52 protein-coding genes (1 of these 52 only partly in view) are annotated in these 55,872 nt (G+C 70.5%); 26 read left to right on the top strand and 26 right to left on the bottom strand.

The features are described 5' to 3' along the window. Together groL and groES are read right to left on the bottom strand one after the other, a co-directional pair. Positions 1-1,448 carry the 5' portion of a chaperonin GroEL gene (gene groL, locus D2K64_RS14425; protein ID WP_120009080.1) on the bottom strand. Its footprint begins 202 nt before the window's first position, so the window shows 1,448 of its 1,650 coding nt (coding positions 1-1,448); the start codon lies at positions 1,446-1,448; the stop codon falls past the left edge of the window. Positions 1,449-1,497: 49 nt separating this feature from the next. Beyond that, positions 1,498-1,788 carry a co-chaperone GroES gene (groES, locus tag D2K64_RS14420; protein WP_120009079.1) on the bottom strand — a complete coding sequence of 97 codons (291 nt, stop codon included), beginning with the start codon at positions 1,786-1,788 and terminating at the stop codon, positions 1,498-1,500. 280 nt (positions 1,789-2,068) lie between these two features. Between groES and D2K64_RS14415 the strand changes: the two genes are divergently transcribed. Beyond that, positions 2,069-2,344, top strand: coding sequence for an usg protein (locus D2K64_RS14415; protein ID WP_120009078.1), 276 nt, complete (start codon positions 2,069-2,071; stop codon positions 2,342-2,344). Between the two features lie 15 nt (positions 2,345-2,359). Here D2K64_RS14415 and D2K64_RS14410 read toward each other — a convergent pair whose 3' ends face one another. The 3 genes from D2K64_RS14410 to D2K64_RS14400 are packed head-to-tail and all read right to left on the bottom strand — an operon-like array spanning position 2,360 to position 4,842. Next, positions 2,360-3,277: an AEC family transporter gene (locus D2K64_RS14410; RefSeq protein WP_120009077.1), complete on the bottom strand. Its 918-nt coding sequence runs from the start codon at positions 3,275-3,277 to the stop codon at positions 2,360-2,362. A 45-nt stretch (positions 3,278-3,322) separates the two neighbouring features. Further along, entirely contained in the window at positions 3,323-3,952 is a 630-nt protein-coding gene (gene gmk, locus D2K64_RS14405) for a guanylate kinase (protein ID WP_120009076.1), read from the bottom strand. After that, positions 3,949-4,842, bottom strand: a complete 894-nt coding sequence (locus D2K64_RS14400; protein ID WP_120009075.1) for a YicC/YloC family endoribonuclease — start codon at positions 4,840-4,842, stop codon at positions 3,949-3,951. Before D2K64_RS14400 ends, gmk begins: the two co-directional genes overlap by 4 nt. A 39-nt stretch (positions 4,843-4,881) precedes the next feature. Here D2K64_RS14400 and D2K64_RS14395 point away from each other — a divergent pair, with 39 nt between their 5' ends. Then, on the top strand, positions 4,882-5,676 hold the full coding sequence (locus tag D2K64_RS14395; protein ID WP_306418946.1) for an SDR family NAD(P)-dependent oxidoreductase: 795 nt from the start codon (positions 4,882-4,884) through the stop codon (positions 5,674-5,676). Positions 5,677-5,682: 6 nt separating this feature from the next. Here D2K64_RS14395 and D2K64_RS14390 read toward each other — a convergent pair whose 3' ends face one another. From D2K64_RS14390 to fabD, 6 genes are all read right to left on the bottom strand, one after another. Then, complete coding sequence (locus tag D2K64_RS14390) at positions 5,683-6,567, bottom strand: DMT family transporter (protein ID WP_162306197.1); 885 nt, start codon at positions 6,565-6,567, stop codon at positions 5,683-5,685. Beyond that, entirely contained in the window at positions 6,564-7,535 is a 972-nt protein-coding gene (gene mltG / locus D2K64_RS14385) for an endolytic transglycosylase MltG (RefSeq protein WP_120009072.1), read from the bottom strand. The genes D2K64_RS14390 and mltG overlap by 4 nt, the downstream gene beginning before the upstream one ends. A 128-nt stretch (positions 7,536-7,663) precedes the next feature. Then, on the bottom strand, positions 7,664-8,947 hold the full coding sequence (fabF, locus tag D2K64_RS14380) for a beta-ketoacyl-ACP synthase II (RefSeq protein ID WP_120009071.1): 1,284 nt from the start codon (positions 8,945-8,947) through the stop codon (positions 7,664-7,666). A 48-nt stretch (positions 8,948-8,995) separates the two neighbouring features. Next, a complete protein-coding gene (locus tag D2K64_RS14375; RefSeq protein WP_120009070.1) occupies positions 8,996-9,235 on the bottom strand; it encodes an acyl carrier protein in 240 nt (79 codons plus the stop codon). Between the two features lie 123 nt (positions 9,236-9,358). Next, positions 9,359-10,096 (bottom strand): 3-oxoacyl-[acyl-carrier-protein] reductase, encoded by a 738-nt coding sequence (gene fabG, locus D2K64_RS14370; RefSeq protein WP_120009069.1) that lies wholly within the window; start codon positions 10,094-10,096, stop codon positions 9,359-9,361. Positions 10,097-10,122: 26 nt separating this feature from the next. Next, positions 10,123-11,079, bottom strand: coding sequence for an ACP S-malonyltransferase (gene fabD, locus D2K64_RS14365; RefSeq protein WP_120009068.1), 957 nt, complete (start codon positions 11,077-11,079; stop codon positions 10,123-10,125). A 265-nt stretch (positions 11,080-11,344) separates the two neighbouring features. On the opposite strand from fabD, the gene rpsF reads away from it, so the two are divergent. The 8 genes from rpsF to D2K64_RS14325 all read left to right on the top strand — a co-directional run bounded on the left by rpsF (position 11,345) and on the right by D2K64_RS14325 (position 18,090). Then, complete coding sequence (gene rpsF / locus D2K64_RS14360) at positions 11,345-11,818, top strand: 30S ribosomal protein S6 (RefSeq protein WP_120009067.1); 474 nt, start codon at positions 11,345-11,347, stop codon at positions 11,816-11,818. Positions 11,819-11,824: 6 nt separating this feature from the next. Further along, complete coding sequence (gene rpsR, locus D2K64_RS14355; protein ID WP_120009066.1) at positions 11,825-12,106, top strand: 30S ribosomal protein S18; 282 nt, start codon at positions 11,825-11,827, stop codon at positions 12,104-12,106. 43 nt (positions 12,107-12,149) lie between these two features. Further along, the gene (locus tag D2K64_RS14350; RefSeq protein WP_120009065.1) at positions 12,150-13,073 is read left to right on the top strand and encodes a DUF2232 domain-containing protein; all 924 of its coding nucleotides are present in this window, start codon (positions 12,150-12,152) and stop codon (positions 13,071-13,073) included. Positions 13,074-13,089: 16 nt separating this feature from the next. Next, on the top strand, positions 13,090-13,659 hold the full coding sequence (gene rplI / locus D2K64_RS14345; RefSeq protein ID WP_120009064.1) for a 50S ribosomal protein L9: 570 nt from the start codon (positions 13,090-13,092) through the stop codon (positions 13,657-13,659). A gap of 270 nt (positions 13,660-13,929) precedes the next feature. Next, positions 13,930-15,444 carry a replicative DNA helicase gene (locus tag D2K64_RS14340; RefSeq protein WP_120009063.1) on the top strand — a complete coding sequence of 505 codons (1,515 nt, stop codon included), beginning with the start codon at positions 13,930-13,932 and terminating at the stop codon, positions 15,442-15,444. After that, on the top strand, positions 15,434-16,498 hold the full coding sequence (gene alr / locus D2K64_RS14335) for an alanine racemase (protein ID WP_120009062.1): 1,065 nt from the start codon (positions 15,434-15,436) through the stop codon (positions 16,496-16,498). Before D2K64_RS14340 ends, alr begins: the two co-directional genes overlap by 11 nt. A 30-nt stretch (positions 16,499-16,528) precedes the next feature. Next, positions 16,529-17,311, top strand: coding sequence for an MlaE family ABC transporter permease (locus D2K64_RS14330; protein WP_120009061.1), 783 nt, complete (start codon positions 16,529-16,531; stop codon positions 17,309-17,311). Continuing rightward, entirely contained in the window at positions 17,311-18,090 is a 780-nt protein-coding gene (locus tag D2K64_RS14325; RefSeq protein ID WP_120009060.1) for an ABC transporter ATP-binding protein, read from the top strand. The genes D2K64_RS14330 and D2K64_RS14325 overlap by 1 nt, the downstream gene beginning before the upstream one ends. A 59-nt stretch (positions 18,091-18,149) precedes the next feature. On the opposite strand, the gene D2K64_RS14320 is transcribed toward D2K64_RS14325, so the two are convergent. Continuing rightward, on the bottom strand, positions 18,150-20,765 hold the full coding sequence (locus tag D2K64_RS14320; RefSeq protein ID WP_120009059.1) for an HWE histidine kinase domain-containing protein: 2,616 nt from the start codon (positions 20,763-20,765) through the stop codon (positions 18,150-18,152). Between the two features lie 466 nt (positions 20,766-21,231). Between D2K64_RS14320 and D2K64_RS14315 the strand changes: the two genes are divergently transcribed. The 7 genes from D2K64_RS14315 (at position 21,232) to D2K64_RS14285 (ending at position 28,361) form a co-directional block, all read left to right on the top strand. Continuing rightward, positions 21,232-21,705, top strand: coding sequence for a hypothetical protein (locus tag D2K64_RS14315; protein ID WP_120009058.1), 474 nt, complete (start codon positions 21,232-21,234; stop codon positions 21,703-21,705). Between the two features lie 9 nt (positions 21,706-21,714). Next, complete coding sequence (radA, locus tag D2K64_RS14310; protein ID WP_120009057.1) at positions 21,715-23,175, top strand: DNA repair protein RadA; 1,461 nt, start codon at positions 21,715-21,717, stop codon at positions 23,173-23,175. A gap of 34 nt (positions 23,176-23,209) precedes the next feature. Further along, positions 23,210-23,770 carry a CvpA family protein gene (locus D2K64_RS14305; RefSeq protein WP_120009056.1) on the top strand — a complete coding sequence of 187 codons (561 nt, stop codon included), beginning with the start codon at positions 23,210-23,212 and terminating at the stop codon, positions 23,768-23,770. A 121-nt stretch (positions 23,771-23,891) separates the two neighbouring features. Further along, positions 23,892-25,391, top strand: coding sequence for an amidophosphoribosyltransferase (purF, locus tag D2K64_RS14300; RefSeq protein WP_238384198.1), 1,500 nt, complete (start codon positions 23,892-23,894; stop codon positions 25,389-25,391). A gap of 4 nt (positions 25,392-25,395) precedes the next feature. Then, positions 25,396-26,124 (top strand): SDR family NAD(P)-dependent oxidoreductase, encoded by a 729-nt coding sequence (locus tag D2K64_RS14295; RefSeq protein WP_120009054.1) that lies wholly within the window; start codon positions 25,396-25,398, stop codon positions 26,122-26,124. Between the two features lie 230 nt (positions 26,125-26,354). Continuing rightward, positions 26,355-27,416 carry an aspartate-semialdehyde dehydrogenase gene (locus D2K64_RS14290; RefSeq protein WP_202910673.1) on the top strand — a complete coding sequence of 354 codons (1,062 nt, stop codon included), beginning with the start codon at positions 26,355-26,357 and terminating at the stop codon, positions 27,414-27,416. Between the two features lie 123 nt (positions 27,417-27,539). After that, positions 27,540-28,361, top strand: a complete 822-nt coding sequence (locus D2K64_RS14285) for an MBL fold metallo-hydrolase (protein ID WP_120009053.1) — start codon at positions 27,540-27,542, stop codon at positions 28,359-28,361. A gap of 21 nt (positions 28,362-28,382) precedes the next feature. On the opposite strand, the gene D2K64_RS14280 is transcribed toward D2K64_RS14285, so the two are convergent. Continuing rightward, positions 28,383-29,015, bottom strand: coding sequence for a TenA family protein (locus D2K64_RS14280; protein WP_120009052.1), 633 nt, complete (start codon positions 29,013-29,015; stop codon positions 28,383-28,385). A 114-nt stretch (positions 29,016-29,129) separates the two neighbouring features. Here D2K64_RS14280 and D2K64_RS14275 point away from each other — a divergent pair, with 114 nt between their 5' ends. The 3 genes from D2K64_RS14275 (at position 29,130) to D2K64_RS14265 (ending at position 32,598) form a co-directional block, all read left to right on the top strand. After that, entirely contained in the window at positions 29,130-30,446 is a 1,317-nt protein-coding gene (locus D2K64_RS14275) for a dihydroorotase (protein WP_120009051.1), read from the top strand. A 164-nt stretch (positions 30,447-30,610) separates the two neighbouring features. Beyond that, positions 30,611-31,261 (top strand): tetratricopeptide repeat protein, encoded by a 651-nt coding sequence (locus D2K64_RS14270; RefSeq protein WP_120009050.1) that lies wholly within the window; start codon positions 30,611-30,613, stop codon positions 31,259-31,261. Next, positions 31,261-32,598: an outer membrane protein assembly factor BamB family protein gene (locus D2K64_RS14265; protein ID WP_120009049.1), complete on the top strand. Its 1,338-nt coding sequence runs from the start codon at positions 31,261-31,263 to the stop codon at positions 32,596-32,598. The genes D2K64_RS14270 and D2K64_RS14265 overlap by 1 nt, the downstream gene beginning before the upstream one ends. 13 nt (positions 32,599-32,611) lie before the next feature. Here D2K64_RS14265 and D2K64_RS14260 read toward each other — a convergent pair whose 3' ends face one another. From D2K64_RS14260 to D2K64_RS14250, 3 genes are all read right to left on the bottom strand, one after another. Next, positions 32,612-33,838, bottom strand: coding sequence for a CaiB/BaiF CoA transferase family protein (locus D2K64_RS14260; RefSeq protein WP_238384197.1), 1,227 nt, complete (start codon positions 33,836-33,838; stop codon positions 32,612-32,614). Positions 33,839-33,840: 2 nt separating this feature from the next. Further along, on the bottom strand, positions 33,841-34,815 hold the full coding sequence (locus D2K64_RS14255) for a Bug family tripartite tricarboxylate transporter substrate binding protein (RefSeq protein WP_120009047.1): 975 nt from the start codon (positions 34,813-34,815) through the stop codon (positions 33,841-33,843). Between the two features lie 195 nt (positions 34,816-35,010). Beyond that, positions 35,011-35,973, bottom strand: a complete 963-nt coding sequence (locus D2K64_RS14250) for a LysR family transcriptional regulator (RefSeq protein ID WP_120009046.1) — start codon at positions 35,971-35,973, stop codon at positions 35,011-35,013. A 136-nt stretch (positions 35,974-36,109) separates the two neighbouring features. On the opposite strand from D2K64_RS14250, the gene D2K64_RS14245 reads away from it, so the two are divergent. The 3 genes from D2K64_RS14245 (at position 36,110) to D2K64_RS14235 (ending at position 39,242) form a co-directional block, all read left to right on the top strand. After that, positions 36,110-37,018: a hydroxymethylglutaryl-CoA lyase gene (locus tag D2K64_RS14245; RefSeq protein WP_120009045.1), complete on the top strand. Its 909-nt coding sequence runs from the start codon at positions 36,110-36,112 to the stop codon at positions 37,016-37,018. Positions 37,019-37,113: 95 nt separating this feature from the next. Then, a complete protein-coding gene (gene der, locus D2K64_RS14240; RefSeq protein ID WP_120009044.1) occupies positions 37,114-38,448 on the top strand; it encodes a ribosome biogenesis GTPase Der in 1,335 nt (444 codons plus the stop codon). 71 nt (positions 38,449-38,519) lie between these two features. Further along, positions 38,520-39,242, top strand: a complete 723-nt coding sequence (locus D2K64_RS14235; protein ID WP_120009124.1) for an aspartyl/asparaginyl beta-hydroxylase domain-containing protein — start codon at positions 38,520-38,522, stop codon at positions 39,240-39,242. Between the two features lie 103 nt (positions 39,243-39,345). On the opposite strand, the gene D2K64_RS14230 is transcribed toward D2K64_RS14235, so the two are convergent. The 4 genes from D2K64_RS14230 to D2K64_RS14215 all read right to left on the bottom strand — a co-directional run bounded on the left by D2K64_RS14230 (position 39,346) and on the right by D2K64_RS14215 (position 44,517). Then, on the bottom strand, positions 39,346-40,551 hold the full coding sequence (locus tag D2K64_RS14230) for a Gfo/Idh/MocA family protein (RefSeq protein ID WP_202910672.1): 1,206 nt from the start codon (positions 40,549-40,551) through the stop codon (positions 39,346-39,348). Positions 40,552-40,658: 107 nt separating this feature from the next. Beyond that, the gene (asnB, locus tag D2K64_RS14225; RefSeq protein WP_120009043.1) at positions 40,659-42,416 is read right to left on the bottom strand and encodes an asparagine synthase (glutamine-hydrolyzing); all 1,758 of its coding nucleotides are present in this window, start codon (positions 42,414-42,416) and stop codon (positions 40,659-40,661) included. A gap of 33 nt (positions 42,417-42,449) precedes the next feature. Further along, positions 42,450-43,499 carry a glycosyltransferase gene (locus tag D2K64_RS14220; protein ID WP_120009042.1) on the bottom strand — a complete coding sequence of 350 codons (1,050 nt, stop codon included), beginning with the start codon at positions 43,497-43,499 and terminating at the stop codon, positions 42,450-42,452. A 94-nt stretch (positions 43,500-43,593) separates the two neighbouring features. Beyond that, a complete protein-coding gene (locus tag D2K64_RS14215) occupies positions 43,594-44,517 on the bottom strand; it encodes a glycosyltransferase family 9 protein (protein WP_120009122.1) in 924 nt (307 codons plus the stop codon). Between the two features lie 85 nt (positions 44,518-44,602). On the opposite strand from D2K64_RS14215, the gene ygfZ reads away from it, so the two are divergent. Beyond that, the gene (gene ygfZ / locus D2K64_RS14210; RefSeq protein ID WP_120009041.1) at positions 44,603-45,409 is read left to right on the top strand and encodes a CAF17-like 4Fe-4S cluster assembly/insertion protein YgfZ; all 807 of its coding nucleotides are present in this window, start codon (positions 44,603-44,605) and stop codon (positions 45,407-45,409) included. Between the two features lie 67 nt (positions 45,410-45,476). On the opposite strand, the gene ppdK is transcribed toward ygfZ, so the two are convergent. From ppdK to D2K64_RS14195, 3 genes are read right to left on the bottom strand one after another with little or no spacing between them, the layout of a single operon-like run. Further along, entirely contained in the window at positions 45,477-48,149 is a 2,673-nt protein-coding gene (gene ppdK / locus D2K64_RS14205; protein WP_120009040.1) for a pyruvate, phosphate dikinase, read from the bottom strand. A 14-nt stretch (positions 48,150-48,163) separates the two neighbouring features. Then, on the bottom strand, positions 48,164-50,335 hold the full coding sequence (gene glyS / locus D2K64_RS14200; protein WP_120009039.1) for a glycine--tRNA ligase subunit beta: 2,172 nt from the start codon (positions 50,333-50,335) through the stop codon (positions 48,164-48,166). A gap of 51 nt (positions 50,336-50,386) precedes the next feature. Beyond that, positions 50,387-51,268, bottom strand: a complete 882-nt coding sequence (locus D2K64_RS14195) for a glycine--tRNA ligase subunit alpha (RefSeq protein WP_120009038.1) — start codon at positions 51,266-51,268, stop codon at positions 50,387-50,389. 106 nt (positions 51,269-51,374) lie between these two features. Here D2K64_RS14195 and D2K64_RS14190 point away from each other — a divergent pair, with 106 nt between their 5' ends. After that, the gene (locus tag D2K64_RS14190; protein ID WP_120009037.1) at positions 51,375-51,779 is read left to right on the top strand and encodes a ketosteroid isomerase-related protein; all 405 of its coding nucleotides are present in this window, start codon (positions 51,375-51,377) and stop codon (positions 51,777-51,779) included. Positions 51,780-51,792: 13 nt separating this feature from the next. On the opposite strand, the gene D2K64_RS25510 is transcribed toward D2K64_RS14190, so the two are convergent. Both D2K64_RS25510 and D2K64_RS14180 read right to left on the bottom strand, forming a co-directional pair. Beyond that, on the bottom strand, positions 51,793-52,611 hold the full coding sequence (locus tag D2K64_RS25510; RefSeq protein WP_120009036.1) for an acyltransferase: 819 nt from the start codon (positions 52,609-52,611) through the stop codon (positions 51,793-51,795). Positions 52,612-52,632: 21 nt separating this feature from the next. Beyond that, a complete protein-coding gene (locus tag D2K64_RS14180) occupies positions 52,633-53,889 on the bottom strand; it encodes an aminopeptidase (RefSeq protein WP_120009035.1) in 1,257 nt (418 codons plus the stop codon). 185 nt (positions 53,890-54,074) lie between these two features. Between D2K64_RS14180 and D2K64_RS14175 the strand changes: the two genes are divergently transcribed. Next, positions 54,075-54,833 carry a carbonic anhydrase gene (locus D2K64_RS14175; RefSeq protein ID WP_202910671.1) on the top strand — a complete coding sequence of 253 codons (759 nt, stop codon included), beginning with the start codon at positions 54,075-54,077 and terminating at the stop codon, positions 54,831-54,833. 64 nt (positions 54,834-54,897) lie between these two features. On the opposite strand, the gene D2K64_RS14170 is transcribed toward D2K64_RS14175, so the two are convergent. Then, positions 54,898-55,710 carry a S49 family peptidase gene (locus D2K64_RS14170; RefSeq protein ID WP_120009034.1) on the bottom strand — a complete coding sequence of 271 codons (813 nt, stop codon included), beginning with the start codon at positions 55,708-55,710 and terminating at the stop codon, positions 54,898-54,900. Positions 55,711-55,872: the final 162 nt, after the last annotated feature.

Below are 55,872 nucleotides of genomic sequence, written 5' to 3'. Positions count from 1 at the left end.
AGCTGGGCGTCGTAGCCGTACTCGTAGGTGCTGTCGCGCAGGACCTCACCGGCGATCACGGCGCCGTCCTTGCCGGCGTTCTCGGCGATCTGCTTCAGCGGCACCTGAATGGCGCGGCGAACGATCTCGATGCCGACCTGCTCGTCGTTGTTCAGGCCCTTGAGGTCGCTCAGCGTCAGCGCAGCGCGCAGCAGCGCCACGCCGCCACCCGGCACGATGCCTTCCTCAACCGCGGCGCGGGTCGCGTGCAGCGCGTCGTCGACGCGATCCTTGCGCTCCTTCACCTCGACCTCGGTGGAGCCACCGACGCGGATCACGGCCACGCCGCCGGCCAGCTTCGCCAGGCGCTCCTGCAGCTTCTCACGGTCGTAGTCCGAGGTGGTCTCCTCGATCTGCGCCTTGATCTGCTCCACGCGGCCCTGGATGTCGTCCTTGGAGCCGGCGCCGTCGACGATCGTGGTGTTCTCCTTCTCGATGCGGACGGTCTTCGCCTGGCCCAGCATCTGGAGGGTCACGGTCTCGAGCTTGATGCCGAGGTCCTCGGAGATCACCTGGCCACCGGTCAGGATCGCGATGTCTTCCAGCATCGCCTTGCGGCGGTCACCGAAGCCCGGAGCCTTCACGGCAGCAATCTTCAGGCCACCGCGCAGCTTGTTGACCACCAGAGTGGCCAGCGCCTCGCCCTCGACATCCTCGGCCACGATGATCAGCGGACGGCCCGACTGCACCACCGTCTCCAGCAGCGGCAGCATCGGCTGCAGCTGGGACAGCTTCTTCTCGTGGATCAGGATGTAGGGGTTCTCGAGCTCGGCGATCATCTTCTCCGCATTCGTGATGAAATACGGGGAGACGTAGCCGCGGTCGAACTGCATGCCCTCGACGACGTCGAGCTCGGTCTGGATGCCCTTGGCTTCCTCGACCGTGATCACGCCCTCGTTGCCGACCTTCTCCATCGCTTCCGCGATCATCTGGCCGATCTCGGACTCGCCGTTGGCGGACAGCGTGCCGACCTGCGCCACTTCGGCGGAGGTGGTGATCTTGCGGGTCTTGGCCTGCAGCTCGGCGACGATCTTGGCCACGGCCTTGTCGACGCCGCGCTTCAGGTCCATCGGGTTCATGCCGGCGGCCACGGCCTTGGCACCCTCGCGCACGATGGCCTGGGCCAGCACGGTCGCGGTGGTGGTGCCGTCACCGGCCAGGTCGTTCTGCTTCGAGGCCACTTCGCGCACCATCTGCGCGCCCATGTTCTCGAACTTGTCGGACAGCTCGATTTCCTTGGCGACCGTCACACCGTCCTTGGTGATGCGGGGCGCGCCGAAGGACTTGTCGATCACGACGTTGCGGCCCTTCGGGCCCAGCGTCACCTTCACGGCATCGGCCAGAATGTCCACGCCGCGCAGCATCCGCTCGCGCGCGCCGGCGCCGAACTTAACGTCCTTAGCAGCCATCGTTCTCTACCTCGTCAAAATCTGTTGGAAAGGAATGGGGTCCGCAGGCTCAGGCCGCGATCACGCCCATCAGGTCGGATTCCTTCATGATCAGGAGCTCTTCGCCGCTGATCTTCACTTCGGTGCCCGACCACTTGCCGAACAGAACGCGATCGCCGACCTGCACGTCCAGGGCAACGATGGTGCCCTGCTCGTTGCGCGCGCCGGACCCGACGGCGACGATCTCGCCTTCCATCGGCTTCTCCTTCGCGGTGTCGGGGATGATGATGCCCCCCGCGGTCTTCTCTTCGGCGGTCAGCCGGCGGACGACGACGCGGTCATGCAGTGGACGAAACTTCATTGGCCCTCTCCTGACGCCCTGTATGGCGCATTCAGCGACGGTTGCCTCATCCGGGTGGATGAGCCTGTTAGCACTCACCCCCGGCGAGTGCTCACGATCTAGGACGCCCCTGATTTTCCGTCAAGCGCCAAGCAGCACTCTCGGTAATTGAGTGCTAACTCTTTGAAAGCATGGCGTTTTTCTTGCCAACCGGTGCCCCGCTCATGCCATGCTGGCGATCCCCGAAGGGGGAGCGACCCGGCGGCTGGCTGCCGCCTCAGCAAAAAGGGAGCAGAATTCCATGCTGCTGCGTGACATCGAGGGCATCGTGCGCATCCCCGACTGGCGGCTGACCACCGCCGAGATCCTGTACCACCTGCCCGACCATCCCGGCGTGCTGCAGAGCTTTCTCTGGCAAAAGGTCGACCAGGCTCCACGCTTTCCGGAACTCAGCCGCTTCCTGGCGTTCTGGCAGCGGGAGATTGAGGGACCGCTGCACTCGGTTCGCGTCGCGTCGAGCGCCCTTACCCGCCCGGCCGAGTTCCGCTACGCGGAAGGCCAGTTCAACCTGCACTGACCCGGAGAGTCGGTTTCAGAGCAGCGCCAGCAGGACCGCCAGCGTGCCGAGGGACAGCATGGTGGACAGCAGCACGGTGGCGCCGGACCGGTCCGCGCCGGCGGCATAGCGGCGGGCCAGGAAGAAGGCGTTGGCGCCGGTGGGCATGCCGGCCGCCAGCACCGCCACGGCCAGCGGCAGGCGCGGCAGGCCGAGCAGCCAGCCGATCAGCCAGACCAGCAGCGGAAGCAACAACAGCTTCAGCGCGGTGCAGAGCAGCGCCGAGGGCCAATCACGCCGCGCATCGAAGTGGATCAGGCTGGCACCCAGGCAGAACAGCGCCACCGGCGGCCCGGCCATGCCGGTCATGTCGAGGAAGCGGCGCACCACCGCCGGCAGTTCCAGCCCCGATTGGTAGATCACCAGCCCCAGCAGCACCGCGATCACGATCGGGTTCTTCAGCACCGACAGGATGGTGGAGCGCAGGATCTGCCCGATCGGCTTCCGAGAGGAATGCGCCAGTTCCCCCACCACCGTGCCGAGCGGCAGCAGGATCAGCGAATGCAGGCCCACGATGGCCAGCAACTGCGCCAGCCCGGCCTGGCCATAGGCGGCGATCACCAGTGGCACACCGATCATGCCGGTGTTGCCGTAGGCGGCGTTGAGCGCGAAGGTGCCCCCCTCGCTGAGCCGCATGCGCAGCCCGAAGCGCGACAGCAGCAGCGCCAACGCGTACACGATCAGGCAACCGGAAAAGAAGGCGAAAGCGGTGGCGCCGCCATTCGGGTGCGGCGTGGTGGCACTCAGCAGCAGCAGGCTCGGCATGGCCAGCGTGAAAACAAAGGCCGTCATGCCGCGCAACGCCTCGTCGGACATCCATTTGCGACGGGCGGCCAGATAGCCGATCGCGATCAGCGCGAAGATCGGTGCCACAACATTCAGCAGGGTGAACATGGAGTGCCTCCGTGGCCGGCAGGCTGCGCCACCGGTCCCCGGTTCTCAGGGCCGCAGCAGGGTGTCGATGAAGTTCGGCAGCCAGGGCTGCCGCGCCCCTGTGGTGCGGGCGGCATGCAGCACCGCGCGCACCTCCGTCACCGTGCGGTGGAAGTCGTGGTTCACCAGAACATGGTCGAAATCGGCCCAGTGGCTGATCTCGTCGCGGGATGCCTGCATGCGGCGGGCAATCTCCTCAGGGGAATCCTGCCCTCGCCCATGCAAGCGGCGTTCCAGCTCCTCGAGGCTCGGCGGCAGCAGGAACACGCTCACCACGTCGCCGGGCAAGGCCCGGCGCAGCAGCAGGTGGCCCTGCCAGTCGATGTCGAACAGCACGTCGCGCCCGGCGTCCAACGCCTCCTGCACCGGGGCGCGCGGCGTGCCGTAGCGACGGCCGAACACATTGGCGGCTTCCAGCATCTCGCCCGACGCTTCCATGGCCTCGAACTGCTGAAGGGACCGGAAGAAATAGTGCACCCCCTCCTGCTCACCCGGCCGCGGCGCACGGGTGGTGGCGCTGACCGAAAGCCGCAGCTCCGGCTCGCGCTCCAGCAGCGCGCGGCCGACGGAGGATTTGCCCGCCCCCGAGGGTGCCGACAGCACCAGGCACAATCCGCGTCGCGAGTTCCGGTTCATTCGAGGTTCGCCGCCTGTTCGCGCAGCCGTTCCACGGCCGCCTTAAGATCCAAAGAAAACCCGGTCAGCGCCAGGGAGGCCGATTTCGCCCCCAGCGTGTTGCATTCGCGGCCGAATTCCTGAGCCAGGAACTCCAGCCGCCGCCCCACCGCGCCGCCTTCCGCCAGCAGCGCCCGCGCCGCCTCTCCATGCGCGCCGAGCCGGTCCAACTCTTCCCGCACATCGGATTTCTGCGCCAGGATCGCCACCTCGATGGCCAGCCGTTCCTCGGGTATCCGCTTCTCGCCACCCAGCAACTCCGCCAGGGCGGCGCTCAGGCGCGCGCGATGCACGGCGGGCTGGCTGGCGGCCTCGGCCAGGGCAGCAACGCGTAGGGCGGCGATCTCCTCCAGCAGCGCGGCGAAGATGCCGGCAAGCTTGGCGCCTTCGGCAGCGCGCGACTCGGCCAGTGCCGCCAGGGCGCGGTTGAAGCCCGCCGCCAGGGCGGCCTGGCGCAGCATCTCGTCCTCCTCGCGCGGCTCGGCCAACTCGGCGCGCAGCACGCCGGGCAGGGCCAGCACCGCCTCGGCCCGGGGCGCCGGGCAGCCCGGGATGCGGGCCGCCACCGACAGGACCAGGGCGAGGGCCTGGTCCAGCGCCGCGGGGTCGGGCGTCAGGCGTGGCGCGCGGTCCTCGCGCTTCAGGGTCAGCGTGGCCGAGATGTTGCCGCGCCTGAAGCGTGCCGCCACGGCTTCGCGCAGCTTCGTTTCCAGCGCGTCGGACCCGGCCGGCAGGCGGAGGCGCAGATCCAGGCCGCGCCCGTTGACGCTGCGCAGTTCCCACACGAAACCCGTGCCATCCGGAAGGGTGCCCGCGTCCCGGGCGAAGCCGGTCATCGAGGAAAGAGCCATGCCGGGCCTTCTCTCCCCCCCTGGCGCAGGATGCAAGCCATGACCGACGCGACCCCGCCATGGACCACCCTCGCCATCACCGGAGCATCCTCCGGCCTGGGAAGGGCGCTGGCCATCGCCTGTGCCCGCCCGGGCGCCACGCTGCACCTTGCGGCCCGCAACGCGGCCCGGCTGGCGGAAATCGCTGCCGCCTGCCGGGCGCGGGGTGCGGAGGTGCGGGATGCCGTTCTGGACGTGCGGGATGCCGCCGGCTGCGCCGCCTGGGTCGCGGGCATGGCGCGACTCGACCTGCTGATCGCCAATGCCGGTATCTCTGGCGGTACGGGGGGCGTCTCGGAGCCAGCGGCACAGGTCCGCGCCATCTTCGATACCAATGTCTCCGGCGTGCTGAACACCGCCCTGCCCGCCCTGGATCGCATGGCGGCGCAGGCGCCGGGCGCGGATGGGGTGCGCGGCCGGGTGGCGGTGATCGCCTCGGTGGCGGCCTTCGTCGCCGCCCCGGGCGCCGCCGCCTATTGCGCCAGCAAAGCGGCGGTGCAGCGCTGGGCCGAGGCCACGGACGCCACGGAGCGTGCCCGCGGCCTGCGCGTCCACGCCGTCTGCCCCGGCTACATCCGCACGCCGATGACGGCGGTGAACCGCTTTCCCATGCCCTTCATGCTGGAGCCGGAGGAAGCGGCATGCCGCACCCTGGCCGGATTGCGCGCAGGCCGCACCCGCATCGCCTATCCCTGGCCGACTTATGCGATGGCCCGGATCGCCGGCGCCGTGCCGCTCGGGCTGCGCGCGGCGGTGGCGGCGCGCATGCCGGCCAAGCCTGTTGCCGAAGCCTGAGCCGCCTCAGCCGCGCCGGGTCGCCAGCCAAACGCCGGCCAACACCACCATCCCACCCGCCAGCACCCGCATCTCGGGGATCTCGGCCAGCCACAGCCCGGCCAGCAGGGCGGCGAAAGGCGGCTCCAGATAGCCCACCATGGCCGCCTCGGTGGCGCGGGCGCGTCGCAGCAGCAGCACGAACAGCGACAACGGCACCGCCGAGGCGAAGACGCCGAGCAGCACCAGCACCAGCCAGATCTCGGCCGGCTGCTCAAAGGCGCCGGGCGGATCAAAGGCCAGGCTCAACGCCAGGGCGATCGCGCCGGCCATCATCTGCTGGCCCAGCACCAGCTGCGTGGCGTCGGGCGGACGCGCCCGGCGGATATAGATGGTGCCCATCGCATAGGAGACGGACACCGCCAGCATCAGCAACAGCCCGCCCGCCGAGGCATCGGCCCGCCAGGCCTGCGGTCCGATAATGGTGGCGATGCCGCAGAAACCCAGCGCCAGCCCCGCCAGCATACCCGGTCCCGGCCGTTCCTCGCGCAGCGCAACAAGGCTGAGCAGCGCCACGATCAGCGGCGTGGATGACTGGATCAGGGCGGCGGGGGCACTTTCCACGCGGGTCAGCGCCACGGCAGTCAGCACGTTGGGCAGCCAGCCATTCAAGGTGCCCGCCACCAGGATCGGCCACCAGGCCAGCCGCCCATGCCAGCCGCCGCCGCGCCACAACAGAAAGGCGCCGATCGCCAGCGCCGCGATGGCGCCGCGCGCCGCCGCCAGCGCGAAGGGCGGCATGCTGCCGGCGGCGAAGCGCAGCAACGGAAAGGAAGCGCCCCAGAGCGCCGAGATCACCAGCAGCTGCAACCAGAGCTGCGCGCGGCCGAGCGGCGGCGCCGGAGATGTCACCGCGCGCCGCGCTGCCGCTCGATCGCCCGCCACCTCGCCACATTGCGGTTATGTTCCACCAGGGTGCGGGCAAAGGCGTGGCCGCCGGAACCATCGGCCACAAAGTACAGCTCATCTGTTTCCAGGGGCTTCAACACGGCCCGCAGCGCCTCGGTGCCTGGGCTGGCGATCGGGCCGGGGGGCAGGCCGCGGTTGCGATAGGTGTTGAAGGGGTGGTCACGCTCCAGGTCGGCGCGACTCAGCGGCCGCTCCAGCACCCCGCCATCGGCGGCCGCATACGCCACGGTGGGATCGGATTGCAGCGGCATGCCGCGGCGCAGCCGGTTGATGAACACGGCGGCGACGCGTGGCCGCTCCTCCTTCTGGCCGGTTTCCCGTTCCACGATGGAGGCCAGGATCAGGGCTTCCCGCGGGGAGTCGATCGGCAGGTTCTGCGCCCGGTCGGCCCAGAGCTGCTCCAGCGCGCTCTTCATGGCCGCAGCGGCGCGTTGCGCCACCGCCGCGCGGGTATCGCCATAGGAGAAATTGTAGGTTTCGGGCAGCAGCTCGCCTTCTGCAACGGCCGGAACATCGCCCGTCAGCCCCTCGGCCTGCTGCAGGATGGCCACCATTTGGCGGGCGGTCAGCCCTTCCGGCAGGGTGATGCGGCGCTGCACCGGCCGGGCATTGCGCAGCACGTCCAGCACCGTTTCCAGGGAAGCCCGCGCGGGAAGCAGGAATTCTCCGGCCCGCAGCGGACCTTCCCCACGCGTCAGCCACACCGCGGCCATGAACAGGCGGGAATCGCGGATGGCGCCGCGTTCCGCCAGCAACCCGGCGATGCCGGCGGTGCTGCCGCCGCGCGGCACCACGATGGGGGTCTCGGCGGCGAGCGGACCGGGGCTGGTCCAGGCCTGCTTCGCGTACCAAGCGGCGCCGCCTCCGGCCAGCAGCAGAACCACCAGCAGGCCCAGCAGAAATTTACGCATGATCCGCCCTCCGCGTTCAGGGCGAAATGGCGCCCCATCTCCCTGGCTGATCCGCCTGCGGGGCGGCCAGGGCCGAGATGGGGTGGGAGGGGCGTTTTGCCGCCCCCCGCCCGGTCTTCAGTGGCGCGTCAGGGCGCGCGACGGAACAGGATCGAGGCGTTGGTGCCGCCGAATCCGAAGCTGTTGGAGAGCGCCACGTCGATCGGCCGCTCCTGCGCCTGCAGCGCCACGCGGTCGATCACGCTGTCGCGCGAGGGCTCGTGCAGGTTCAGCGTCGGCGGCGCCACGCGATCGCGGATCGCCAGGATGGAGAACACGCCCTCCACCGCTCCGGCAGCGCCCAGCAGATGGCCGATCGCCGATTTGGTGGAGGACATGGCGATCTTTTTCGCCTGGTCGCCGAACAGCTTCTCCACTGCCTCCAGCTCCAGGTCATCGCCCATCGGCGTGGAGGTGCCGTGCGCGTTGACGTACTGGATCTGGTCCGGGGTGACGGCGGCGTTCTTCAAGGCCGCCTTCATGGCGCGGTAGGCCCCGTCATGCCCCTCGGCGGGCGCGGTGATGTGGTAGGCATCGCCCGACATGCCGTAGCCGATCACCTCGGCATAAATCTTGGCGCCGCGCTTGCGGGCGTGCTCCAACTCCTCCAGCACCAGGATGCCGGCGCCCTCGCCCATGACGAAGCCGTCCCGCTCCTTGTCCCAGGGGCGCGAAGCCTCGTGGGGCCGGTCGTTGAAGCCGGTGGACAGGGCGCGGGCGGCGCAGAAGCCGGCCATGCCGATGTCGGAGATCGCCGCCTCGGTGCCGCCTGCCACCATGAGGTCGGCATCGCCGAGCGCGATCAGTCGCGCCGCATCGCCCAGCGCGTGCACGCCGGTGGCGCAGGCCGTGACCACGGAATGATTGGGACCCTTGAAGCCATACTTGATCGAGACATGGCCCGAGGCCAGGTTGATCAGCGCCGAAGGGATGAAGAAGGGCGACAACCGCCGCGCCTTGCCCGCGCCAACCAGCAGCGCGTTCTCGGAGATCGTCGGCAGGCCACCGATGCCGGAGCCGATCATCACGCCGGTGGCGTTGCGATCATCCTCCGACTTCGGCACCCAGCCGGAGTCCTCGACCGCTTCCGTGGCCGCCACCATGGCGAGCTGGATGAAGCGGTCCATCTTCTTCTGGTCCTTGACCGGGATCCACTCGTTGAGTTCGAGCTTCCCCTCGGCCTTCGGGCCGGACGGCACCTCGCCGGCGATCTGTGCCGGCAGGTCCGTGGCATCGAACTGGCTGATCGAGCGAATACCGCTCTCACTGGCCAGCATGCGCTGCCAGACATTCGCGACGCCGACGCCGAGAGGGCAAGCGATGCCCATCCCGGTGACGACGACGCGACGCGGCGTCGTCAGAGATCCGAACACCCGTCTACCCCCTGATTCTTCATTCGCTCGGCGGCGTCGGGAAGGCCTTCAGGCGGCCTTCTGCGCCTCGATATAGTCGATCGCGTCCTTCACGGTCGTGATCTTCTCCGCGGCATCGTCCGGGATCTCAACACCGAACGCTTCCTCGAAGGCCATCACCAGCTCCACGGTGTCGAGGCTGTCGGCACCCAGGTCGTCGATGAAGGACGCCTCGGACGTGACCTTGGCTTCCTCGACACCGAGGTGCTCGACAACGATCTTCTTCACCTTCTCGGCGGTATCGCTCATCGACCGAGTCTCTCCTGCTTGCAGACATTGCCGTGCTTCCGGGTGGAGACCATCCCCGCCCTCGGCCAGCGCGGCCATTAACATGGAAGCCATCCGGGGAACAGAGAACCCCGGCCGGCTGTTTCAGGTCATGGCCATTCCGCCATTGACGTGAAGTGTTGCGCCGGTGACCCACCCCGCCTCCTCCGAGGCCAGATAGGCCACGGCGGCGGCGATGTCGCCCGGCGCGCCCATCCGTCCCAGCGGAATGCGCTCCATTAGCCGGCTCTTCTGCGCCTCGTTGAGGGCGTCGGTCATCGGCGTCGCGATGAAGCCGGGCGCCACCACGTTCACCGTGATCCCGCGCGACGCCAGTTCCTGCGCCAGCGACTTGCTCATGCCGACCAGCCCGGCCTTGGCGGCGGCGTAATTGGCCTGTCCCGGATTGCCGGTGGTGCCGACAATGGAGGCGATGGAGATGATGCGGCCGGCGCGGCGCTTCATCATGCCGCGCATCGCGGCGCGCGCCAGGCGGAACGGTGCGGCGAGATCGACCTCGATCACGTCGGCGAAATCCTTGTCGCTCATCCGCATGGCCAAGCCGTCGCGGGTGAAGCCGGCATTGTTGACCAGGATATCGAGGCGGCCGAGTTCCGCCTCCACCTGCTCCACCAGCGCCTGTGGCGCCGCCGGATCGGATAGGTTGGCGGGCGCGACCAGCACGCCCTCGCCCAGTTCCGTGGCGAGCTGCTCCAGCACCTCCCGCCGGGTTCCGGAGAGCGCCACCCTCGCCCCCTGGCGGTGCAGCACGCGGGCGATCTCGGCGCCGATGCCGCCCGTGGCGCCGGTGACCAGGGCGACCTTGCCGTCCAGTGCGAACATGGGGCGGGCTCCGCTCAAAGAAATGTTCAGAGGGATTTCAGAAAGGCTTCGATGTCGGCGGGCGTGCCCACCGCCTGCGCCTGCGCATCCGGCGCCAGCCGCTTCATCAGACCCGACAGAACCTTGCCCGAGCCGATCTCGACGAAGCGGTCGCAGCCCAGCTCCAGCATGGTGCCGATGCATTCGCGCCAGCGCACCGTGCCGGTGACCTGCCGCACCAGGAGATCGCGGATGTCCGCCGGCTCGGCGGCCTTGGCGGCCGACACGTTGGCGATCAGCGGAACCAGCGGCGGCCGCAGCTCGGCCCCGGCCAGCGCCTCGGCCATGGCGTCGGCGGCCGGCGCCATCAGCGCGCAATGGAACGGGGCGGACACCGGCAGCAGCATGGCGCGCTTGATGCCGGCCTCCTTGGCCAGCGTCACGGCGCGCTCCACCGCGCTGCGATGGCCGGAAATCACCACCTGGCCGCCGCCATTGTCGTTCGCGGCCTCGACCACCTCGGCTTCGCCCTCGGGGCCGGTCGCGGCGCGCTCGCAGATCTCGCGCGCCTGCGCCATCTCGGCGCCCAGCAGCGCGGCCATGGCGCCGAGGCCGGGCGGCACCGCCTTCTGCATCGCCTCGCCGCGCAGCCGCAGCAGGCGGGCGGCGGTCGCGATGTCGAAGGTCCGGGCCGCGGCCAGGGCGCTGTATTCGCCGAGGCTGTGCCCGGCCACCAGCGCCACGCGGGCCTTGAGGTCGAAGCCGCCTTCCTGCTCCAGCACCCGCAGCACGGCCATGGACACCGCCATCAACGCCGGCTGCGCATTGGCGGTCAGCGTCAGCTCCTCCGGCGGCCCCTCAAACATCAGGCGGGACAGATTCTGCTTCAGCGTCTCGTCCACCGCCTCGAAAACCTCGCGCGCGGGGGCGAAGGCTTCGGCCAGGTCGCGGCCCATGCCGACAGCCTGGCTGCCCTGGCCGGGGAACACAAAGGCGATCGGCATGGCTGGTGCTGGCTTCCCTGAGCAGGCGGCCCGTTGCGGCCGCAGCGGCGTTCCGTTGGAAAGGCGGCGGGGTAACGGTGCGTTCCCACCCTGTCAACATTTCGCGCGGGAATGCGCCCGGCTTTTCCTTGCACAGGCGGGGGATTCGTGATTAACGCCGCCCTCCCCTGCCGGGCGCGTGAGGCATCACGCCCGGCTATGCCCGCTTGCGCTCCCCGGCATGGGCCGGACGAGCCTTGGGCTGAGACAGCCAGAGGGAGATCCCATGCCGCTGTATGAGACCGTGCTGATCGCACGGAACGACCTGACGCAGGCGCAGGTCGAAACCATCACCGACCAGATCGCCTCCGTCGTCACCGAAGCCGGTGGCGAGATCAAGAAGCGCGAATACTGGGGCCTGCGCGGCCTGGCCTACCGGATCAAGAAGAACCGCAAGGGGCACTACATGCTCCTCGGTCTCGACTGCCCGCCGGCCGCCGAGCAGGAAGTCGCCCGTCAGCTCGGCCTGAACGAGGACGTGCTGCGCCACATGACGATCCGCGTCGAGGTGATCGACGCCGAGGCGCCGTCGGCGATCCTGGCGAAGCGCGGTGACGACCGCGAGCGCGACCGTTCCTTCCGCGGCCCGCGCCCGCCGGCCGGCCGCTTCTCGTCGGGCCGCCGCGAGCGCAGCGACGATCGTGAAGAATACCGTGCCCGTCCGCGTGACGAGGCCGAGACCGCCGGCGGCGAGGAGTAATCCACCATGTCCGACACCAGCACCGACGTGAACATTGCCGCCCGCCGCCCCGCCGTGGGCGCGCGCCGGCCGTTCTACCGCCGCCGCAAGTCCTGCCCGTTCTCTGGCCCCAACGCGCCGAAGATCGACTACAAGGACGTGCGCCTGCTGAGCCGCTTCCTGAGCGAGCGCGGCAAGATCGTCCCGTCCCGGATCACCGCCGTGTCGGGGAAGAAGCAGCGCGAGCTGGCCAACGCCATCAAGCGCGCCCGCTTCCTGGCCCTGCTGCCCTACGTCATCAACGACTGAGCGCAGCGGACGGGATCTTCAGGACCTCAAGGAACACGGATCGGTGGCAGCGGCGCAAAACCGGAACGGCCTGACCCATGATCCTCGCCTTCTGGCGGGCGTCGCGGGCGGGCTTGTCTCGGCCCTGGCGGCGCTGTGGGCCTTTCGCGGCCTGCCGATGGGACTGGGCCTGTTCTGGCTGTCGCCGCTGCCATTGTTCCTGGCCGGTCTCGGCTTCGGCAAGGTGGCCGGCGGCATCGCGGTGGGCACTGGCGCCCTGGCGCTGTTTCTGGTGCAGCCCGGCTTCCTGACGGCGCTGCTCTGGCTCGGCCTGTACGGCGTGCCGGTGCTGCTGCTGCTGGGCCTCGGCCTGCGGGAACAGGCGCCACGCATCGACACCGGCCTGCCACTGGCGGCGCTCGGGCTGTGGCCCGCGGCGTTGACGCTGCTGGCCACCATCCTGTCCGCCGAAGCAGGCGGGTTGGAAGCGGTGCTGCGCGCCGCGGTGGCGCTGGGGCTGGAACGCATGGGCACCGACGCCCCCGAGGCGGTGGTCACCCAGATCGTCCGGCTCCAGGCGGCGGCGCTGGCGCTGTGGCTCGGCCTAGCACTGGTGGCCAACGCCGCGGCGGCGCAGGGCTTCCTGCAGCGCCGCAAGCTGGCCCTGGCACCGGCGCCGGCCTGGCGCGAGTCGCGCCTGCCCCGCTGGTATCCGGCGCTGCCGGGTCTGGCGGCCCTGGCCTGGGTGGCATCGGGCAGCGAATCCTCGCTGCTGCCGCTGTCGCTCTGCCTGGTGCTGGCGGTGCCGCTGGTGCTGCAGGGACTGGCCGCCATGCATCGCCGGCTGGCGACGTTTTCCGGCCGCCTGCCGCTGCTGATCCTGTTCTACGTCCTGATTCTCGTCTTCAGCCTGCCGGGCGCCCTGATCCTCGTGGCGCTCGGTCTCCTCGAACAATACGGGCGCCGCAACCCGCCCGCGAACATGTGAGATCGGGGTTACACCGATGATCGAAGTCATCCTGATGCAGCGGGTCGACAAGCTCGGCCAGATGGGCGAGCTGGTGAAGGTCCGCCCGGGCTACGCTCGCAACTTCCTGCTTCCGCAGGGCAAGGCGATCCGCGCCAACAAGGACAACATGGCCCGGTTCGAGCGCGAACGCGCCCAGCTGGAAGCCCAGAACCTGAAGCGCCGCGAGGAAGCCGAGCGGGTGGCGGAGCGCATGGACGGCCTAACCGTCATGCTGATCCGCTCCGCCGGCGAATCGGGCGGCCTGTACGGGTCCGTGTCCGGCCGCGACATCGCCGAGGCCTGCAAGGAAGCCGGCCTCACTATCTCCCGCAGCCAGGTGCTGCTGGAGCAGCCGATCAAGACCGTGGGCATCACCACCGTCAAGGTCGAGCTGCATCCGGAAGTGTCCCTGCCGGTGCAGGTCAACGTCGCCCGCTCCCCGGAAGAAGCGGAGAAGCAGGCGCGTGGCGAGGATCTGCGCGCCGAGCAGCAGGCCGAAGAAGACAGCCTGGAAGCCGAACTGGCCGCCGAGCTGTCCGACCTGGGTGCCGCCTCCGAAGAATGATCGTGCCGCTCCGGCGCAGGCCGGAGGGTTTACCATCCGACTGTGGAAAGGGCGCCCTTCGCGGCGCCCTTTTCCGTTTCCGGAGCCTGTTCGGCGCCTGCCACAGGACCGGGCTAGGCCACGGCGGAAGCGCCGGCCCGGAACGGCGCTGCCACGTCCGGCGGGGAGGGCTCGAGGAACGGTGGCATCGCGGCCACACAGCGGCTTTCATCCCCGTTATCCACAGGCGGAGCCTCGCTCCATCCCGGCCGGCGGCGCTAGACTGCCGGCATGAACAGCGTATCTGCCCCCGGCGACGGGATGCTTGGTCTTTCCCAGCGCCTGCCGCCTTCGAATGCCCAGGCGGAGCAGGCGCTGCTGGGCGCCCTGCTCGCCAACAACAAGGCGTATGAGCGGGTTTCCGAGTTCCTCGCCTCTGAGCATTTCGCCGATGCCGTGCATGGCCGCATCTTCGCCGCCATCCAGCGGCGAATCGAGGCCGGGCAGCTGGCCGATGCGGTGACGCTGCGCGCCGAGTTCGAGCATTCTGGCGCCCTGGCCGAGGTCGGCGGCTCCGCCTACCTGGCGCAGCTGCTCTCGGCCATGGTGGGCATCATCAATGCCGGCGAATATGGCCGCGTCATCCATGATGCCTGGCTGCGGCGGCAGCTGATCGACCTGGGCGAGACGGTGGTGAACCGCGCCTTCGGAGCCGAAGCGGAGCTGGACGCCAAGGAACAGCTCGAGGCGGCCGAACAGGCCTTGTTCGACCTGGCCAAGGATGGCGGCTCTGAAGGCGGCTTCGTCACCTTCAGCCGGGCGCTGACCGATGCGGTGTCCTTGGCGGAAAAGGCCTTCAGCAGCGGCGGCGGCGTATCCGGCCTGCCATCCGGGCTGCGCGACCTCGATGCCAAGACCGGCGGCCTGCATCCGTCCGACCTCGTGATCCTCGCCGGGCGTCCCGGCATGGGCAAGACGGCGCTGGCCACCAAGGTGGCCTTCGGCGCCGCCAAATCCCTGCTGCGCGCCGCCGAGGACGAGCACGGTCCCGGTGCCGTGCCGAAAGGCGGCTGCGCCATTTTCTCGCTGGAAATGAGCGCCGACCAGCTCGCCACCCGCCTGCTCTCGGAGGAAGCGCGCGTCTCCGGCGACCGCATCCGCCGCGGCGAGATCCAGCAGCGCGATTTCGACCGCTTCGTGGAGGTAAGCCGCGAACTGGCCCGCCTGCCGCTGTTCATCGACGACACGCCGGCCATCACCATCTCGGCGCTGCGCACCCGCTGCCGGCGCATCAAGCGCACGCGGGGCCTCGACCTGATCGTGGTCGACTACCTGCAGCTGATGCGGCCCGCCGCTGGGTCCCGCCCCGAGAACCGGGTACAGGAGATCTCGCAGATCACCCAGGGGCTGAAAGCCATCGCCAAGGAACTGGCGGTGCCGGTGATCGCGCTGTCCCAGCTGTCGCGCCAGGTGGAGAACCGCGAGGACAAGCGCCCGCAGCTCTCCGACCTGCGCGAATCCGGCTCCATCGAGCAGGACGCGGACATGGTGATGTTCGTCTACCGCGACGACTACTACCTGAAGATGCAGGAGCCGAAGCAGACTGCCTTCGACAACATGGAGAAGTTCGAGGCCGCCCACTCCTCCTGGCGGGACCGGATGGAGAAGGCCTATAACCGCGCCGACCTGATCGTGGCCAAGCAGCGCCACGGCCCCACCGGCACCATCCCGCTGTTCTTCGAGGCCGAGTTCACCCGCTTCGGTGACCTCGACATCACCCATTCCGGCAGTTCCGATGGCTACTGAAGCGGAGCGGCGGGCCGGGGAGCTGGTGGTCGATCTCGGCGCGATCGTCGCCAACTGGCACGAGCTGTGCGAGCGGCACCAGAGCGGCCCGGTCGCCGGCGTGGTGAAGGCCGATGGCTACGGCCTCGGCGCCGGCGCGGTGGCCAAGGCGCTGGCCGCCGCCTCCTGCTGGAATTTCTTCGTGGCGCAGCTGTCCGAGGGCATCGCCCTGCGGAAGGAGCTGAGCCACGGACCGATGATCGCCGTGCTGAGCGGCTTTCCGCCGGGCGCCGATGGCGGCGCCGGGCTGACCCCGGTGATCAACACGCCGCAGGATCTCGCCGCCCACCGCGCCGCCGGCACCAGGGGCGCTATCCTGCACCTCGACACCGGCATGGAGCGGCTGGGCCTCAACGCGCGCGAACTGGCCGGGGCGGGCAGCCTGTCCGACCTCGACCTGCGCTTCGTGATGACGCACCTGGCCTGCGCCGACGAGCCGGGGCACCCGCTGAACGCCGAGCAGGCCCGCCGCTTCCACGCCATGGCCGAGGCGGCGCCGGGCGTGCCGCGCTCCTTTGCCAATTCGTCCGGCCTGTTCCTGGGCGAGCGCTTCGAATCCGACCTGGCCCGCCCCGGCGCGGCCCTCTACGGGATCAACCCGACGCCGGGGCAGCCCAACCCGATGCGTTGCGTGCTGCGCCTGCTGGTGCCGGTGCTGCAGATTCGTCAGGTGCCGGCAGGCGCCACGGTGGGCTACGGCGCCACCTGGGTGGCGAAACGTGACAGCCGGATCGCCACCATTGCCGCGGGCTATGCCGATGGCTACCTTCGCGCCCTGTCCGGCCGGGGATTCGCCCTCGCCGCCGGGCGGACCGTGCAATTGGTAGGCCGGGTTTCCATGGATCTGATCACCCTCGACGTCACCGACGTGCCGGAGCTTGCCGTGGGCGACCGCGTGGAGCTGATCGGCCCGGAGCAGACGCCGGATGCGGTGGCAGCCCTGGCCGGCACCATCGGCTACGAGGTGCTGACCGCGCTCGGCACCCGCTACCACCGGCGCTACATCACGGCATGACCCATTCAGGCCCACCGGGACATCACTGATTTGCTCAACCCGCTGTCCTTGCTGGCCCTGATCGGGCGGGCCGTGCTCGCGGCCTGCCGCCAGATCGGCGCCCTCACCTTGTTCGCGCTGGAGGCGCTGTCGCACCTGGTGCGCGCGCCCTTCTATCCCCGCATGTTCGCCCGCGCCTTTGTTGAGATCGCCTATTTCTCGTTGCCGGTGGTGGCGCTGACGGCGGTGTTCACCGGCATGGTGCTGGCCCTGCAATCCTATTCCGGCTTCTCCCGGTTCGGCGCGGAAAGCGCCATCGCCAATGTGGTGGTGCTGTCCATCACCCGCGAACTCGGGCCGGTCCTGGCCGGGCTGATGGTGGCGGGCCGCATCGGCGCCGCCTTTGCCGCCGAGATCGGCACCATGCGCGTCACCGACCAGATCGATGCGCTGACCACCCTGTCTACCAATCCCATGAAGTACCTGGTGGCGCCGCGCCTTCTCGCCGGCACGCTTGCCATGCCGCTGCTGGTGGTGGTGGCGGATGTGCTGGGCGTGATGGGCGGCTGGATCATCGGCACCACGCAGCTCGGCTTCTCCTCGGCCAGCTACCTGACCAACACGGTGAACTTCGTGCAGTTCGAGGACGTGTTCTCCGGCTTGGTGAAGGCTGCCGTGTTCGGCTTCGTCATCACGCTGATGGGCTGCTGGAGCGGCTACACCAGCCGCGGCGGCGCACAGGGCGTGGGCGCCGCCACCACCACCGCGGTGGTGTCCTCCTCCATCCTGATCCTGGCGCTGGATTACGTGGTTACCGCGATGTTCTTCGGCTGATGAGCACCACCCCTCCTCCCAAGATCCGCCTGCGCGGCCTGTGCAAGCGCTTCGGCGACAAGATGGTGCTCGACGGCGTCGACCTTGATGTGCAGCCCGGCCAGGGCATGGTGATCCTGGGCGGTTCCGGCTCGGGCAAATCGGTGACCATCAAGTGCATCCTGGGCCTGATCCAGCCCGATTCCGGCTCCATCGAGATCGATGGCCAGAACGTGCTGGCCATGGGCCGGCGGGAGCGGGAGGCGCTGCTCGACCGCACCGGCATGCTGTTCCAGAATGCCGCGTTGTTCGACAGTCTGCCCGTCTGGGAAAATGTCTGCTTCAAGCTGCTGGCGCAGAAGCGCATCTCCCGGGCCCAGGCCCGCGACCGCGCGGCCGAGGTGCTGGCCCAGGTCGGCCTCGCCGCTTCGGTGGGCGACCTGCCGCCCAATGAATTGTCGGGCGGCATGCAGAAGCGCGTCGGGCTGGCGCGGGCCATCGCCGCATCGCCCGACATTATCTTCTTCGACGAGCCGACCACCGGCCTCGACCCGATCATGGGCGCGGTGATCGATGGGTTGATTGTCGACGTGGTGCAGCGCCTGGGCGCCACCGCCGTGTCGATCACCCATGACATGGCCAGCGCCCGGCGCATCGGCGAAACGGCGGCGATGATCCACAAGGGCCGCATTGTCTGGACCGGCCCCGCCGCGGCGCTGGGGGAAACCGGCAATGCCATGGTGGATCAGTTCGCCCGGGGCGAGCGCGAGGGACCGATCCAGATGGAGCTGCGCAAGTAGCAGCGGCCCGGCCAAACGGCTGGGCAGGCGTTCTCGCGCGGGTCCCTTTCAGGCTTCGTTCAGGCCCGTTCCTGCAGGCGCAGGGCAGCGCCTTCGGCACTGGCGTCCGGCATCCCCGTCAGTTCACGCAGTGCGCCGGCCAGCGCTCCGCGGGAGAGCGGCTTGCGCAGCAACGCGGTGCGGCCCTGCCCGCCGCTGGTCGCCCAGCCACCCGGCAGGCTGCCATAGCCGGTGGCAAACACCACCGGAACGCCGCGGCGAACCAGCAGGTCGGCCACCGGAAACACCGCCTGACCGCCCAGGTTGACGTCCAGCACCGCACCCAGCAGGTCATGATCCTGCCCGGCCAGGTCCATGGCCTGCTGCAGGGTCGCCGCCGGCCCCACCACGGTGAACCCCATCTCGCGCAGCTGGGCGTCCAGCTCCATGGCCACCAGCGGCTCATCCTCCGCCAGCAGGATGCGCCGTGTCCGGCTCGGCGGCGGGCGCGGGCCCTTGATCACCGGCGAGGCCGGCAAAGGGTTGATCGGCCCGCGCAGCGACACGCGTTCCGCGGCAATGGTCATGGTGCATTGCAGGCCCTCGGGGCGCCAATCATAGGCGATCCGGCCGCGGAACTGGCTCCGCACGGTGGCGTCCACCATGCGCAGGCCGAAGCCGCGTCGCCCCGGCCGGGGGATGCGCAGGCCAGGGCCGGATTGCTCGGCCCAGACCACCCGCAGATCGCCCTGCGGCGTGGCTTCCCACTGCACCGACACCTGCCCGCCCGGCTGCGCCAGCGCGCCGTGGCGGATGGCATTGGTAGCCAGTTCATGCGCCACCATGGACACGGCCTGCACCGCCTCGGGCGAGAGCCACACGCCGGGTCCGCCGATGCTGACCTGCCCTTTGGCGACGTAGCCGGCCAGCTCGGCCTCGACCAGCAGCCGCAGGTCGCTGCCCGTCCAGTTCTCCGAGGCGAGCAGGGTATGCGCCCGCGCCAGGGCGCTGACGCGGCCCTCGACCGTGGCTGCGAAATCCGCTGGATCCGGCGTTTCCGTCATGCGCAGGATGGATTGCACAACCGCCAGCGCGTTCTTGGCGCGGTGGTCCACCTCGCGCATCAGCAGCACCTGGCGCTCCTCGGCGGCACGGGGATCGGTCACATCCTCGCCGGAGGCGACGATCACCGCCAGCCGCCCCTCTGCATCCCGCAGCGCCGCGTTGTGCCAGGCGATCAGCCGGTGCTCGCCGTCGCTGCGCAGCACCGGCGCCTCATGCACCACCGTGACCGGATCCATCTCGCCGGATGCGATGCGCTCCAGCATCAGGCGCATGGCCGGCCGCGCCGCCAGCGGCAGGAATTCCGACACCCAGTCGCGGCCGATCACCTCGTTCTCGTGACTGAGGCCGAGCACCTCGAGGCCGCGCCGGTTGATGCCCTGCACCCGGCCATCCGGCCCCAGCACCAGCAGCATCACCCTCGCCACGTCAAAATACAGCCGCGCCCGGTCACGCTCCGTGCGCAGGGCCTGGGCCACTGCCTCCGCCGCTTGCACCTTGCCCTCCGCCACCGCCCGGCTGCGGATCAGTTCGGTGGAACGGTGCAGGCCGAGGCGGAGCGCCTCGAACTCCGCCACGCCGATCGGCGCCTTGAGCTGCGGGGTGGCATCGCCCGCCGCCAGCGCTTCCGCTTCGGCGGCGAGGTTGCCGATCGGTTGCAGCAGCCGCCGTGCCACGATCAGGGCGAGGATCAGCCCGGCCAGCAGCAGCGCCAGCCCGCCCAGGGCCAGCCGCTCCAGCGGCGTGCGCCAGGCGGCGCTGTACCGGTCATAAGGAATCGAGATGATGGCGGACCAGGGAAGCCGATCCAACCGTTGAAAGGCGGAGGTGACCGAGCGCCCGTCCAGAGCGGTGCCATGGGCCAGCCCCCCTTCATCCCGGGCAACGGCGCCGGCGATCCAGGACGGCACGGGCTGTCCGGCCGAGGTCCGGCCGACCGACCGCACGATCAGGCGGCCCTCGAGGGTATGCACGGCGGAGAAGATCTCGCCCGGCTGCACCTCGGTCATCACTTCGGCCAGATGCGCCGGGTCGAAGGCCAGGATCAGGACCAGCGGTTCCGCGGACCCGCGCAGCGCGGCCGGGGATCCCGTCTGCCGCACGGGCGCGAACACGGCCAGCACCGGCCGTTTCCCTGCTTCCGCCAGGAACATGTCGCTGACGGCCGGGCGGCCGCTGGCCAGCACCTGCTCGATCCACAGCCGCCCCCGCCATGCCGGCAGCGCCGTGCCCAGGGGCTCTCGCGTATCCAGCAGCTGGGTGCCGTCACCGCGCGCGATGGCGACCCAGCCACCATAGCTGTTCGCCACGTCGGCGGCATGGCTGTGGAATTCGGCCAGTCCCGGCGCATCCGGCTGCGCGCTGCGAAGCACCGGCCAGCTGGCCAGGCTTGTCGCGCTGGTGGTCAGCACTTCCAATTCCCGGTCCAGCGCCACCGCCATGGCGCGGGCCGAACTGTGCAGCGAGGCTTCCACCTGTTCCCGCTGCGCTTCCGCCAGCTGCCAGGCCGTGGCAACACCGCCTGCCAGCGCCGGAACCAGCACCGCCATCACCAAGGCCAGCAGATAAAGGCGAAGGCCGCGCACGGGACGCTTTGGTGCCTCCGCCGGGCTGTCATGGATGGTGCTGATCACGGCCTTGCCCCAGCCTATCGCGGCAGCGTCGCAGAATGACTCCGACCGGTCCGGCCACCTGCCCAGGGGGTCAGCGGATCATGGATCAGGCTGGCGGCCCGGATCGGCAGAAGGACGGAAGGGAGCATGAAGCGCGTCATTGCAACCATTGATACGGGAAAAATCTGCCCATTGCGCTCAAGAATCAAAGGGGACCTGTTAATCACAACAAAGTCAGAGCTTCTGCCTTAAATCCAACAAGCCGCTTCAGGCCCTTGGTATCCAGCCAAATCTTCATGAAAACTACGGTCCGCGTGGTTCGAACGGCCCCCAGAATGCCGTGTGCCGAAGCGTCCGCCAAGATCTGGATCTATCGTGATACGCGTGCTGCATTGCAGCATAACAATTTGCTGCCGGGACAGCTTGCGGGGCAGGACCGCCGATGTTGCCTGGTTCCTCCACTAGGCGAGGAGCGCGAGATGCTTCCATGATCGTCCCGAAGCAAAGCCAGATCCGCCGCGCCGACCGCTGTCCGGGCCGGCCGCTCACCTTGCTCGTTCTGTGGGAGGTGACCGTCTGCTCTGGCACGATGGACCGTCCCCAACCTGCGGGTTCTGGGCTTCCGCAACAGCATTGCCCGCGCCAGCCGCAGGCAAGCGCGAAGCTTCTGGGGCCGCGTGGTGAACGCGTCGCGCTCTTTCTGCATGGCGATGCACCTTGGTTTTCCCGCTTTTTCGTGCCCCGCCTTCCGGATCTTGCTGCCGCTCGGGCCGATCAAAACCGGCAGCAGAACCGTTTCGAGAACACGGTGAACGACGTGCCGCTGAGGGCCATCACCCGCGGGATCCGGATCTCAACCTGCAGAAGGTCCTGGGCGAGCGGCGGACGCCATCTCCGTGCAGCCAGCGGGTGGCGCGCCCTGGTCAGCCGGCCGCTACCGCTCGTGCGCGGTTTGTTCTAAAATATGCGCATGGCCAAATCCACCGCCCGCTTCATCTGCCAGAATTGCGGTGCCGTTCACCCGCGCTGGCAGGGCCGCTGCGACAGCTGCGGCGAATGGAACACCATTGTCGAGGAAAAGCCCGAGGCGATCCGGGCACCTGGCCCCGCTGGCAAGTCGCAGGGTGGCCGGCCGATCGACTTCGTCGGGCTGAAAGGCCGCGCCGCCCCACCGCCGCGCACCCGCACGGGGCTGGAGGAGCTGGACCGCGTGCTGGGCGGGGGCTTCGTGCCGGGCTCGGTGGTGCTGGTGGGCGGCGATCCCGGCATTGGCAAATCCACCATCCTGCTGCAGGCGGCGGCGCGCATCGCCAGCGCCGGCAAGCGCGTCCTCTACATCTCGGGCGAGGAGGCGATCGACCAGGTGCGGCTGCGCGCCCTGCGCCTCGGCCTGACCGACAGTCCAATGGGCCTGGCTGCCTCCACCAGCCTGCGCGACATCGCGGCGTCGCTGGAGGAGGAAAAGGACTGCACCCTGGTGATCGTCGATTCGATCCAGACGGTGTGGCTGGACAGCCTGGACTCGGCACCGGGCACGGTGAGCCAGGTGCGTGCCTGCGCCGCCGAGCTGACCCGGCTGGCCAAGACCCGCAACTTCGCCGTGGTGCTGGTGGGCCACGTCACCAAGGAAGGCACGCTGGCCGGGCCCCGCGTGCTGGAGCACATGGTGGACGCCACGCTGTATTTCGAAGGCGACCGCGGCCACCAGTTCCGCATCCTACGCGCCGTGAAGAACCGCTTCGGCGCGACCGACGAGATCGGCGTGTTCGAGATGACGGACAAGGGCCTGATGGAGGTCGCCAATCCTTCCGCCCTGTTTCTGGCCGAGCGACGCGGCAACATCTCCGGCAGCGCCGTGTTCGCGGGCCTGGAGGGAACCCGGCCGGTGCTGGTGGAGATCCAGGCGCTGCTCTCCCCCTCCGCCTCGGGCGGCTCGCCCCGGCGGCAGGTGGTGGGCTGGGATTCGGGGCGGCTCGCGATGCTGATGGCGGTGCTGGAGGCGCGCTGCCGGGTCAGCCTCGGCCAGAACGACGTGTACCTGAACATCGCCGGCGGCCTGCGCGTCAGCGAGCCGGCGGCCGACCTCGCCGTGGCCGCCGCGCTGGTGTCCGCCGCCACCGACCGCCCCACCGATCCGGACCGCGTCTTCTTCGGCGAGGTCGGCCTGTCGGGTGAGGTGCGGCAGGTGGCGCAGACCGATCTGCGGCTGCGGGAGGCCGCCAAGCTCGGCTTCGCCGCCGCCACCCTGCCGCGCCGCGTGGCGCGCGGCGGCAGGGCGCCGGGTAAGGGGCCGGAGGGGCTGCGCCTGGCGGAGATCGGCCACCTCGCCGACCTCGTGGCGCCGCTGGCCGCCGCCGCGGCGGCGCGCAAGCCCGCCAGGGATGCGGCCCCGCGGGAGGAAGCGCCGGAGGAGGCACCCGAGGAAGCGTGACTCCCCTGCCCTGCTTGGCTATAGGCTGGCGCCGATGACCTGGGTCGATGGCATTGTCCTCGCGGTGATGGCCCTTTCGGCCCTGATCGCCTTTTCGCGCGGCCTGGTGCGCGAGGTGCTGGGAATGGGCGCCTGGATCGGCGCGCTGGTGTTCGCCCTGTATCTGCTGCCAGTGCTGGGTCCGCTCGCCGCCGGGGTCATCCAGCCCGCCTGGCTGGCCGAGCTGATCGCCGCGGCCGGCGGCTTCCTCCTGGCCCTGATCGTGCTGAAGCTGCTGATCGCGTGGTTCGCGGCCCTGGTGCGGAGTTCGGTGCTGGGGGGTCTGGATCGCGCCCTGGGCATGGTGTTCGGCCTCGCGCGGGGTGCTTTTCTGGCGGTGCTCGCCTATATCCTGGCTGGACTGGTGCTGCCCGCCGTGGAGCGCTGGCCGGAGCCGGTGCGCAATGCCCGTTCCCTCCCGGTGGTCGCGGGAACTGCCGGGATGCTTGTTTCGCGCCTGCCACCGGAGTATCGCCCCCGGTTACCGGACCTGCCGCAGGGCAGCCTGCCGGCCATGGATGAGTTGCTGCGCCCTCCCGCGCGGGAACGCAGCTGAGAACCGAACCCGGCCTGTTGCCGGGTTCTTGCCTTTCCGGCCCCACACCGGGACCGGTCCGTGTTATCTCACCGGCCCTGGCCGACACCGTGTTCATGCCGGTCTGCGGCCGGAAATGAGGATGCCGATGCAGCCCCTGTTCTCCACCAACCCGCATGACGACGATGACGGCTTCCATGAGGAATGCGGCGTCTTCGGCGTCTGGAACGCGACCGACGCGGCGGCGCTGACGGCGCTTGGGCTCCATGCCCTGCAGCATCGTGGCCAGGAAGCGTCGGGCATCGTCACCCTGTCCGAGCATGACAGCGACCGCGGCAGCTTCCATCAGCATCGCGGCCTCGGGCTGGTCGGCGACATCTTCGGCGATGCCAAGGTGATGGCGCAGCTGAAGGGCCGCTGCGCGGTGGGCCACAACCGCTACGCCACCACCGGCGAGACGGCGCTGCGCAACGTGCAACCGCTTTACGCCGATTTCGAGTTCGGCGGCCTGGCCGTGGCGCATAACGGCAACCTGACCAATGCCCTGGCGCTGAAACGCGCCCTGGTGCGGCGCGGCTGCCTGTTCCAGAGCACCACGGATTCCGAGGTGTTCGTCCACCTGATCGCCATCAGCCTGTATTCCAACGTGGTGGACCGGCTGATCGACGCGCTGAAGCAGGTGCAGGGCGCCTATTCCCTGGTGGCGCTGCACAATGGTGCGCTGATCGGCGCGCGCGATCCGCTCGGCGTTCGCCCCCTGGTGCTCGGCCGCATCGGTCCCGAGCAGGGCGGCAGCTTCGTGCTGGCCAGCGAAACCTGCGCGCTCGACATCGTCGGCGCCGATTTCGTGCGCGACATCGAGCCGGGCGAGATCGTGGTGATCAATGAGGACGGGCTGCGCTCCATCCGTCCCTTCGGCCGCGGCCAGAGCCGTTTCTGCATCTTCGAGTATGTCTACTTCGCGCGCCCGGATTCCGTGGTGGAGGGCACGCCCGTCTATCAGACGCGCAAGCGCATCGGCGCCGAGCTGGCGCAGGAAAGCCCTGTCGAGGCCGACGTGATCGTGCCGGTGCCGGATTCCGGCGTGCCGGCGGCGATGGGCTATGCCACCGAATCCGGCATTCCCTTCGAACTCGGCATCATCCGCAACCATTATGTCGGCCGCACCTTCATCGAGCCTACCGATCAGATCCGCCACCTCGGTGTGAAGCTCAAGCACTCGGCCAACCGGGCGATGATCCAGGGCAAGCGCGTTATTCTGGTGGATGATTCCATCGTGCGCGGCACCACCTCGCGGAAGATCGTAGAGATGGTGCGGCAGGCCGGCGCCCAGGAGGTGCACATGCGCATCTCCTCGCCGCCGACCACCCATCCCTGCTTCTACGGCATCGACACGCCGGAGCGCGCCAAGCTGCTGGCCGCCAACCACGACGTCGAGGAGATGGCCCGCATCATCGGCGCCGACAGCCTGGCCTTCATTTCATTGGATGGCATGTACCGCGCGCTGGGGCGCCCGGGCCGTGACGGCAAGAATCCGGGCTATTGCGATGCCTGCTTCACCGGCGACTACGCCATTCCGCTGACCGACCTCGTCGCCCACCCGGAACGCGAGCCGGCGCTGCTCGCCGCCAACGGGCAGTAAGCCCGTGGCGGCTGAACCGGCGCGCCCCCTGGCGGGGCAGGTTGCCTTGATCACCGGCGCCAGCCGCGGCATCGGCGCCGCGCTGGCGGTGGAACTGGCGCGGCGCGGTGCCCATTGCGTGCTGGTCGCGCGCACCCAGGGGGGCCTGGAGGAGACCGACGACGCCGTGCGCGGGGCCGGCGGCAGCGCCACGCTGCTGCCCTTCGACCTCGCCGGCAAGGAAGCCGACAAGATCGACAGCTTCGGCCCCTCCCTGGTGGAACGCTTCGGCCGGCTCGACATCCTGGCCCATGTGGCCGGCGCGCTGGGCTCGTTGACGCCGATTGCGCACATCCAGCCGCGCGACTGGACGCAGCTGGTGGGCGTCAACATGAACGCCACCTGGCGGCTGATCCGCACCTGCGACCCGCCGCTGCGCGCCGCCCCGGCCGGCCGCGCGGTATTCGTCACCACCGGCCGGGTGCAGCGGCCCAAGCCATACTGGGGCCCTTACGGCGCCACCAAGGCCGGCATGGAGCATCTGGTGAAGACCTGGGCGCTGGAGGTGGAACACACGCCGTTGCGCGTGAACCTGTTCGACCCGGACGTGGTGGCCACCAAGCTGCGCGCCCAGGCCATGCCGGGCGAGGACCCGGCCTCCATCGCGCAGCCGGCAGATGTGGCGCCCGCCCTGGCCGCACTCTGCCTGCCCGATGAAACGCGCCATGGCGAAACGGTACTGTTCCGGTCCTGAAGCGCCATGCCCACGGGGCCGCTTGACGGGGGCGTGGCCGCGGGCGCAATTATCCGGCATGTCCACGGCCATTATCATCAAGCGCACGACCAAGACGACCGCTCCGGCGGGGCGTCTTCTGGTGCATGCGCGGTGAACGCCACGGCATAAAGCACCAGAAGGCCCCGCCGGAAGCGGATGGGGCCCTGAACCGGCCCCGTCTCTCCCGGCCCCAACGCAAGAGAGACACCATGTCGACCCTCAAAGACACCGTTGTCGCGCAGCCGCACCAGCGCGTGGCCGAAAACCCGGTCGTGGCCATCGTTGGCGCCACCGGCGCCGTCGGTGTTGAGCTGCTGCACTGCCTGGAAAGCCGCGGCTTTCCCTTGTCCCGCCTGAAGCTGCTGGCCTCGCCCCGCTCGGCCGGCCGGACGATGCGCTTCAAGGACCAGGAGCTCACGGTCGAGGCGCTGGACGACAACAGCTTCCAGGATGTCGACATCGCCCTGTTCTCGGCCGGCAGCGGCATCTCCAAGCGTTTCGCGGCGGCGGCGGTGAAGGCTGGCGCGGTGGTGGTGGATAATTCCTCCGCCTTCCGCATGGATGCCGAGGTGCCGCTGGTGGTGCCCGAGGTGAATGGCGCGGCTCTGGCCGGCCATCGCGGCATCGTCGCCAACCCGAACTGCGTCGCCGCCATCGCCACCGTGGCGCTCGCCCCGCTGCAGAACCGCCACCGCATCCGCCGCCTGCACGCCGCGACCTATCAGGCCGCCTCCGGCGCCGGCGCCGCCGCGATGGAGGAGCTGCGCCTCTCCACCGCCGCCGCGCTGCGCGGCGAGGCGTTCGAGCCCAAGGTCCTGCCGCACCCCTACGCCTTCAACCTGTTCAGCCACAATGCCGAGATGGACCCCCATACCGGCTACAATGGCGAGGAGCTGAAGGTGGTGGCGGAGACGCGCCGCATCATGGGTCTGCCGGAACTGCCGATCGGCATCACCTGCATCCGCGTCCCGGTGCTGCGCGCCCACGCCATGGCGCTGACCGTGGAGTTCGAGGAAAAGGTGACACCGGACCAGGTCCGCGCCGCCTTCGAGGGCGCGCCGGGCGTGAAGCTGGTGGATGACCGCGAGCGCAACTACTTCCCGATGCCTTCCGACGCCTCCGGCCAGGACGACGTGCTGGTGGGCCGCATCCGTGCCGATCTGGGCGATCCGTCCGGCCATTCCGTCGCATTGTTCGTGGTGGGCGACCAGCTGCTGAAGGGCGCGGCGTTGAACGCGGTGCAGATCGCCGAGGCGCTGCTGCGGCGGTGAACCGAGGCGGGGGCGGGGGTCAGGCGCCGGCCTCCCGCCGCTCCGCACCGGCCCGGGTCGGTGGTTGTCTGCGCGACCATCTCCGGGGAAGATCGCGGCGCCACCAGCGGGGATGAGCCCGGCATGATCTTTCTGTGCACCGCCTGCGGCACCTCCTACCCGGAGGCAGCCGCGCCGCCGGATGCCTGCCCCATCTGCCAGGATGAGCGGCAATACGTTCCCGCCAGCGGCCAGGGCTGGATCGCGCGGGACGACCTGGCGAAACGCCACCGCAATGCCTGGCAGCGGCATGAGCCGGGCCTGTTCAGCCTGCAGACCCTGCCCGCCTTCGCCATCAACCAGCGCGCCTTTCTGCTGCAGACGCCGCAGGGCAACATCCTGTGGGATTGCGTGGCGCTGCTGGACGCGGCGACGGAGGCACTGGTCCACGGCCTCGGCGGGCTCAGCGCCATCGCCATTTCCCACCCGCACTACTACACCACGATGCAGGACTGGGCCGCCGCCTTCGGCGCCCCGGTCCACCTGCATGCCGCCGATCGCGACTGGATCATGCGCCCCTCTCCCGCCCTCCGGCTGTGGGAGGGTGACACGCTGGAGGCCGCTCCCGGCGTGACGCTGATCCGCGCCGGCGGGCATTTTCCCGGCGGCACGGTGCTGCACTGGACCGGCACGGAGGATGGGGCCGGCGCCCTGCTGCCCGGCGACATCGTGCAGGTGACGCCGGGCGCCCGGCGCGTTTCCTTTCTCTGGAGCTATCCGAACATGATGCCGCTGCCCGCCGCCGAGGTGCGAAGCATCGCCGCACGCCTCGCCCCCTGGCGCTACGGCCGGATCTACGGCGCCTTTACCGGCCAGGATGTGCCGCGCAACGGGCCGGCGATCGTGGCGGCCTCGGCCGCCCGCTATGTCGAGCTTCTGGGCGGAGCGGCCCGGGGGGCACCCTGACACGGGCGCCCCCGCCCCGCTTCAGGCATACAGATCGTCGAAGAACCGCCGCTCCAGCGCCACGGCGCGGGCGAACAGCGCGGCGCAGGCCGCTTCCTCCGCCGGGCCGGTGCGATCCAGCTCGGCCCGGAGCCAGCCGACGAAGTCCTGGAAGAACGGGTTGTTGTGCAGGCTGATCCATTCGGCGTGGATGAACTCCGGCGGCAGCGGGCCGGCGTGGCGCTGCGCCCAATCCAGGTACAGCCCCTCGAACACCACCAGCACCGCCAGGCAGCGCGGATAGGAGCGGCTTTCCGCCGCCTCCTTCATCAGCGCCTGGAGGCCGATGGTGGTTCCGCTCAGGGCCGGGTTGCGCCGCTCGGCGGCGGGCACGCCCAGCGTGTCGAAGCTGCGCTGGAAGTAAGTGTTCTCGTCGCTGGTGATCATCGCCAGGAAGCGCGACAGCCGCAGCCGCGCGGCAAAGCCGTCAGCGGCAGCAATGGCGGCGCCAAGCAGCGCCACGAAGCGGTCGAGGAACTGGTAGTCCTGCACCAGGTAGCGCCGCATCACCGCGGCATCCACCGTGCCGGCGCATAATTCGCGCACGAAGCGGTGGGCGGCGGCGGCCTCCCACTCGGCGGCATGGGCGGCGCGCAACGTGGCTGTCAGGCTCATGGTCCGGTTCCTCCTCGCGGCCCTGCTGGGTAGCAGTTTCCGGCCGAGGGGTCGCCCCCGGCGGCGAAACTGCCTAAACACGGAAGTGAGCTTTCCCGGCAGAGGACCCGCCCCATGACCAGCTTCGACCTCATCCTGCGCGGCGGAACCTGCGTGCTTCCCTGGGGCGAGGCCCGGGCTGATGTGGGCGTCCGCGGCGGCCGCATCGCCCTGATCGGCGACCTCGGCGCGGCCACGGCGCCGGAGGTGCTGGAATGCCGCGGCCTGCACGTGCTGCCCGGCCTGATCGACCCGCATGTCCACCTGCGCGATCCCGGCGATCCGGCGGTGGAAACCATCCCGACCGGCACCAGGGCCGCCATCCTGGGCGGCATCACCGCCGTGTTCGACATGCCGAACACCACCCCCGCCATCACCAGCCAGGAGGCGCTGGAGACCAAACGCGCCTACATCCAGGGCAAGGCATGGTGCGATATCGGCTTCTATGTCGGCGCCGGCAAGGGCAACATCGCAGCGCTGGCCGAATTGGAGCTGGAGCCGGATGTCTGCGCGATCAAGGTGTTCGCCGGCAGCAGCACCGGCGATCTGCTGGTGGAAGACGACGCCACACTGGAGCGGGTGATGCGCTCCGGCCGCCGCCGCGTTGCCTACCATTCGGAGGACGAGTACCGGTTGCAGGAGCGCAAGCCGCTCTACGCCGCCGGCGGCCCGCACAAGCTGCATGCCGAGTGGCGCGACGTGGAATGCGCGCTGCTCGGCACCCGCCGGCTGATGGCGCTGGCGCACGAGACCGGCCGCCCGGCGCACATCCTGCACGTGTCCACCGCCGAGGAGCTGGACTACCTGCGCGACTTCCGCGACATCGCAACCGTGGAGCTGCTGGTGAACCACCTGTCGCAGACCGACGAGGCCTATGACCGGCTCGGCGGCTATGCGGTGATGAACCCGCCGATCCGCGAGGCGCGGCACATGGCGGCGGCCTGGGCCGCCGTGGCCGATGGCCGGGTGGACTGCATCGGCTCCGACCACGCGCCGCATTCCCGCGCCAACAAGGAAAAGCCCTGGCCGCAGACCGCCGCCGGGCTAACCGGGGTGCAGACCCTGGTGCCGATCATGTTGGACCATGTGAATGCCGGCCGCCTCAGCCTGACCCGCCTCGTCGACCTGATGGCCGATGGCCCCGCACGCGTTTATGGCGCGCTGAACAAGGGGCGGCTAGTGGCCGGCTACGATGCCGACTTCACCGTGGTGGACATGAAGCACCGCCGCACCATCGAGAACAGCTGGATCGCCTCGCCCTGCGGCTGGACGCCGTTCGACGGCCAAACGGTCACCGGCTGGCCGGTGATGACGGTGATCCGCGGCCACGTTGCCATGCGCGAGGATGCGGTGCAGGGCGAGCCCGCCGGCCGCACCGTCCGCTTCCGCTGAACATCGTGGCCCGGTTGCTCCGGGGCGGCATCATCGCGTGGCGCCCTGAAACGCTTCGCGGGCAACGCCACAGCCGGGGCCGGCCGAGGCATTGCGCGCGCTGCCCTTAACGCGGACGGCGCTGGCGGCTATGGTCCGCGCCGTTTTGCAGTGGGGCCGGAGCTTTGCCGGATATTTTCGACGAGGTGCAGGAAGAGCTACGGGCCGAGCGGGCGCGCAAGCTCGGACTGCGGTATGGCGGCATGCTGGCGGGGCTGGCACTGCTGGTGTTGGCCGCGATCGGCGGCTGGCAGGGCTGGCGCTGGTACCAGGAGCGGGAAGCCACCCGCACCGCCGAAACCTTTCTGGAGATCCACCGCGCCGCCGAGGCGCCGGGCGCCGATTTGAAGGCGCTGGGCGAGCGCTTCGCGACGCTGGCGGCGGACAGTCCCGACGGCTACCGGACCCTGGCCCGTCTGCGCGCCGCCGCGCTGAAGGCCGAAACCGGCGATCGCGCCGCCGCGCTGGCCTTGTGGGACCAGATCTCGGCCGATGGCGCCGCGCCGCAGCTTTACCGGGACCTGGGCAGCGTGATGTATGTGCTGCATGGGCTCGACACGGTGGACCCGGCGGTGCTGGCATCGCGCATCGCGCCGCTGACCGCACCCGGGGCGGCCTGGAGCGCCTCGGCGCGCGAGCTCCAGGGGCTGGTGGCGATTCGCCGCGGCGACCAGGCCGAGGCTAAACGCGTGCTGGAAGCGCTGGCGGCCGACGTCACCGCGCCGCGTGGGCTGCGCGACCGCGCCAGCCGGCTGGCGGCAGGATTGGGGGTCTGATGAACGGAACGATCTGGACGCGACGCGCCGCCCTGCTTGGCGGTGCCGGGCTGCTGGTCGGCTGCAGCACCATCGACAATCTTTTCGGCACGCAGAAGACCAAGCTGCAGGGCCGGCGCGAGTCGATCGTCGCCGCGCGCCGGCAGCTGGAGGTGGACCCGGCCGCGGCTGGCCAGCCGCTCAGCCTGCCGGCGCCGGAGCCGCGCGAGGCCTGGCCGCAGCCCGGCGGTGACGTGGCGCATGCCCCCGGCCACCCGGCCCTTCCCGGCGAGCTTCGCCGTGCCTGGACCGCCAATGCGGGCACCGGAAGCGGCTATCGCCGCCGCATCACCGCCGGCCCGGTGGTGGCGGAGGGGCTGGTGTTCGCCTCCGATGCCTATGGCTCGATCACCGCGCATGATCTGGCCTCCGGCAGCCGCCGCTGGCGCTTCGACAGCCGGCCCGAGGATGACAGCACCGGCGCGGTGGGCGCCGGCTGCGCCTATGCCGATGGCACGCTGTTCGTTGCCACCGGCATGGCCGAGCTGATCGCGCTGAACGCCGCCAACGGCGAGCCGCGCTGGCGCGTGAAGCTGCCGGCGCCGGCGCGCGGCGCGCCGGCCGCGGCCGGTGGGCAGGTCTTCGTGCCGACCATCGATGGCCGGCTGACCGCCCTCGCCACCGCCGACGGCAAGAACCTGTGGACCTATCGCTCGCAAGTCACCGCCGCGGTGCCGCTCGGCCTTCCCGCGCCGGCGCTGCAGGAGGAGTTCCTGGTGGCCGGCTTCCCTTCGGGCGAGCTGATTGCGCTGCGCCCCGAGGATGGGCGCGTGCTGTGGACGGAAAGCCTCGCCGGCGCCGGCTTCGGCGGCTTGGCGGAAATCTTCGGCATCCGCGGCCTGCCGGTGATCCAGAACGGCCGGGTCTATGCCATGGGCATGGGCGGCACCTCCATGGCGGTGGATCTCCGGTCCGGCCGGCGGCTGTGGGAACGGGAGCTGGGTGGCACGGAGTCGCCGGTTCCCGTGGGGGACTGGCTGTTCCTGGTCGGGGATGACGGCACGCTGGTGGCGATGGGCCGCGAGGACGGCCGGGTGCGCTGGCTCAGCGACCTCAACGCGCCGCCCGAGGGCGAGGAGCCGGATGACGAGCCCGCCACCTTCGCCACGCCGATCCTGGCCGGCGGGCGGCTGATCCTGCCTTCCTCCAAGGGTGAGGCATTGCTGATCGACCCGGCGACCGGCGCCACCACAGGACGGCTGCGCCTGCCGGATGCCACCACGCTGCCCGGCGCGGTGGCGCAGAACACGCTGGTGCTGCTGTCGGACAACGGCACGCTGTCCGCTTGGCGGGGCTGATGCGGAACCGGGGCTAGCCGCCCCGGCGCAGCACCCCATCCGCCGCCAGCGCCGCCAGCCGCTCCGGCGGCAGGCCGAGCAGCTCGCCCAGCACCGCATCGGTGTCGGCGCCGATAACGGGGCCGGTGGAGCGCGGCGGCGGCACCGCGCCGTCGATGCGCGGGACCATGCCGGGATGCAGCACGGTGCCGTGCAGCGGGTCCTCGACCTCCCGCACCATGGCGCGGGCGCGGAATTGCGGGTCATCGGCGCAATCGGCCACGGTAAAGGCCCGGGTGGAAGGGATGTCGGCCTCGGCCAGCATGCCCTCCAGCGTGGCGCCGTCGAAGCCCGCCGCCCAGGCACCGATCCGCGCATCCAGCTCCGCCACATGCGCCACGCGCGCCTGGTTGCCGGCGAAGCGCGGATCCTCCAGCAATCCGGGCTGTTGCATCAGCGTCGCCAGCCGGCGGAACAACGGCTCGGAATTGGCCGCGATCAGCACCCAGATGCCGTCCCGCGCCCGATAAGCGTTGGTGGGCGCCGCCGTGGCGATGCCGCCGCCCGCAGGCTGCCGCACCGTGCCCAGCGTGCCGTATTCCGGCAGCGCGCCTTCCAGCAGCGAGAACACCGATTCCGTCAGCGCCACGTCGACCTCCGCCCCCGGGCCGGGCGGCCCCTGGCGCCGGTCACGCCGCCACAGCGCCGCCACAACGCCCAGCGCGGCATAGATGCCCGCCACCGAATCGCCCAGGCTGACACCGACGCGCACCGGCGGCAGGTCGGTGGTGCCGGGCGGGTGGTCCGTCAGATGGCGCAGGCCGCCGATCGCCTCGCCGATCACGCCGAACGCCGCACGGTCGCGATACGGCCCATCCTGGCCGTAGCCCGAGACGCGGGCGATCACGAGGTCGGGCCGCGCCACCTTCAGCGCCGCGGCGCCGAGGCCGAGCTTCTCCAACTGGCCGGGGCGGAAATTCTCCACCAGTGCGTCGCAGTGCCGCACCAGGCCGAGCACGATGTCGCGCGCTTCCGGCCGCTTCAGGTCCAGGGCGATGCAGCGCTTGTTGCGAGCATGCACGGACCACCAGGGAGCGTGGCCATTGTGCCGCGCGCCCCATTGCCGCACCGGGTCGCCGGCGGGCGGCTCGATCTTGATGATCTCGGCGCCGAGGTCGCCTAGCAGGCGGGTGGCGAAGGGCGCGGCGACGAAATGGCCCAGCTCCAGGATCCGGAGGCCGGACAGCGGTCCTTCGGTCATGGCTATTCCGGCTTGATGTTGGCGTTGCGGGCCACGGTGGTCCATTCCGCCAGCTCGTCCCGCACCCGCTGCTGCAGGGCGTCGGGCTCCAGTGCGCGGACCACGGCGCCCTGTTCCTCGGCACGCCGGCGGAAATCAGGTTCCTGAACCACGGCGGCAACAGCGTCCGACAGGCGCTTCAACGTCGGTTCCGGCGTGGCAGCGGGGGCGAACACGGCGAACCAGGCGAGCTGCACGAAGCCCGGCTGGCCGGATTCCGTCATGGTGGGCACGTCCGGCAGCGCCGGGTGCCGCTCGGCCGAGGTGATGGCCAGCGCGCGCAGCGAGCCGTCCCTGACATAGGGCATCAGCGGCGGCGGCGTGGTGATGAAGATCTGTACGCGGCCGGTCAGCAGGTCCTGCGTCGCCGGGCCCGTGCCGCGATAGGGCACGTGCGCCATGTCGAGGCCCGCCTGCTGCTTCCACAACTCGGTCACCAGGTGCTGCATGGAGCCATTGCCGGAGGAGGCGTAATTCAGCTCCCCCGGCCGCGCCTTCGCATAGGCGACCAGCTCGGCCACGGTTTTCGCCGGCACGGAGGGGTGCAGAAACAGCACCTGCGGCGCGTCCATCAGCAGCCCGACCGGCGCGAAGTCGCGCACCACGTCGTAGCCGAGGTTGGGTACGATGGCCGGGGTGCCGACATGGTAGCCGGAATACTGCACCAGCAGCGTGGTGCCGTCCGGCCGGGCGCGCGCCACCGCACCGGTGCCGATGGCGCCATTGGCGCCGGCACGGTTCTCCACCACCACGTTCTGCCCCAGGCGCCTCGCCAGCGGCTCGGCCAGCAGGCGGCCAGCGAAGTCGGTGGTGCCGGCCGGGGCGGTGGGCACGATCAGGGTGATGGTGCCGCTCTGCGCCCGCGCCGGGCGGTGCAGGGCCGGCAGGGCGAGCAGCGCGGGGGCGGCGCGCAACAGGATGCGACGGGTCGGGTCCATGGTTCGGATGTCTCCTCCGGTGTGTTTTGCCGCGGAGGATGGCGGGCCACCTGTTCTGCCGCCAGCAGCATCTGGCGAGGCGAGGCATCGCAGGCGGCGATGCCTCGGCCATGTGGCGTTTCGCCGTGCGCCGTGTCCGCTGAAGCCGTTGAAGACGATCAAGATGGCGCGCAGCAGTGGCCTGCCCTTGGCGCCCTACGGGTCGTTCATCCCGGCAGGGCCAACCGGCTCCGCCTCCACCGCCGCCTCCGTTGCCGCCGCCTGGCGGAGAAACAGCCGCGCCGGGGCCGGCAGGGTGGCGCAATCGCGCACGCAGAGCTTGAGGCGCCGGGCGGCCCAGGGATCGCGCAGCGGAATGCCGCACAGGCCCATGGTTTCGGCAAATGGCCGGATGCAGGCCTCCGGCAGCACCGCGATGCCGATGCCGACCTGCACCAGGCGGCGCAGCACGTCGAAGCTGTTCACATGCACCCGCAGGTCGATGGTGCGTCCGCCGCGCGCCGCCTCCTGCACCAGCATGCGCTGGATGGACGAGTCACGCGCCAGCCCGACCTGCGGGAAATCCAGCGTCTGCGCGTAGTCGAGGGCCCCTGTCCCGGCCAGGGGATGGCCCAGCGGCACCACCAGCTGCAGTCGGTCCTCCCGGTAGGGCAGGCTGTCCAGCCCCTCCGCCGCCACGCTTTCCGCCATGATGCCGATATCGGCCAGCCCGTCCCGCACCGCGCGAACGATCTCCGGGCTCAGCAATTCCTGCATCTCGACCCGGATCCCGGGCCACCGCGTCATGAAGCGGGCCAGTTCCTCCGGCAGGAACTCGGCCAGGGAGGAGGTGTTGGCGGCGATCCGCACATGGCCGCGCACCCCTTGCGCATGCTCGCCCATCTCGTCGCGCATGCGGCCCATCAGGGCGAACACGCTGCGGGCATGGCGCAGCAGCGCGTCCCCCGCCGGGGTCAGCGCGATGCCGCGGGCATGGCGCTGAAGCAGTGGCGTGTCCATCGCCGCCTCGAGCTCCGCCAGGCGCCGGCTGACGGCGGAGGCCGCGATGTTGCGGCGGGACGAGGCGGCGGCAATGCTGCCCTCCTCCGCCACGGTGCGGAACAGGTCCAGCGTGACAAGGTCAAAGCGCAGCCGCGCGTCGTTTCCGCCCTGGGACATGGCGGCCGATCCTGGGCGGCCCCCCGCCCGCGGTCAACGCGCAGCCCTCGCCGCCGGCGATGCGGCCCTTCTGCATCCGGCACTGGTCGCGCCGCGCGGCGCGCGCCACCCTACCGGCCAAAGAGGAAACACCACCATGCCGGATGTCACCATCGTCGAGGTCGGGCCGCGCGACGGCTTCCAGCCCATCGGCCCCTTCATCCCGACCGAGCAGAAGCTCGACATCATTCGTGGCTGCGTCGGCGCCGGGCTGACGCGGATCGAGGCCGGCGCCTTTGTCGGCCCCGCCGCCGTGCCGCAGATGGCCGATGCCGAGGCGATCCTGGCCGGCACCCTGGCGCTGCCGGGCGCCGATCCTCAGATGCTGGTGCCGAATGCCCGCCACGCCCGCCGCGCCATCGCCGCCGGCGCGCGGCATCTGGTGTGGGTGGTGTCGGTGTCGGAAGCGCACAACCGCGGCAACATCCGCCTGAGCCCCGCCGAATCCGTGGCCGAGTTCGCTTCCCTGTTGCCGGAGCTGGGCGGCATCCGCCTGCGCATGAACATCGCCACCGCCTTCGACTGCCCCTTCACCGGGCGGATCGCGCCGGAGAGCACCCTGGCGCTGGTCGGCCAGCTGGTGGCGTTGCGGCCGGACGCGGAATATGGCCTGTGCGACACCACCGGCCGCGCCGACCCGGCGCATGTGGCCTCCCTCGGCCGGGCCTGCCAGGACGCCTATCCGCAGGTGTCGGGCTGGGCCTTCCACGGCCACGACACCTACGGCCTCGGCCTCGCCAACATCATGGCGGCGCATGGTGCCGGCATCCGGGTGTTCGACGCCGCCATCGCCGGGCTCGGCGGCTGCCCCTTCGCCCCCGGTGCCACCGGCAATGTCGCGACCGAGGACGTGGCCTGGATGTTCCACCGCATGGGCCTGTCCACCGGCATCGACCTTGACGCGCTGCGGCCGGTGGCGGAGCGGGCGGCGCTGATCCCCGGCGGCAGCCCGGGCGGGCGGGTGCGGCAGGCCCTGGCGGCACGGCCCGCGCATCTGGCGGCCTGACGCCGCCGCATCGAGGAGCCTCCCGGCGGCGCGGGGCTGGGTCCGCGGGGATTCATTTCCCCCGCGACGCATTCCGGGGTAAAGCCCGGCGCATCATGCTCCCCCGTATCGCCATCATCGGCCGACCCAATGTCGGCAAGTCCACGCTGTTCAACCGCCTGGCCGGGCGCAAGCTCGCCATCGTGGACAACACCCCCGGCGTCACCCGCGACCGCAAGGAGGTGCAGGCGCGGCTCGGCGGCCGGGACGTGCTGCTGCTCGACACCGCCGGGCTGGAGGAAGCGCCGCCCGACACCGTGGCCGGCCGCATGCGCGCCTCCTCGGAGGTGGCGATCCGGCAGGCCGACCTCGTGTTGTTCGTGATCGACGCCAAGGCGGGCCTGACCCCCTCCGACCGCGCCTTCGCCGCCTGGCTGCGGCGCCAGCCCGCGCCCGTGCTGCTGGTGGCCAACAAGACCGAGGGCCGCGGCGGCGGCATGGCGGCGATGGAGGCTTATGAGCTGGGCCTCGGCGATCCGGTGGCGATCTCGGCCGAGCATGGCGAGGGCATCGCCGACCTGCACAGCACCGCGGCCGAGATGCTGCCGGAGGAAGAGGATGCCGAGGCACGCGACCGCGACCGGCCGTTGCGCCTGGCCATCGTTGGCCGTCCCAATGCCGGCAAGTCGACCCTGCTGAACGCGCTGCTGGGCGAGGAGCGCATGATCACCGGCCCCGAGCCGGGACTGACGCGCGACGCCGTGGCCGTGCAATGGGAGGATGACGAGGGCAAGGTGCGGCTCGTCGACACGGCCGGCATGCGCAAGAAGGCGCGCATCAGCGAGAGCCTGGAGCAGATGTCGGTCGGCGCCACCATTGCCGCGCTGAAGGAAGCCGAGATCGCCGTGCTGGTGCTCGATGCCACCCTGGGCATGGATGAGCAGGATCTGCGCATCGCACGGCTCGCCGAGCGCGAGGGCCGCGCCGTGGTGATCGCCTATAACAAGTGGGACGCCGTGGAGGACCGCGCCGTGGCTCGCCGCAAGCTGGAGGACACGCTGCAGACCTCGCTGGCGCAGCTCAAGGGCATCACGGTGGTGGCGCTCTCGGCGATCACCGGCAAGGGCGTCGACAAGCTGATGCCGGCCGTGCGCCAGGTGATGGAGCGCTGGAACCGCCGCATCCCGACCGGCGAGCTGAACCGCTGGTTCGAGGGCGCCGTTGCCAGGCACAACCCGCCGCTGGCCGATGGACGCCGCATCAAGCTGCGCTACGCCACCATGCCGAAGGCGCGGCCGCCCACCATCGCCATCTTCGGCCCGCGCGCCGAGGATCTGCCGGAAGACTACCGGCGCTACCTGGTGAACAGCTTCCGCGACGCCTTCGACATGCCGGGCGTGCCGATCCGCCTGCATTGCCGCGGCGGCAAGAACCCCTTCGTCGAAGAATAATCCCCGGCCCGCGGCCGATTGACTTGCCCCGGGGCGCGGAGCAACCTCCGCGGCCTGGGGGATTGATGGCGATGGATATTGGCGTACCACTCCGGGACCTCGGGGCCGTTGACGTGTCGGGCCTTATCAAGCTGGTGGACGGGCTGACGGAGAACGACTGGACCGGCAATACCTTCCGCCAGGACGCGCTGGCCGCCAGCGCGCATTCGGCGACGGACAACATCCTGATCAAGACCGAATGGCATCCCACCGCCTCCACCAGCGGGCTGCAGCATTTCGAGGACCTGATCTCCGTCTGGGCGCAGCAGAAGGGCCATGATGCCAGCAACTTCCTGCCCATCGCGCGGGAAGACACCGACATCTGGCCGGTCTACACCCTGCCGGAATGGCTCAGGTACAAGGATGTGCTGGGCCCGGTGGTGGAGCAGGCCATCGCGCCGCTGAAGACGCCGCGCGGCGTGGTCAGCCGCCTCGCCCTGGTGCGGCTGAAGGGCGGCGGCACGATCGATCCGCATATCGACGGCCATGCCATGGCGGCCAAGGCGCACCGCATCCACGTGTCGCTGAGCAGCACGCCCTCGGTCGAGTACAAGATCGATGGCCGCAAATTCACCATGCTGATGGGCCATGCCTACGACTTCAACAACCGCGTCCGGCATTCGGTGAAGAACAAGGGCAAGCGGGACCGCGTGAACCTGTTCGTGGATTATTACCCCGATCCCGGCCTGGTGATCCGCAACCCGCTGGACGTGTCCCGCCCGCTTTATGCCGAGCCGACGCCCCGCATCAACTGACCCGCTCGCCGGCCCTTCACCGCTCGGGCCTGTGTCCGCTCGGGCCTGTGTCCGCTCAGGCCTGTACCCGCTCAGGCCTGTACCCGCTCAGGCCTGTACCCGCTCAGGCCTTGATGGTCATGTCGGGGTTGAGCTCCACCCGCCGGCGGGTGTCGGCACTGCGGTAGATCGCCTCGATAATGCGCATGTCGCGCAGCCCCATCTCGCCCGGTGCCGCCACCCCGGTGTTGTTCCGGATGGCGGCGGACAGGTGGTCGACCACGCTGGTGAATTGTTCGGCGCTGGTGGCCTCGGCGATCACCTGCCGCTGCTCGCGGGCCTCGGACACGGTCAGCTTGTTATCCTTGTAGGCGGTGGCCGGGTCCAGCACCGCCACCGCCTTATCGCCCCACAGGTCGATGCGCTTCTTGTCCGCGGTGTAGCCGGAGGAGATGCTGGCCCGCGCGCCGGACGCGAATTCCAGCTGCGCCGTCATGGTGTTCTCGATCTCGGTGAATCGCTCATCCCCGGGCGGCGAGTGGGTGGTGGCAGACACCGCGACCGGGTTCTCGCCCAGCAGCCAGATCAGGCCGTTCAGCGAATAGATGCCGATGTCCACCAGGGAGCCGCCGCCGGCGATGTCCTTGCGCATGCGCCATTCGTCGCGCGGCTTGGATGGATCGAGCGGCCGGTGATGGTCGGAGGAGGCGAACCAGATCTTCCCCAGCTCCCCCGCCGCCGCCATGCGCCTGGCTTCCATGTTGTAGGGCTCGAAATGGGCGCGGTAGGCGATCATCAGCTTGCGGCCGGCCGCCTTGGCCGCGTCGATCATGCGCTGGCAATCGGCGGCAGAAGCCGCCATCGGCTTCTCGCACATCACGTGCTTGCCGGCTTCCAGCGCCCGCACCGTCAACTCGGCATGGGTGGAGTTGGGGGTGATCACGTACACCACCCGCACCGCGTCATCATCGCGCAGCCCGGCCATGTCATAGCCGTAGTGATGCGCCTCGCCGATGCCGTAGCGGGCGCCTACTTCGCCCAGCTTCTCCGCGCTGCCGGAGATCAACCCCGCCGGGCGCGACATCAGCGCACGCCCCAGCGCCGGCAGCATGTAGGCCTGCGCGAAATGCCCGAGGCCCGCCACCGCCCAGCCCAGGCGCTGGTCCTCGGCTTGTTGCGGCGGCCGCTCCAGCTGCGGCGCCGGACGCCCGGTGGGCGTGGCTGGCAGGCGCCCGGCCTGCGCCGCGGCCCCGGTCGCCGCCAGCGAGCCAATGCCGGCACTCAGGGAGCCGATCATGGCACGGCGGGAGGCGATGACGGGGAACGGCATGGGGATCTGCTCCGCAAAGATTGCCAGCAGAACCCGTCCGCTCTGCCGTTGTTGCGTCACGGAGGCGTCAGGCGACAACCGCAGGGCAGCGGCCGCGGGGCACCAGACTACCGAAGTGCGAGGTATTGGAAGGTGTCGCCCTGCGGCGCCACGCCTTCCACATGCCGGCGGTGCCACAGCGCGTAGAACAGCAGGTGCCAGGCGGCGAAGCCCTCGCGCTTGCCCGACGCTGCCTTGAACAGCGCTTCCACTCGGTCCGGCCTGGCGATCTCGGCCACACCGGGCTGCGCTGCCACCAGCGGTCCCAGCTTCGCTCCCTGCGCGGCGATCCAGGCACCCACCGGCACCGTGAAGCCCTGCTTCGGCTTGTGCGGGTCGGCCGCCGGGAAGTTGCGGGCCAGCCATTCGCGCAGCAGCCACTTGCCGGCATGGCCGCGCACCTTGAGCGAATCCGGCAGGCGGAAGGCGACTTCGGCGATGGCCGTGTCGAGAAACGGGGTGCGTCCTTCGACGCCATGCGCCATCAGGCAGCGATCCAGCTTGATCAGCAGGTCGTTCGGCAGCCAGTCCGCGATATCCAGGGCCTGCGCCGCCATCAGGCGGGTGCGGCCCGGCGACGCCACCGCCGCCTCCGCCGCCGCCACGCCGTCGCGCCAGCCGGTGGGCGCCTGGCGCAGCACGTCGACCCGGTCAAAGGCGCCCCGGGTGCGCGGTGCCTTGCCGCCCAACCACCAGGGCCGCATGGCGGCGCGGTAGCGGCCATAGCCGCCGAGGATCTCGTCGCCCCCCTCGCCGGAGAGCACCACCTTCACGTCGTGCCGGGCGCGGCGGGCCAGGAACCAGGTGGGGATGATGGCGTAATCGGCCGCCGGATCGTCCATGGCGCCGACGATCTCCGGCAGGTGCCGCCACACATCGTGTTCCGACACCATGACCGTGGCATGCTGTGCTCCGGCGGCACGGGCGAAGGTGGCCGCCCGTTCCCGCTCATCGGCGGCACCCGGCACGTCGAAGCCGGCGGTGTAGGCGCGCACCGGCGCCTCGTTCAGCCGCTTCATCATGGCCAGCACCGCAGCGCTGTCCGTGCCGCCGGACAGGAACATGCCGTAGGGCACGTCGCTGCGCTGGTGCATCTCGACGCTGTCGCGGAAGGCGGTATCGAAGCGGGCCAGCGCCTCGTCCTCCGTGACCGCGGCGGGCCCGCCCTCGGGCAGGGCGGTGCGGCGGCGGCGCTCGGTCACCCGCCCGTCAGACAGGCAGATGCTTTCCCCCGGCAAGACCCGGTGAATGCCCTCGAAGATCGTCTCCGCCCCGGTGGTGAACTGCATCTGCAACAGCTCGGCGCGCGATTCGGCGCGCAGCCGCGGGCGCACAAGCCCGGCCGCCAGCAGTGCCTGCGGCTCGGAAGCAAAGGCGACGCCGCCTGCCATCTCGGCAAGGTAGAGCGGCTTGATGCCGAAAGGATCGCGCGCCAGCACCACCTGGCGTGCGGAGCGGTCATGGACCGCCAGGGCATACATGCCGCGCAAGGTGTCGGCGAAGCCCATGCCGTCCCGCCGGAACAGGTGCAGGGGCGGTTCGCAATCGCTGCCGGTGGCGCAGCCCAGCTGGTTCAGCTCGCGCAATTCGCGGTAATTATAGACTTCGCCATTGCCGACCAGCGCCGCCGGCCCGGCGAAAAGCGGCTGATCGCCGCCCGCCAGGTCGATGATGGCGAGCCGGGTATGCGCCAGCGCCACATTGGCCGAGACGTGGTGCCCGGCGCCGTCCGGGCCGCGATGCGCCAGGGCGGCAGTCAGCCTTTGCAGGATGGTCGCGTCAGGGATCTGGCCTTGGCGCAGGATCAGGCCGGCAATGCCGCACATGCGAAAGCTTCATCTCCGCCCGCCCGGCGGTGATCAGGATGCGGCGCGTCCCGGGGCGGAAGAACGAGACGCAGCAATCCCTTGCAGGAAGCCGCGCCAGCGCGCAAGCACCGGCGCCTCGGCGAAGTCGGCGGCATAGGCGGCGCGTCCCCCCTCGGCCAGGGCGGCGCGGCGGCCGGGATCGGCGAGCAGGGCAAGGATGGCGGCCGCCAGCGACTCGGGCCGGTCCTGCGGCACCAGCAGACCGGTCTCGCCGTCGCGGATCAGTTCGGACGGTCCCTGCGCCGCCACTGCCACCACCGGGCGGCGGGCACTCCAGGCCTCGATGACCATGTTGCCGAGCGGCTCATGCCGGGAGGAGCAGACAAACACGTCGCAGGCGGCCAGCAAGGCCGCCGTGTCCTGCCGCCAGCCCAGGAAGCGCGCCCGATGCGCGACCCCCAGCTCCGTCGCCAGGGACTCCAGGGACGACCGCTCCGGCCCTTCGCCGGCCAGCAGCAACATGGCGCCGGGGATCGCGGGCAGCGCCCGCAGCAGCGTGTCGAAGCCCTTGTTGCGGTGCAGCCGCCCGAGCCCCAGCAACACCGGCGCCCCTGCCGGCAGGTCCAGCGCCGCCGGCGCCACGCCGCCCATCTCTGCGACGAAATTGGGCAGGTAGTGGGTGCGCTCCGCCGGCCAGCCCTGCGCCGCGATCCAGCCCGCAAGGTCGCGCGTGTTGCCGACCAGATGATCGCAGTGCCGGTAGTATTTCAGGTCATAATAGCCGCCGAGCCGGCCCACCAGGGGCCATGGCCCGCGCGGTGCCTTGCCGGCACCCCGGTTCATCCAGGCCACAGCCACGTCTGGCCGGAAGCGACGCAGCGCGAGGCCGAGGCGCGGCGTGGTCAGCAGATCGAGCGGCCCGCCGAAGCGCAACTGCAGCGGTGCCGCGCCGCCCTCGGCGAGGCGGGCGGCGCGGGCCGGGTCGCGGCGGATCACCGGCAGCACGACGTCGCCGGCGCGGTGCAGCGCCAGGGTCAGCCGCTCGTAGAAGCCTTCCGCGCCACCGACGCGGGCGCCGGCCATGATCTGGGCGATGCGCATCAGCGGAACCGCTCCGGCGCGTGCCGCGCCAGGGTGCCGCTACGGCCGGTGGACCGGCCCTGCGCCGCCGGCGCAGGGCAGCGCGGCGCGGCCATCAGGCCGGCACCGCCGCGGCTCCACCCAGCAGCGTCACCGCGGCTTCCAGCGCCTTGCCCACCGGCAGGTCACGCATCGGCGCCGCGCCCGCCGGTCCGTCGGCCACCACCGCCCGCGCCCGCGGCCCGACTGGCGCGTATTCATCCGCCGGCGTGGGGCCGAACAAGCCCAGCGTCGGCACCCCGGCCGCGGCCGAGAGATGCATCAGCCCGGAATCATTGCCGACGAACAGCGCGCAGCGGGACAGCACCGCCGCGGCCTCGGGCAGTTCCAGCTGGCCGGACAGGTCCAGCGCGCCCGGCAGCGCCTCCAGCACCGGCGCCACCATGGCGGCTTCCAGCGCGCCCGGCCCGGCCAGGATCACCGGCCGCGCACCCGGCAACGGGCCATCCGGCGCCGCGAGCGCGGCAAACAGCGCCACGAAGCGTTCTGGCGGCCAGACCTTGCCCGCCCAGTTGGCACTGGGCCCGAGTGCCACGAAGGGCCCGCTGCCCGGCAGCAGGGATGCCGCCCGCGCCGCATCGGCCTGGTTGAACCAGACCACGGGATGGGGCGCCGCCTGCAGCCCCAGCACTCCCGCCAGATGCCCGATGCGATGACCGGGGCGGCGGCCGCCACGCATCACCGCGCGGCGCCGGGCCGGCACCAGCCAGGCCAGGGCCGAGCCGCGCAGGTCCACCACCAGGTCCCAGCGGCGACCCGCCACCTGCCGCCACAGCGACAGCCAGTGCCGCGAGAAGCTCTGCTTCGCCAGCACGATGGTGGCTTCCCGGCGGGGCATGCGGGAAAACACCCCTTCCGCCACGGGGCCGCAGGCGACCGTGATCCGCGCCTCGGGGTAAGTCCGCAGCAGGTGGTCGAGCAGGCCGGTGGAGAGCACCGCATCCCCGATCCGGGTGGCGGTCACGAACAGGATACGCATGGCTGGCGGGCGCATAGCATGGTTGTGCGGCCCCGTGCAGCGTCGCGGCTTGTTCCGGGCGTCGATCGCGCCAAAATTGCTGCTCATGCCCATTGCTCTTCTGCCTGCCCGCACCGTCATCGAAGCCTCCGGCGAAGACCGTGTCGCCTTTCTCCAGGGCCTGGTGTCCAACGACGTGTCCCAGGCGGTGCCCGGACGCGCCATCTGGGCGGCGCTGCTGACGGCGCAGGGAAAATGGCTGGCCGATTTCTTCGTCTTCGCCGAGGGCGAGCGCCTGCTGCTGGACGTGGCCACGGAGCAGGCGGCGATGCTGGTGCAGCGCCTGTCGCGGTTCCGGCTGCGCTCCCGGGTCACGCTGGCCGTTGCCGAGGGCCTGACGGTCTGGGCCGGCTGGGGCGACGCGCCGCTGCCGGAGGGCATCGCCGCACCCGATCCACGCCTGCCCGAGGCCGGCTGGCGCGCCGTGCTGCCGGCTGGCGGCATGCTCCCCGGCACTGCCGGGGACTATAACCGCCACCGCCTGGTGCTGGGGCTGCCGGACGGCGCACCGGATTTGGAGGCGGAGAAATCGGTGCTGCTGGAAGCCGGCTTCGACGAGCTGGCCGGGGTGTCCTGGACCAAGGGCTGCTACATGGGTCAGGAACTGACCGCCCGCACCAAGTACCGGGGCCTGCTGAAGAAGCGGCTGTTCCCGGTGGCCATCGAAGGCCCGCTTCCGGCGCCCGGCACGCCCGTGCTGCGGGACGATGCGGAGGTGGGGGAGATGCGCTCGGGGGTGGAAGGCTGCGGCCTGGCGCTGTTGCGCCTGCCCGTGGAACAGGGCTCAGCGCTGCGCTGCGGGGCCGCCGTGCTGCGCCCGTCCATCCCGGCCTGGATGGCCAGAAAGGACTGAGCCGCCGCTTCGGGAGGCAGGCAACCGGCGGCACGGAGGCGCCACCGGTTGCCGGAACGGCTCCGGCTCAGGCCGTCCGGTCGCTGCCGCCCGCCGACAATGCCGCCTGCGCCGCCGCCAGCCGCGCCACCGGCACGCGGTAGGGTGAGCAGGACACGTAATCCAGCCCGACGCTTTCGCAGAACTGGATCGAGGCTGGATCGCCGCCATGCTCGCCACAGATGCCGAGCTTCAGGTCGGCCTTGACGCTGCGGCCCTTGTCCTTGGCGATCTCCACCAGAGCGCCGACGCCGTCCGGATCGATCGACACGAACGGGTCCTTCGGCAGGATGCCCTTCTCCACGTAGTAGGGCAGGAACTTGCCGGCATCGTCGCGCGACAGGCCGAAGGTGGTCTGCGTCAGGTCGTTGGTGCCGAAGGAGAAGAAATCGGCCACCTCGGCGATGCGATCGGCCGTGAGGCAGGCGCGCGGCAACTCGATCATGGTGCCGACCAGGTACTCGATGGTGGTGCCCGCCTCGGCGAACACCGCCTTGGCCACCTTGTCGATCTGCGCCCGGGTCAGTTCCAGCTCCTTCTTCATGCCGACCAGCGGGATCATGATCTCGGGCACCGGGGCCTTGCCGGTCTCCTTGGCGGTGGCGACCGCCGCCTCGAAGATGGCGCGCGCCTGCATCTCGTAGATTTCCGGATAGGTCACGCCGAGGCGGCAGCCGCGATGGCCCAGCATCGGGTTGGCTTCCGACAGGTCGAGCGCGCGGCGCTTCATGGTGGCGAGATCGGCGCCGAGGCTGTCTGCCACCTCCGCCAGTTCCTCCTCGCGGTGCGGCAGGAACTCGTGCAGCGGCGGGTCGAGCAGGCGGATGGTCACCGGCAGCCCGGCCATGATGCGGAACAGTTCCAGGAAGTCGGCCCGCTGGAACGGCAGCAGCTTGGCCAGCGCGTCGCGGCGCCCGCCCTCCGTCTCCGACATGATCATCTGCCGCACCGCGCCGATGCGCTCGGGGTCGAAGAACATGTGCTCGGTGCGGCACAGGCCGATGCCCTCGGCGCCGAACTTGCGCGCCGTGTCGGCGTCGAGCGGCGTCTCGGCATTGGCACGCACCTTCATGCGGCGGATCTTGTCGGCCCAGCCCATCAGTGTCGCGAAGTCGCCGGACAGCTTCGGCTCCACCATGGCCACGGCGCCCAGGAAGATCTCGCCCGTGGCGCCGTCGAGGGTGATGGTGTCGCCGGCCTGGATGGTCTTGCCGCCGGCCGCGAGCTGCTGGCTGGCATAATCCACCATCACGCCGCCGGCACCGGCCACGCAGGGCCGGCCCATGCCGCGCGCCACCACCGCGGCGTGGCTGGTCATGCCGCCGCGCGTGGTCAGGATGCCCTTGGCGGCGTGCATGCCGTGGATGTCCTCCGGGGAGGTCTCGATCCGAACCAAGATCACGCTCTCGCCCTTGGCGGCGCGGGTCTCGGCCTCGTCGGCGGAGAACACCACCGTGCCGCAGGCGGCGCCCGGCGAGGCCGGCAGGCCCTTCGACAGCACGGTGCGCGGCGCCTTGGGGTCCAGCGTCGGGTGCAGCAGCTGGTCGAGCGAGCCGGGCGCCACGCGCTTCACCGCCTCGCGCTCGTCGATCAGACCTTCGTGGGCCATGTCGACCGCGATCTTCAGGCTGGCCGCGGCGGTGCGCTTCCCGTTGCGGGTCTGCAGCATGTACAGCTTGTTCTGCTGCACGGTGAACTCGATGTCCTGCATGTCCGTGTAGTGCTTCTCGAGCATCTCGCGGACGCGGACCAGCTCCTGGTAGGCGGCGGGCATGGCGGCTTCCATGCTGCGCTCGCCGGGCTTGGCGCGGGCCTCGGACATGGGCTGCGGCGTGCGGATGCCGGCCACCACATCCTCGCCCTGGGCGTTGATCAGGTATTCGCCGTAGAAGATGTTCTCGCCGGTCGAAGGGTCGCGGGTGAAGCAGACGCCCGTCGCGCAGTCATTGCCCATGTTGCCGAACACCATGGCCTGCACGTTCACCGCCGTGCCCCAATTCGCCGGAATGTCGTGCAGGCGGCGGTAGGTGTTGGCGCGCTGGTTCATCCAGGAGCCGAACACCGCGCCGATGGCGCCCCAGAGCTGCGCCTCAGGCTCCTGCGGGAAGGGCTGGCCCAGCACCTCCTCCACCATTCCCTTGTAGCCCGAGACGACGCGCTTCCAGTCCTCGGCCGTCAGGTCGGTGTCCTCGGATACCCCCTTGTCCAGCTTGGCGTCCTCGATGATCTCCTCGAAGCGGTGATGGTCCACGCCCAGTACCACGGAGCCGTACATCTGGATGAAGCGGCGGTAGCTGTCCCAGGCGAAGCGCGAATCGCCGGACGCCGTGGCCAGCCCTTCCACCGTGCGGTCGTTCAGGCCGAGGTTCAGCACCGTGTCCATCATGCCCGGCATGGACACGCGCGCGCCGGAGCGGACGGATACCAGCAGCGGCTTCGCTTCGTCGCCGAAGCGCAGCCCGACCGCCTCCTCGATGCGGGCGAGGTTCTCGGCCACCTGCGCCTTCAGCTCAGCGGGGTACTGCTTCTCATGCGCGTAGTAGTAGGTGCACACCTCGGTGGTGATGGTGAAGCCTGGCGGAACAGGCAGCCCGATCGAGGCCATCTCGGCCAGGTTGGCGCCCTTGCCACCCAGCAGGTTGCGCATCTCGGCCTTGCCGTCATTGCGGCCGGCGCCGAAGCCGTACACCCACTTCTGCATCCTCGGGTTCCCTATCAGCCTTCGATCTTGGAGAAGTCCGCCACCTGGTCGATCGCGTCCCGGAGGCGGGCCAATAAACCGAGACGGTTGCGCCTCAGCTGAGCGTCCGGGTCATTTACCACGACTCTGTCGAAAAAAGCGTCCACCGGCGCGCGCAGATCCGCCAGCGCCGCCATCGCATTCGCGTCATCCTCGGCAGCCAGCGCGGCACGTGCCCGGGGCAGCGCGGCATCCAGGGCGGCGGACAGCGCCCTCTCCTCCTCCGCCGCAAAACGAGCCGGGTCGGTTTCGGGGCGGTGCGGCCCGTCCTTCTTGTCCTCGATGCGCAGGATGTTGGCCGCACGGCGGGCGGCGGCCAGCAGGTTGGCACCATCCTCGCCTTCCAGGAAGCTGCGCAACGCGCCGGCACGGGCCAGCAGGCGCACCAGATCCTCGCCGCCGCCGGCGGAAAAGGTGGCGGCCAGCACGTCGTGCCGCTCGCCCTCGGCGCGCAGCTGCACGCGCAGCCGGTCGGCCAGGAAGTCCAGCAGCCCGGCGGCGAAGGCCGCCACCATCGGCGGATGGTCCGATCCCGGATCGGGCTGGAAGCCGTTCTTCATGGCGTCCTGCGCCACCGCCATGCCGAATTCCGGCTCCGCCGTGGCACCGACCGCCTGCGGATAGCCGAAGAAGGCCTCCGCCAGCGCATCGACCAAGTTCAGCCGCAGGCCGTTCTCACGCAGGATGCGGATCACGCCCAGCGCGGCCCGGCGCAGGGCGTAGGGATCGCCGGAGCCCGTCGGGCGCTCATCAGCGGCGAAGAAGCCGGCCAGCTGGTCCAGCTTGTCGGCCAGTGCCACGGCGATGGCTACAGGCTCGTCCGGCACCGAGTCGCCGGGGCCCATGGGGCGGTAATGCGCGGCGATGGCCTCCGCCACGCGCGGGTCCTCGCCATCCTTCAGCGCGTAATAGCGGCCGATGATGCCCTGCAGCTCCGGGAACTCGCCGACCAGGCCGGTGACCAGATCGGCCTTGGCCAGCCGCGCGGCGCGGGCGGCGAGCCTGGCATCGGCGCCGATCCTGCCGGCCAGCCAGCCGGCCAGCCGTTCCAGCCGGCGCACCCGCTGCCCCTGGGTGCCGAGCCGGGCATGGAACACCACGCTGTCCAGCTTCGGCAGATAGGCTTCCAGCGCCTGCTTGCGGTCGAGGTCCCAGAAGAAGCGGGCATCGGACAGGCGGGCGCGCAGCACGCGCTCATTGCCGCCGACCACCGCCCGGCCGCCATCATGGGCGGCGATGTTGGACACCACGGCGAAGAACGGGGCTGCACTGCCATCCGGACGGCGCAGCGCGAAGTAACGCTGGTTGACCCGCATGGTGGTGCGCATCAGCTCCGGCGGCAGGTCCATGAAGGCGTCATCGATGCGGCCGAGCAGCGGCACCGGCCATTCGACCAGCCCGGCCACCTCGGCCACCAGCCCCTCATCCGGCACCACTTCGACCCCCTCCGCCGCGGCCAGTGCCGCCACGCCGTCCCGCACCAGCCGGGCACGCTCCCCCGGGTCGATCACCACATGCCGCTCGGCGAGCTGCGCCGCGTAATCGGCGAAGCCGGTCACGGCGAAGGCGCCGGGCGACAGGATGCGGTGGCCTTCCGTTTGGTCGGCGGAGGCCAGGCCGTGCCCGTCATCCTCGCCATTCGCCAGGGCGAAGGGCACCACGGCGCCGTTGAACAGGCACAGGATGCGCTTCAGCGGGCGCACCCAGATGAAGCTGCTGGTGCCGCCCCAGCGCATCGATTTCGGCCAGGGAAAGCGGCGCAGCAGGCTCGGGACGATCTCGGCCAGAACCACCGGCGTCGGCCGCCCGGGGCGGTGGATCACCGCATAGAAATAGGCGGTGCCCTTGACCTCCCGGGTTTCCAGCTGCTCCCGTGCCAAGCCGGTGGAGCGCAGGAAGCCTTCCAGCGCCGGGCCGCTGGCGTCGGCGCGCGGGCCGCGCCGCTCGTCCTGCACCGCCGCCGTGCCTTCCGGCAGTTCCGCCACCAGCGCCAGCCGGCGCGGGCCGTACAGGGTACGGAGGCCGGTGGCCTGCAGGCCAGCGCCCTTCAGCGCCTCCCCCATCAGCCGCTGCAGATCCTCCGCGGCGCGCGCCTGCATGCGGGCGGGAATTTCCTCGGAGAAGAGTTCAAGCAGGAGTTCGGGCATCGGGGGCCTTACAGAAGCAAACGGGGCCGGTTCGCAGGCGGGACGGGCTGGTCAGGCGGCCGAAGGACCGGGGGCCAGCCAGGTTTCGCAGCAGGACTTGGCCAGGGCGCGCACCCGGCCGATGTAGCTGGCGCGCTCGGTCACCGAGATGGCGCCGCGCGCGTCGAGCAGGTTGAAGGCGTGGCTGGCCTTGATGCACTGGTCATAGGCCGGCAGCGCCAGCTTGCGCTCCACCAGCGCGGCGCATTCGCCTTCCGCGTCCTTGAAGTGCTGGAACAGCAGGGCGGTGTCGGCGTGCTCGAAATTGAAGGCGCTGTATTCCTTCTCCGCCCGCAGGAACACGTCGCCATAGGTGACGCCCTCGCCATTGAAGTCGAGATCATACACGTTCTCGACGCCCTGGATGTACATGGCCAGCCGTTCCAGCCCGTAGGTCAGCTCGGCGCAGGGCTTCTCCACCGGGATGCCGCCGACCTGCTGGAAGTAGGTGAACTGCGTCACCTCCATGCCGTCGCACCACACTTCCCACCCGAGGCCCCAGGCGCCGATGGTGGGGCTTTCCCAGTCATCTTCGACGAAGCGGATGTCGTGCAGCGTCGGGTCGATGCCGAGCGCCCTGTAGCTCTCGATCAGCAGGGCCTGCGGGTCGGCCGGGCTCGGCTTCAGGATCACCTGGTATTGGTAATAGTGCTGCAGCCGGTTCGGGTTCTCGCCGTAGCGGCCATCCGACGGGCGGCGGGACGGTTGCACATAGGCCGCCTTCCAGTTCTGCGGCCCAAGCGCGCGCAGCGTGGTGGCGGGGTGAAAGGTGCCGGCCCCCATCTCCATGTCGTAGGGCTGCAGAATGACGCAGCCCTGCGCCGCCCAGAACCGGTGCAGGGTCAGGATGATATCCTGGAAACTGAGGGGCTTCCCGGTTCGGGTCTGGCTCATCGCTGGGCGTCTCGGCTGGTTCTGGCGGCAGGTTGACTTGCGGCCGGGTTGCGCGCCGCACCATAAGATGCGCCCCACACCCCGGCAAGGAAGGGCACGTCCGCACATGGCCAACACCGAGTCACTGATCCGTTCCTATTATGAATCCTTCAATGCCGGCGACGTGGACGGCATGCTCGCCCTGCTGGCGGAGGATGTGGCGCACGACATCAACCAGGGTGGCCGCGAATACGGCATCCCGGCCTTCCGCGCCTTCATGGACCGCATGAACGCCCATTATCAGGAAGAACTGCGCGACATCGTGGTGATGGCCGAGCCCACCGGCCACCGCGCCGCCGCCGAGTTCACCGTGCACGGCACCTACCTGACCACCGATGAGGGCCTGCCCGAGGCGCGCGGCCAGCGCTACATCCTGCCGGCCGGCGCTTTCTTCGAGCTGCGGGCGGGGCGCATCGCCCGCGTGTCCAACTTCTACAACCTGGCGGACTGGCTGCGGCAAGTGGGCGACTAAGGGCCGCGCCGGGCTAGCCGTCCGGCCAGCCCAGGCTGTCGCGCAGCGCCGCGACGCGCCTCGCATCGGGGCGGGACTGGCGGGTCCAGGATACCCCTTCCCGCAGCACCCGCGCCGGAATGCCGGCCACCAGCGAACAGGGCGGCACGTCGCGCGTCACCATGGCCTGCGCCGCGACGATGGCGCCGCGCCCGACCGTGACGCCCTTCATCACGCTGGCGCCGGTAGCCAGCCAGACATGCGGCCCGACCAGCACATCCTCCGGCAGGTTCACCTGCTCGCCCGTGGCCAGATCGACGATGCCGTGCGAGTCCGCGTTGCGTAGCTGCACCCCCGCCGCGAACATGGCGTCGTCGCCGACCAGCATGCGGGTTCCCGGCCCCTCCGCCATGGCGTTGCCGCCATTGGTGGAGCTGTCACGGCCGAGCAGGAACAGCGCCTCCCCGGTGCGCAGCGAGACCTGCAGGTTGTGCCGCCCCGAGCCGCCCGCCACGGCAAATAGGTGGCCGCCGCCGGTGATCTTAAGCTTGAACTGGCTGCCTGGCGCCAGGTCATCCAGCGCGAACAGGCTGCCGCCCCGCGCCGCGGCGCCGAAGACGATCCGCAGCGAGGCTGGCGGAGCGCCGCCCAGCAGCAACCGGTCCCCGGCAGAAGGGCGTCCTTCCACCACCACGCCGTGCCCGGCCAGCACCGAAGGCGACGCCGCGTCGAGCGCGATCTCCACGGCGCCGCCGGCAAAGGCCGGCGGCGAGTAGCCTTCCGGCAGGCCGTTCCGCAGCAGCGGGTGCGCGGCGAACGCTGCCGTGGCCGCCGCCGGGTCCAGCCGCATCATGGCGTCAGGCCCGTTCCCCGATCAGACCCATTCGCCCTGGCGCATCACCGGCGTCACCGAGCCATCGAAGGCGATACCGTCCACGTCCACCGCCGCCGCGCCGATCATCCAGTCCACGTGGATCAGCGAGGAATTACCGCCACGCTCGGCGAACTCGGCGTCGCTCATGCTCTCGGCATCGGTGAAGCACTTCTTGTAGGCCTGGCCGAGTGCGATGTGGCTGGCCGCGTTCTCGTCGAACAAGGTGTTGAAGAACAGCAGCCCGCTCTGCGAGATCGGCGAGGAATGCGGCACCAGCGCCACCTCGCCCAGCCGCCGCGCGCCCTCGTCGGTGCCGATCAGCTTCTGCAGCACCGCCTCGCCGCTGCTCGCATGCGCTTCCACGATGGAGCCCTTCTCGAACCGGACGCGGATGTCGCGGATCAGCGTGCCGCCATGCGCCAGCGGCTTGGTGGCGGCCACTGTGCCCTCCGTCATCAGGGCGTGCGGCGTGGTGAACACTTCCTCGGTCGGGATGTTGGGGTTGCCGGTGATGCCGTTGCGCGCCTTGGAGATGCCGCCCATCCAGGCATGCCCGTCGGCCAGCCCCACGGTCAGCCCGGTGCCCGGGCCGGTGAAGCGCAGGCTGCGGAAGCGGCGCTCGGTCAGCATCGCGCGGCGCGCCAGCAGGGTGGCGTTGTGCTCGGCCCAGGCCGCTTGCGGATCGGGCCGGTCGATGCGGGCGCTGCTGTACAGCGCGTCCCACAGCTTCGCCACGGCGGCGCTTGACGGCAATTCGGGAAACACGGCGCGCGCCCAGGCGGCCGAGGCGAAAGGCACCAGCGTCCAGTTGATGGCGGAGGCGGTGATCAGTTCCAGTGCCGGGCGGTAGGCCTTGGAGCGGGCGCGATTGCTGCGCGACACCTTGTCCGGGTCCTGTTCCGCGAGCAGGTTCGGGTCCTCGCCCACGATGGCCAGCCGCGCCGCGCCGCCCCGGAAGGCCGCCGCCAGGGCCTCGAACATCCAGGCCGGCGCGTGGTCGAAGGCGCTGTCGGGGGCGTGGCGGTAGCGCGCCAGGGTGCTCTCGTCGTCGGAGAAGAAGGTCGTCACCTGGGAGGCGCCGGCCTTGTAGGCTTCGGCCGTGATGCGGCGAACCAGCGGCAGCGCCTCGATCGAGGCGGTCATCACCAGCTCCTGCCCGGGATGCAGGCCGCCGAGGCCGACCCGCACCGCCACTTCGGCCAGCTTGTCGAGGCGCGGATCGGCGGCGGTGCTGTGTTCTGGCTGGTGCTGGTCCATGCGGCGGGTCCTCGGGTGCGGTTGCGCGTGTCCAAAGGATTGCCACCCGGCCGGGGGTGGGTGTCAAGCCGGGCCGGCGTCCCGGTGCCTTGCGGGTTTTCCGGCGCGAAGTGGGGTGGGGTTGTGGGCTAAACCCCACCACAGGGATGCTCCGGCGGGAGCGTCCCGGAACAGGAGAAAACCCCATGTTTCAACTGCCCTGCCGCTGTTGCGGCCCCTTCACGCACCGCCCCGGCGCGTCCTTCCCAGGCCGGCGGGCCGTGGCGGCCGGGATGCTGGCCGGCCTGGCCGCCCTGACCCTGCCGCCCCGCGCAGCCCTCGGGGCCGAAGCGGTGCCGCGCACCGCCCTGACCCCGGACCAGGCCCTGCAAAGGATGAAGCAGGGCAACGACCAGTTCCGCACCGACGCGCCGTTCCGCAGCGCCACGGGCCGGGAGCGCCGGGTGGAGCTGGCGCGCGGCCAGGCGCCGTTCTGTGTGCTGATCGGCTGTTCCGACAGCCGGGTGCCGCCGGAGCTGCTGTTCGGCCGCGGCCTGGGCGAGCTGTTCATCGTGCGCAATGCCGGCAACACGGTGGACACGGCGGCGCTGGGCAGCGTCGAGTATGGCGTCGGCGTGCTGGGTTGCCCGCTGGTGGTGGTGCTCGGCCATGAAGGCTGCGGCGCAGTGGCGGCCGCGCTGTCCGTGGTGGAGCGGAACAGCAGCTTTCCCGGCGTGGTGGGCGAGATGATCCAGCCGATCATCCCGGCCGTGCTGTCGGCCCGCCAGCCGGACGGTGCCGTGTCGCTCGACGACGCGGTGGTGGCCAATGCGCGGCGGGTAGCGGCGCGGCTGGGCACGCAGAGCACGGTGCTGCGCGATGCGGTGGACCAGGGACGGCTGAAAGTGGTGGCGGCCCGCTACGACCTCGATGACGGCGACGTCACCTGGTTCGAGGATCTCTGAACCGGGCCGGCGCCCACGGAGAACCCGGTGCGGCGCGGAGGACGCGCACCCGGGCATCCCGCGATCAAAGGCCGAGGCGCGCCCAGGCCCCGCGCTCCTCGGCCGCGGCCAGCCCCTCGGCCATGGCGCCGCGCAGCAGGCGCAGCGGCAGGGGCGGCCGGCGCTGCCCGAGCGGCACCACCCGCGCCGCGTCGCCGAAGCGGCGGCGGATCTCGCCGCGCGTGTCGCCCAGACCGTCGATCAGGCCCAGCGGCAGCGCTTCTCGCCCGGTCCAGAAACGGCCGGTGAACAGCGCGTCGTCCGGCGCCGTCAGCCGGCCGGAACGGCGCCCGCGCACCCAGCCCTTGAACTCGGCATGCAGCGCGCCGAGCAGTTCTTCCAGCCGCTCCTGCTGCCACGGCTCCACCGGGCGGAACGGGTCGAGAAAGGATTTCTGGCCGCCTGCCGTGGTCAGGCGGCGCTCGACGCCGAGCTTGGCCGCCAGACCCTCCACCCCGAACCCGGCCGACACCACGCCGATCGAGCCGACAATGGAGGACGGGTCGGCGACGATCTCGTCCGCCGCGCAGGCCAGCCAGTAGCCGCCCGAGGCCGCCGCGTCCTCGCAGACCGCGACCACGGGAACCTTGTGCTTGTCGGCCAGCTGCCGGATGCGCCCGGCGATCAGGCTGGACTGCACCGGTGAGCCGCCGGGCGAGTTGATCGCCAGCACCACCCCGGCCAGCCGCTTCAGCGCGAAGGCGCGGTCCAGCACCGGACCGATGCCGTCGATGTTGAGGCCGGCCGGCGCCGGGCCCAGGCCGCCGCGCGCGGCGATGACGCCGGACAGCCGCACCACCGCGACCACAGGGGCGCGGTTGAGGAAAGGGATCTTCATGGTCCCTCAAATCGTCGCGCCCCGGCTCAACGGCAAGCACCCTTTTCCTTCCCGCCCGTGCATGCGACGAGAAGCGGCGGAGACGAGCCATGAGGGAGGTTTGGGCATGAGGACGGTAGCGGCGGTGGCGTGGGAGGCGGGCAAGCCGCTGGTGGTGGAGGA

Source organism: Teichococcus vastitatis (genome assembly GCF_003604215.1).
In the GTDB taxonomy this organism is placed as follows: domain Bacteria; phylum Pseudomonadota; class Alphaproteobacteria; order Acetobacterales; family Acetobacteraceae; genus Pseudoroseomonas; species Pseudoroseomonas vastitatis.
This window is presented reverse-complemented; position numbering and strand designations above follow the sequence as displayed.

Bases quoted from the DNA above. Each gene is read 5' to 3' on its own strand.
- groES (WP_120009079.1), bottom strand. From the start codon at position 1,788: ATGAAGTTTCGTCCACTGCATGACCGCGTCGTCGTCCGCCGGCTGACC.
- D2K64_RS14415 (WP_120009078.1), top strand. From the start codon at position 2,069: ATGCTGCTGCGTGACATCGAGGGCATCGTGCGCATCCCCGACTGGCGG.
- D2K64_RS14410 (WP_120009077.1), bottom strand. From the start codon at position 3,277: ATGTTCACCCTGCTGAATGTTGTGGCACCGATCTTCGCGCTGATCGCG.
- gmk (WP_120009076.1), bottom strand. From the start codon at position 3,952: ATGAACCGGAACTCGCGACGCGGATTGTGCCTGGTGCTGTCGGCACCC.
- D2K64_RS14400 (WP_120009075.1), bottom strand. From the start codon at position 4,842: ATGGCTCTTTCCTCGATGACCGGCTTCGCCCGGGACGCGGGCACCCTT.
- D2K64_RS14395 (WP_306418946.1), top strand. From the start codon at position 4,882: ATGACCGACGCGACCCCGCCATGGACCACCCTCGCCATCACCGGAGCA.
- mltG (WP_120009072.1), bottom strand. From the start codon at position 7,535: ATGCGTAAATTTCTGCTGGGCCTGCTGGTGGTTCTGCTGCTGGCCGGA.
- D2K64_RS14375 (WP_120009070.1), bottom strand. From the start codon at position 9,235: ATGAGCGATACCGCCGAGAAGGTGAAGAAGATCGTTGTCGAGCACCTC.
- fabG (WP_120009069.1), bottom strand. From the start codon at position 10,096: ATGTTCGCACTGGACGGCAAGGTCGCCCTGGTCACCGGCGCCACGGGC.
- fabD (WP_120009068.1), bottom strand. From the start codon at position 11,079: ATGCCGATCGCCTTTGTGTTCCCCGGCCAGGGCAGCCAGGCTGTCGGC.
- rpsF (WP_120009067.1), top strand. From the start codon at position 11,345: ATGCCGCTGTATGAGACCGTGCTGATCGCACGGAACGACCTGACGCAG.
- rpsR (WP_120009066.1), top strand. From the start codon at position 11,825: ATGTCCGACACCAGCACCGACGTGAACATTGCCGCCCGCCGCCCCGCC.
- rplI (WP_120009064.1), top strand. From the start codon at position 13,090: ATGATCGAAGTCATCCTGATGCAGCGGGTCGACAAGCTCGGCCAGATG.
- D2K64_RS14340 (WP_120009063.1), top strand. From the start codon at position 13,930: ATGAACAGCGTATCTGCCCCCGGCGACGGGATGCTTGGTCTTTCCCAG.
- alr (WP_120009062.1), top strand. From the start codon at position 15,434: ATGGCTACTGAAGCGGAGCGGCGGGCCGGGGAGCTGGTGGTCGATCTC.
- D2K64_RS14325 (WP_120009060.1), top strand. From the start codon at position 17,311: ATGAGCACCACCCCTCCTCCCAAGATCCGCCTGCGCGGCCTGTGCAAG.
- D2K64_RS14315 (WP_120009058.1), top strand. From the start codon at position 21,232: ATGATCGTCCCGAAGCAAAGCCAGATCCGCCGCGCCGACCGCTGTCCG.
- radA (WP_120009057.1), top strand. From the start codon at position 21,715: ATGGCCAAATCCACCGCCCGCTTCATCTGCCAGAATTGCGGTGCCGTT.
- D2K64_RS14305 (WP_120009056.1), top strand. From the start codon at position 23,210: ATGACCTGGGTCGATGGCATTGTCCTCGCGGTGATGGCCCTTTCGGCC.
- purF (WP_238384198.1), top strand. From the start codon at position 23,892: ATGCCGATGCAGCCCCTGTTCTCCACCAACCCGCATGACGACGATGAC.
- D2K64_RS14290 (WP_202910673.1), top strand. From the start codon at position 26,355: ATGTCGACCCTCAAAGACACCGTTGTCGCGCAGCCGCACCAGCGCGTG.
- D2K64_RS14285 (WP_120009053.1), top strand. From the start codon at position 27,540: ATGATCTTTCTGTGCACCGCCTGCGGCACCTCCTACCCGGAGGCAGCC.
- D2K64_RS14280 (WP_120009052.1), bottom strand. From the start codon at position 29,015: ATGAGCCTGACAGCCACGTTGCGCGCCGCCCATGCCGCCGAGTGGGAG.
- D2K64_RS14275 (WP_120009051.1), top strand. From the start codon at position 29,130: ATGACCAGCTTCGACCTCATCCTGCGCGGCGGAACCTGCGTGCTTCCC.
- D2K64_RS14265 (WP_120009049.1), top strand. From the start codon at position 31,261: ATGAACGGAACGATCTGGACGCGACGCGCCGCCCTGCTTGGCGGTGCC.
- D2K64_RS14260 (WP_238384197.1), bottom strand. From the start codon at position 33,838: ATGACCGAAGGACCGCTGTCCGGCCTCCGGATCCTGGAGCTGGGCCAT.
- D2K64_RS14255 (WP_120009047.1), bottom strand. From the start codon at position 34,815: ATGGACCCGACCCGTCGCATCCTGTTGCGCGCCGCCCCCGCGCTGCTC.
- D2K64_RS14250 (WP_120009046.1), bottom strand. From the start codon at position 35,973: ATGTCCCAGGGCGGAAACGACGCGCGGCTGCGCTTTGACCTTGTCACG.
- D2K64_RS14245 (WP_120009045.1), top strand. From the start codon at position 36,110: ATGCCGGATGTCACCATCGTCGAGGTCGGGCCGCGCGACGGCTTCCAG.
- der (WP_120009044.1), top strand. From the start codon at position 37,114: ATGCTCCCCCGTATCGCCATCATCGGCCGACCCAATGTCGGCAAGTCC.
- D2K64_RS14235 (WP_120009124.1), top strand. From the start codon at position 38,520: ATGGATATTGGCGTACCACTCCGGGACCTCGGGGCCGTTGACGTGTCG.
- D2K64_RS14230 (WP_202910672.1), bottom strand. From the start codon at position 40,551: ATGCCGTTCCCCGTCATCGCCTCCCGCCGTGCCATGATCGGCTCCCTG.
- asnB (WP_120009043.1), bottom strand. From the start codon at position 42,416: ATGTGCGGCATTGCCGGCCTGATCCTGCGCCAAGGCCAGATCCCTGAC.
- D2K64_RS14220 (WP_120009042.1), bottom strand. From the start codon at position 43,499: ATGCGCATCGCCCAGATCATGGCCGGCGCCCGCGTCGGTGGCGCGGAA.
- D2K64_RS14215 (WP_120009122.1), bottom strand. From the start codon at position 44,517: ATGCGTATCCTGTTCGTGACCGCCACCCGGATCGGGGATGCGGTGCTC.
- ygfZ (WP_120009041.1), top strand. From the start codon at position 44,603: ATGCCCATTGCTCTTCTGCCTGCCCGCACCGTCATCGAAGCCTCCGGC.
- ppdK (WP_120009040.1), bottom strand. From the start codon at position 48,149: ATGCAGAAGTGGGTGTACGGCTTCGGCGCCGGCCGCAATGACGGCAAG.
- glyS (WP_120009039.1), bottom strand. From the start codon at position 50,335: ATGCCCGAACTCCTGCTTGAACTCTTCTCCGAGGAAATTCCCGCCCGC.
- D2K64_RS14195 (WP_120009038.1), bottom strand. From the start codon at position 51,268: ATGAGCCAGACCCGAACCGGGAAGCCCCTCAGTTTCCAGGATATCATC.
- D2K64_RS14190 (WP_120009037.1), top strand. From the start codon at position 51,375: ATGGCCAACACCGAGTCACTGATCCGTTCCTATTATGAATCCTTCAAT.
- D2K64_RS25510 (WP_120009036.1), bottom strand. From the start codon at position 52,611: ATGATGCGGCTGGACCCGGCGGCGGCCACGGCAGCGTTCGCCGCGCAC.
- D2K64_RS14180 (WP_120009035.1), bottom strand. From the start codon at position 53,889: ATGGACCAGCACCAGCCAGAACACAGCACCGCCGCCGATCCGCGCCTC.
- D2K64_RS14175 (WP_202910671.1), top strand. From the start codon at position 54,075: ATGTTTCAACTGCCCTGCCGCTGTTGCGGCCCCTTCACGCACCGCCCC.
- D2K64_RS14170 (WP_120009034.1), bottom strand. From the start codon at position 55,710: ATGAAGATCCCTTTCCTCAACCGCGCCCCTGTGGTCGCGGTGGTGCGG.